The organism is Paraglaciecola marina, assembly GCF_004360155.1.
GTDB classification, from domain to species: domain Bacteria; phylum Pseudomonadota; class Gammaproteobacteria; order Enterobacterales; family Alteromonadaceae; genus Paraglaciecola; species Paraglaciecola marina.
In genome coordinates this window covers 115,343-173,013 of record NZ_SAIS01000011.1, presented here as the reverse complement: position 1 = coordinate 173,013, position 57,671 = coordinate 115,343, and the positions used below count along the sequence as shown (strand labels likewise).

Annotated in this window: 49 protein-coding genes and 1 pseudogene (2 of these 50 running past the window's edge); 27 read left to right on the top strand and 23 right to left on the bottom strand. The window is 39.4% G+C overall.

The window, feature by feature from the left end:
• The 16 genes from tig to der form a co-directional block, all read left to right on the top strand.
• Positions 1-893, top strand: the 3' portion of a protein-coding gene (gene tig / locus EOK74_RS15845; RefSeq protein WP_133471011.1) for a trigger factor. 418 nt of this gene lie to the left of the window's left edge; only the last 893 of its 1,311 coding nucleotides appear in the window; the start codon falls outside the window, past its left edge; the stop codon is at positions 891-893.
• Between the two features lie 90 nt (positions 894-983).
• On the top strand, positions 984-1,625 hold the full coding sequence (gene clpP, locus EOK74_RS15840; protein ID WP_133471010.1) for an ATP-dependent Clp endopeptidase proteolytic subunit ClpP: 642 nt from the start codon (positions 984-986) through the stop codon (positions 1,623-1,625).
• Positions 1,626-1,720: 95 nt separating this feature from the next.
• Positions 1,721-2,998 carry an ATP-dependent protease ATP-binding subunit ClpX gene (gene clpX / locus EOK74_RS15835; RefSeq protein ID WP_133471009.1) on the top strand — a complete coding sequence of 426 codons (1,278 nt, stop codon included), beginning with the start codon at positions 1,721-1,723 and terminating at the stop codon, positions 2,996-2,998.
• Positions 2,999-3,092: 94 nt separating this feature from the next.
• A complete protein-coding gene (locus EOK74_RS15830) occupies positions 3,093-3,263 on the top strand; it encodes a DUF2798 domain-containing protein (RefSeq protein ID WP_239024136.1) in 171 nt (56 codons plus the stop codon).
• A gap of 260 nt (positions 3,264-3,523) precedes the next feature.
• Positions 3,524-5,890: an endopeptidase La gene (gene lon, locus EOK74_RS15825; RefSeq protein ID WP_133471008.1), complete on the top strand. Its 2,367-nt coding sequence runs from the start codon at positions 3,524-3,526 to the stop codon at positions 5,888-5,890.
• A 237-nt stretch (positions 5,891-6,127) separates the two neighbouring features.
• Positions 6,128-6,400, top strand: coding sequence for a nucleoid-associated protein HU-beta (gene hupB, locus EOK74_RS15820; RefSeq protein ID WP_133471007.1), 273 nt, complete (start codon positions 6,128-6,130; stop codon positions 6,398-6,400).
• Positions 6,401-6,630: 230 nt separating this feature from the next.
• Positions 6,631-8,508: a SurA N-terminal domain-containing protein gene (locus tag EOK74_RS15815; protein ID WP_133471006.1), complete on the top strand. Its 1,878-nt coding sequence runs from the start codon at positions 6,631-6,633 to the stop codon at positions 8,506-8,508.
• A 446-nt stretch (positions 8,509-8,954) separates the two neighbouring features.
• Positions 8,955-9,386: a nucleoside-diphosphate kinase gene (gene ndk / locus EOK74_RS15810; protein WP_133471005.1), complete on the top strand. Its 432-nt coding sequence runs from the start codon at positions 8,955-8,957 to the stop codon at positions 9,384-9,386.
• A gap of 141 nt (positions 9,387-9,527) precedes the next feature.
• Positions 9,528-10,673, top strand: coding sequence for a dual-specificity RNA methyltransferase RlmN (gene rlmN, locus EOK74_RS15805; RefSeq protein WP_133471004.1), 1,146 nt, complete (start codon positions 9,528-9,530; stop codon positions 10,671-10,673).
• A gap of 37 nt (positions 10,674-10,710) precedes the next feature.
• Positions 10,711-11,850, top strand: a complete 1,140-nt coding sequence (gene pilW, locus EOK74_RS15800; protein WP_133471003.1) for a type IV pilus biogenesis/stability protein PilW — start codon at positions 10,711-10,713, stop codon at positions 11,848-11,850.
• Between the two features lie 10 nt (positions 11,851-11,860).
• Complete coding sequence (locus EOK74_RS15795) at positions 11,861-12,772, top strand: RodZ domain-containing protein (protein ID WP_133471002.1); 912 nt, start codon at positions 11,861-11,863, stop codon at positions 12,770-12,772.
• An 18-nt stretch (positions 12,773-12,790) separates the two neighbouring features.
• On the top strand, positions 12,791-13,909 hold the full coding sequence (gene ispG, locus EOK74_RS15790) for a flavodoxin-dependent (E)-4-hydroxy-3-methylbut-2-enyl-diphosphate synthase (protein ID WP_133471001.1): 1,119 nt from the start codon (positions 12,791-12,793) through the stop codon (positions 13,907-13,909).
• A 122-nt stretch (positions 13,910-14,031) separates the two neighbouring features.
• Positions 14,032-15,312, top strand: a complete 1,281-nt coding sequence (gene hisS, locus EOK74_RS15785; protein ID WP_133471000.1) for a histidine--tRNA ligase — start codon at positions 14,032-14,034, stop codon at positions 15,310-15,312.
• An 83-nt stretch (positions 15,313-15,395) separates the two neighbouring features.
• On the top strand, positions 15,396-16,019 hold the full coding sequence (locus EOK74_RS15780; RefSeq protein WP_133470999.1) for a YfgM family protein: 624 nt from the start codon (positions 15,396-15,398) through the stop codon (positions 16,017-16,019).
• Between the two features lie 10 nt (positions 16,020-16,029).
• Positions 16,030-17,259, top strand: a complete 1,230-nt coding sequence (gene bamB / locus EOK74_RS15775; RefSeq protein WP_133470998.1) for an outer membrane protein assembly factor BamB — start codon at positions 16,030-16,032, stop codon at positions 17,257-17,259.
• 105 nt (positions 17,260-17,364) lie between these two features.
• A complete protein-coding gene (gene der, locus EOK74_RS15770) occupies positions 17,365-18,816 on the top strand; it encodes a ribosome biogenesis GTPase Der (protein WP_133470997.1) in 1,452 nt (483 codons plus the stop codon).
• A gap of 104 nt (positions 18,817-18,920) precedes the next feature.
• Here the strand turns inward: der and EOK74_RS15765 are convergent, their stop codons facing one another.
• The 18 genes and pseudogenes from EOK74_RS15765 to xseA form a co-directional block, all read right to left on the bottom strand.
• Positions 18,921-19,691, bottom strand: a complete 771-nt coding sequence (locus tag EOK74_RS15765) for a hypothetical protein (RefSeq protein WP_133470996.1) — start codon at positions 19,689-19,691, stop codon at positions 18,921-18,923.
• 61 nt (positions 19,692-19,752) lie between these two features.
• Complete coding sequence (locus EOK74_RS15760) at positions 19,753-20,136, bottom strand: DUF4280 domain-containing protein (protein WP_133470995.1); 384 nt, start codon at positions 20,134-20,136, stop codon at positions 19,753-19,755.
• A gap of 12 nt (positions 20,137-20,148) precedes the next feature.
• Positions 20,149-21,843 (bottom strand): hypothetical protein, encoded by a 1,695-nt coding sequence (locus tag EOK74_RS15755; protein ID WP_133470994.1) that lies wholly within the window; start codon positions 21,841-21,843, stop codon positions 20,149-20,151.
• Positions 21,833-22,954 (bottom strand): type VI secretion system protein IglI family protein, encoded by a 1,122-nt coding sequence (locus tag EOK74_RS15750; RefSeq protein WP_133470993.1) that lies wholly within the window; start codon positions 22,952-22,954, stop codon positions 21,833-21,835. Before EOK74_RS15750 ends, EOK74_RS15755 begins: the two co-directional genes overlap by 11 nt.
• Positions 22,951-23,910 (bottom strand): hypothetical protein, encoded by a 960-nt coding sequence (locus EOK74_RS15745; RefSeq protein WP_133470992.1) that lies wholly within the window; start codon positions 23,908-23,910, stop codon positions 22,951-22,953. Before EOK74_RS15745 ends, EOK74_RS15750 begins: the two co-directional genes overlap by 4 nt.
• Positions 23,900-24,529, bottom strand: coding sequence for a DotU family type IV/VI secretion system protein (locus EOK74_RS15740; RefSeq protein ID WP_133470991.1), 630 nt, complete (start codon positions 24,527-24,529; stop codon positions 23,900-23,902). The genes EOK74_RS15745 and EOK74_RS15740 overlap by 11 nt, the downstream gene beginning before the upstream one ends.
• Positions 24,519-26,342, bottom strand: coding sequence for a type VI secretion system baseplate subunit TssF (locus tag EOK74_RS15735; RefSeq protein ID WP_133470990.1), 1,824 nt, complete (start codon positions 26,340-26,342; stop codon positions 24,519-24,521). Before EOK74_RS15735 ends, EOK74_RS15740 begins: the two co-directional genes overlap by 11 nt.
• 14 nt (positions 26,343-26,356) lie before the next feature.
• Positions 26,357-26,746: a hypothetical protein gene (locus EOK74_RS15730; protein WP_133470989.1), complete on the bottom strand. Its 390-nt coding sequence runs from the start codon at positions 26,744-26,746 to the stop codon at positions 26,357-26,359.
• The gene (locus tag EOK74_RS15725; protein WP_133470988.1) at positions 26,743-27,186 is read right to left on the bottom strand and encodes a GPW/gp25 family protein; all 444 of its coding nucleotides are present in this window, start codon (positions 27,184-27,186) and stop codon (positions 26,743-26,745) included. Before EOK74_RS15725 ends, EOK74_RS15730 begins: the two co-directional genes overlap by 4 nt.
• Positions 27,186-28,502, bottom strand: coding sequence for a type VI secretion system baseplate subunit TssK (gene tssK / locus EOK74_RS15720; protein ID WP_133470987.1), 1,317 nt, complete (start codon positions 28,500-28,502; stop codon positions 27,186-27,188). Before tssK ends, EOK74_RS15725 begins: the two co-directional genes overlap by 1 nt.
• Before the next feature lie 105 nt (positions 28,503-28,607).
• Positions 28,608-29,186 carry a hypothetical protein gene (locus EOK74_RS15715; RefSeq protein ID WP_133470986.1) on the bottom strand — a complete coding sequence of 193 codons (579 nt, stop codon included), beginning with the start codon at positions 29,184-29,186 and terminating at the stop codon, positions 28,608-28,610.
• A 26-nt stretch (positions 29,187-29,212) separates the two neighbouring features.
• Positions 29,213-31,105 (bottom strand): type VI secretion system contractile sheath large subunit, encoded by a 1,893-nt coding sequence (tssC, locus tag EOK74_RS15710; protein ID WP_133470985.1) that lies wholly within the window; start codon positions 31,103-31,105, stop codon positions 29,213-29,215.
• Positions 31,106-31,145: 40 nt separating this feature from the next.
• Positions 31,146-31,655, bottom strand: a complete 510-nt coding sequence (gene tssB, locus EOK74_RS15705; protein WP_133470984.1) for a type VI secretion system contractile sheath small subunit — start codon at positions 31,653-31,655, stop codon at positions 31,146-31,148.
• A gap of 443 nt (positions 31,656-32,098) precedes the next feature.
• Positions 32,099-32,866, bottom strand: a pseudogene (locus tag EOK74_RS21095) (IS4 family transposase); the annotation flags it as partial.
• 109 nt (positions 32,867-32,975) lie between these two features.
• Positions 32,976-34,220: a hypothetical protein gene (locus tag EOK74_RS15695; RefSeq protein WP_133470982.1), complete on the bottom strand. Its 1,245-nt coding sequence runs from the start codon at positions 34,218-34,220 to the stop codon at positions 32,976-32,978.
• A gap of 70 nt (positions 34,221-34,290) precedes the next feature.
• Entirely contained in the window at positions 34,291-35,226 is a 936-nt protein-coding gene (locus tag EOK74_RS15690; RefSeq protein ID WP_133470981.1) for an FHA domain-containing protein, read from the bottom strand.
• Between the two features lie 3 nt (positions 35,227-35,229).
• Positions 35,230-38,097 carry a protein kinase domain-containing protein gene (locus EOK74_RS15685; RefSeq protein WP_133470980.1) on the bottom strand — a complete coding sequence of 956 codons (2,868 nt, stop codon included), beginning with the start codon at positions 38,095-38,097 and terminating at the stop codon, positions 35,230-35,232.
• A 240-nt stretch (positions 38,098-38,337) separates the two neighbouring features.
• Positions 38,338-39,687, bottom strand: a complete 1,350-nt coding sequence (xseA, locus tag EOK74_RS15680) for an exodeoxyribonuclease VII large subunit (RefSeq protein WP_133470979.1) — start codon at positions 39,685-39,687, stop codon at positions 38,338-38,340.
• 196 nt (positions 39,688-39,883) lie between these two features.
• Here xseA and guaB point away from each other — a divergent pair, with 196 nt between their 5' ends.
• The 5 genes from guaB to EOK74_RS15655 all read left to right on the top strand — a co-directional run bounded on the left by guaB (position 39,884) and on the right by EOK74_RS15655 (position 45,253).
• Entirely contained in the window at positions 39,884-41,353 is a 1,470-nt protein-coding gene (gene guaB / locus EOK74_RS15675; RefSeq protein ID WP_133470978.1) for an IMP dehydrogenase, read from the top strand.
• Positions 41,354-41,428: 75 nt separating this feature from the next.
• Positions 41,429-43,006, top strand: a complete 1,578-nt coding sequence (guaA, locus tag EOK74_RS15670; protein ID WP_133470977.1) for a glutamine-hydrolyzing GMP synthase — start codon at positions 41,429-41,431, stop codon at positions 43,004-43,006.
• A gap of 26 nt (positions 43,007-43,032) precedes the next feature.
• Complete coding sequence (locus EOK74_RS15665) at positions 43,033-43,491, top strand: GNAT family N-acetyltransferase (protein WP_133470976.1); 459 nt, start codon at positions 43,033-43,035, stop codon at positions 43,489-43,491.
• A gap of 21 nt (positions 43,492-43,512) precedes the next feature.
• The gene (locus EOK74_RS15660; protein WP_133470975.1) at positions 43,513-44,070 is read left to right on the top strand and encodes a YaeQ family protein; all 558 of its coding nucleotides are present in this window, start codon (positions 43,513-43,515) and stop codon (positions 44,068-44,070) included.
• Between the two features lie 61 nt (positions 44,071-44,131).
• Positions 44,132-45,253, top strand: a complete 1,122-nt coding sequence (locus EOK74_RS15655; RefSeq protein ID WP_133470974.1) for a 1-acyl-sn-glycerol-3-phosphate acyltransferase — start codon at positions 44,132-44,134, stop codon at positions 45,251-45,253.
• 61 nt (positions 45,254-45,314) lie between these two features.
• On the opposite strand, the gene EOK74_RS15650 is transcribed toward EOK74_RS15655, so the two are convergent.
• Positions 45,315-45,557, bottom strand: coding sequence for a hypothetical protein (locus EOK74_RS15650; protein WP_133470973.1), 243 nt, complete (start codon positions 45,555-45,557; stop codon positions 45,315-45,317).
• 202 nt (positions 45,558-45,759) lie between these two features.
• Here EOK74_RS15650 and tadA point away from each other — a divergent pair, with 202 nt between their 5' ends.
• Entirely contained in the window at positions 45,760-46,263 is a 504-nt protein-coding gene (gene tadA, locus EOK74_RS15645) for a tRNA adenosine(34) deaminase TadA (RefSeq protein WP_133470972.1), read from the top strand.
• Here the strand turns inward: tadA and EOK74_RS20865 are convergent.
• Positions 46,260-46,412: a hypothetical protein gene (locus EOK74_RS20865; RefSeq protein ID WP_166638789.1), complete on the bottom strand. Its 153-nt coding sequence runs from the start codon at positions 46,410-46,412 to the stop codon at positions 46,260-46,262. The two genes, tadA and EOK74_RS20865, sit on opposite strands and share 4 nt — an antisense overlap.
• A 211-nt stretch (positions 46,413-46,623) precedes the next feature.
• Here EOK74_RS20865 and EOK74_RS15640 point away from each other — a divergent pair, with 211 nt between their 5' ends.
• Positions 46,624-48,057 carry a polysaccharide lyase family 7 protein gene (locus tag EOK74_RS15640; RefSeq protein WP_133470971.1) on the top strand — a complete coding sequence of 478 codons (1,434 nt, stop codon included), beginning with the start codon at positions 46,624-46,626 and terminating at the stop codon, positions 48,055-48,057.
• A gap of 22 nt (positions 48,058-48,079) precedes the next feature.
• Here EOK74_RS15640 and mltF read toward each other — a convergent pair whose 3' ends face one another.
• Positions 48,080-49,492, bottom strand: coding sequence for a membrane-bound lytic murein transglycosylase MltF (mltF, locus tag EOK74_RS15635; protein ID WP_420818934.1), 1,413 nt, complete (start codon positions 49,490-49,492; stop codon positions 48,080-48,082).
• Positions 49,493-49,707: 215 nt separating this feature from the next.
• Between mltF and purL the strand changes: the two genes are divergently transcribed.
• Positions 49,708-53,598: a phosphoribosylformylglycinamidine synthase gene (gene purL, locus EOK74_RS15630; RefSeq protein ID WP_133470969.1), complete on the top strand. Its 3,891-nt coding sequence runs from the start codon at positions 49,708-49,710 to the stop codon at positions 53,596-53,598.
• Between the two features lie 243 nt (positions 53,599-53,841).
• A complete protein-coding gene (locus EOK74_RS20860) occupies positions 53,842-54,009 on the top strand; it encodes a hypothetical protein (RefSeq protein WP_166638788.1) in 168 nt (55 codons plus the stop codon).
• Between the two features lie 43 nt (positions 54,010-54,052).
• On the opposite strand, the gene smrA is transcribed toward EOK74_RS20860, so the two are convergent.
• Positions 54,053-54,643, bottom strand: coding sequence for a DNA endonuclease SmrA (gene smrA / locus EOK74_RS15625; RefSeq protein WP_133470968.1), 591 nt, complete (start codon positions 54,641-54,643; stop codon positions 54,053-54,055).
• 179 nt (positions 54,644-54,822) lie between these two features.
• Here smrA and EOK74_RS15620 point away from each other — a divergent pair, with 179 nt between their 5' ends.
• Complete coding sequence (locus tag EOK74_RS15620) at positions 54,823-56,730, top strand: M1 family metallopeptidase (protein ID WP_133470967.1); 1,908 nt, start codon at positions 54,823-54,825, stop codon at positions 56,728-56,730.
• 81 nt (positions 56,731-56,811) lie between these two features.
• Here the strand turns inward: EOK74_RS15620 and EOK74_RS15615 are convergent, their stop codons facing one another.
• Positions 56,812-57,006, bottom strand: a complete 195-nt coding sequence (locus tag EOK74_RS15615; RefSeq protein ID WP_133470966.1) for a (2Fe-2S)-binding protein — start codon at positions 57,004-57,006, stop codon at positions 56,812-56,814.
• A gap of 285 nt (positions 57,007-57,291) precedes the next feature.
• Between EOK74_RS15615 and EOK74_RS15610 the strand changes: the two genes are divergently transcribed.
• Positions 57,292-57,671, top strand: the 5' portion of a protein-coding gene (locus tag EOK74_RS15610; protein ID WP_133470965.1) for a peroxiredoxin C. The gene runs 226 nt beyond the window's last position; the window shows 380 of its 606 coding nt (coding positions 1-380); it begins with the start codon at positions 57,292-57,294; its stop codon lies beyond the right edge, outside the window.

The window sequence follows — 57,671 nt, the reverse complement described above, 5'->3', positions numbered from 1 at the left end:
TGATGGACACGTTACGTAAGCAACATGCGAGTTATAAAGAAGTTAAACGCAAGATTAAGAAAGACGATAAAGTGACTCTTGATTTTGTTGGTACAATCGATGGCGAAGAGTTTGAGGGCGGAAAAGCTGAAGATTTCTCTCTAGAAATGGGTAAAGACCGCATGATACCTGGTTTTGAAAAACCAATTGTAGGTCATAAAACAGGTGAGGAAGTTATTGTTGATGTGACTTTCCCTGAAGATTACCATGCGGAAAAGCTTAAAGGTAAAGATGCTCAATTCACTGTAAATATCAAAAAAGTTGAAGCTTTGAATTTACCCAAGGTTGATGAAGAGTTTGCTAAATTATTTGGTATTGAAGACGGCAATATTGATGCTTTGAATGACGAAGTTCGTAAGAATATGCAACGTGAATTAGATCAAACCTTAAAAGCATCTGTTAAAGAGCAAGTTATTGCTGGTCTATTAGAAAAGAATCAAATTGATTTGCCTAAAGCCTTAGTTGACCAAGAGATTGATGCTTTGCGTGAGCAAGCCAAGCAACGCTTTAGCCAACAGCAAGGTGGCAAGGTTGATAACATGCCTGAGTTACCAGCTGACTTGTTTGAAGAGAATGCTCGTAAACGCGTAAGTGTTGGTTTATTACTAGGTGAAGTAATTAAAACTAACAGCATTAAAGTAGATTCTGCAAAGGTTGACGCTTTAATAGAAACAGCTGCATCTGCATACGAAGATCCTCAAGAAGTGATCGAGTATTACAAAACTAATGATGAGCTAATGCAACAAATGAACAATGTTGCAATGGAAGAGCAAGCTGTTGAATTGCTGCTTGAACAAGCTAAAGTAAAAGAAGTTAAGAAATCTTTTGACGATATCATGAACAAACAGGCGTAATTTGCCTTTTGTTAATTGACTTAACTAGTCTGCAACTGCTTAAATGCTCGGTAACTACCGAGCATTTTTATTTGTGAAGAATACTAATTTATGATGAATACACCTTTTGATCCAACAAACGCGCTAGTTCCTATGGTGGTAGAACAAACTGCCAAAGGCGAACGCTCTTATGACATTTATTCTCGTTTATTAAAAGAGAATGTAATCTTTTTAGTTGGCCAAGTAGAAGACCACATGGCTAATTTAATCGTTGCTCAAATGTTATTTTTAGAAGCTGAAAATCCAGAGAAAGACATCTTTCTATATATTAATTCGCCAGGTGGCTCTGTAACTGCTGGTATGGCTATCTACGATACTATGAACTTTATTAAACCCAATGTCAGTACTGTTTGTATTGGTCAGGCGGCAAGTATGGGGGCTTTTTTATTATCTGCAGGTGAAAAAGGTAAGCGTTATTGTTTACCAAATTCACGAGTGATGATTCACCAACCTTTAGGTGGCTTCCAAGGTCAGGCTTCTGATTTTGAAATTCATGCCAAAGAAATACTTTCTATCAAAGAAAAAATGAATCGTCTAATGGCTAAGCATACAGGTAAAGATTATGAAGCTGTGGCTAGAGATACTGATAGAGACAACTTTTTAAGTGCAGATGAAGCTATGGAGTATGGATTGATTGACCAAGTATTGGCTAGTCGCTCAGATGCTCAAACTGAAACTAAAAGTGATGTTTAATAAAGTGACTCTTTGAAAAATCAGATACTAGCCACTATATCTATAGATATATGGCTTCAGTTTGATGAGTCGTTTGATATAGGAAAAGATTGTAAATGAGTGATAGCAAAAACAACGATGGCGACAATAAACTTTTATATTGTTCGTTTTGTGGCAAAAGCCAACATGAAGTTCGCAAATTAATTGCTGGACCGTCTGTGTTTATTTGTGACGAATGTGTTGATTTGTGTAACGACATAATTAGAGAAGAAATTAAAGAAATTTCACCTAAGAAAAAACAAGATGAGTTGCCAACGCCTAAGGAAATACATCATCACCTAGATGATTATGTAATAGGCCAAGAACACGCCAAAAAAGTTTTAGCTGTCGCAGTTTATAATCACTATAAACGCCTTAGAAATGGCGATGTACATGAAGGTGTTGAGTTAGGTAAAAGTAATATTTTGCTTATCGGGCCTACAGGTAGTGGTAAAACTTTGTTAGCTGAGACCTTAGCAAGACTTCTTGATGTACCTTTTACTATGGCCGATGCCACTACTTTGACTGAAGCCGGTTATGTTGGTGAAGATGTAGAAAACATTATCCAAAAGTTATTACAAAAATGTGATTACGATGTTGAAAAGGCGCAGCGCGGAATTGTTTACATCGATGAGATTGACAAAATTTCTCGAAAGTCAGACAACCCGTCTATTACTCGTGATGTCTCGGGTGAAGGTGTTCAACAAGCTTTGTTGAAGTTGATTGAAGGCACAGTTGCTTCTGTACCTCCTCAAGGTGGCAGAAAGCATCCGCAGCAAGAGTTTTTACAAGTCGACACTTCTAAAATTTTGTTTATATGTGGTGGTGCCTTTGCTGGTCTTGATAAAGTTATTGAACAAAGAGCGCATACTGGGACTGGTATAGGTTTTGGTTCTGATATAAAAGATACCAGTAACAAGTCAAGTGAAGGCGAATTGTTCAAAAAGGTAGAGCCAGAAGATTTAGTTAAATACGGTTTGATTCCTGAATTTATTGGTCGTTTACCTGTACTTACTAGCTTAGAAGAGTTGAGTGAAGACGCATTAATTCAAATTCTGAAAGAGCCTAAAAATGCCATTACTAAACAATACTCTGCGTTGTTCGGTATGGAAGATACAGAGTTAGAATTCAGAGATGATGCACTACAAGCTATTGCTAAGAAGGCCATGCAACGTAAAACTGGGGCAAGGGGTTTACGCTCAATTGTTGAGGCAGTGCTGTTAGATACTATGTATGACCTTCCGTCTATGAACGATGTTAGTAAGGTGGTAATTGACGAAACTGTTATTAGAGGAGAAACTAAGCCCATATTGATATATGACAGTAGCGTTGATAAAAAAGCTGCTTCGGAATAGTTTTTTAAGGCTCGAAAGAGCCTTTTTCTATTCTAGGTATTTATAATGATTTCACGAAAGCATCATAAAATAGTTTTTGCGTTTTTTATGTCTTATGTCATTTGTTATCAGAGTTTTTAATGTAGGCTTGGTTACGAGTATAATTACAATATGGGTAAAGGCTTGGGCTTTTATAGTTGCATTCTCAACCATAGTAGTAGTATCTCTCTTAGTTCGTAGGCTTGTTGATTTTGTATTGCATGATGAGCATAGTCACACTCAATAGAATACATTTAATATTAGTAATTTAGTTTTGGCTTTTAAGCTGTTTAATAATAAGCCAAAGTCTTGGTCATTTTTTTGTTTCCGCTTTTATTCATAACTCTTATGCTCGCTATACCTTGTTCGTAAAGGGTTGAAGATACCTAGAGAGTAAATTAACACTATTTGTTCGATTTTTTATTTGAACTTTCATCTCCCAGCCCCATATATATTCGATAGCACTGGGATATACCTCCCATTTATTCATTGATTTAGAGACTCAGTATGACAAAAGAGCGTGAAAATAACATCGAAATGCCAGTATTGGCATTGCGAGATGTAGTAGTTTATCCACATATGGTGATACCTCTATTTGTAGGTAGAGAAAAATCAATTCGTTGTTTAGAAGCCGCAATGGATAAAGACAAGCAAATATTTTTAGTCGCTCAAAAAGATGCTGGCGTAGATGAGCCAGGGCAAGATGATATTTTTACGGTGGGTACCATAGCCACTATCTTGCAATTATTAAAATTACCCGATGGAACAGTCAAAGTCTTAGTTGAAGGTAACCAAAGGGGGGCAATAGATACCTTTGTGAGTTCTGATGATTTTTTTGTAGCTGATATTTCAAGTTCGGTAGACGAAGAGATAAATGAGTCAGAACAAGAGGTTCTAATCCGTTCTGCAATCTCTCAATTTGAAGGTTACGTTAAATTAAACAAAAAAATACCGCCTGAGGTCTTAACCTCTTTAAGTGGTATTGAAGATGCTGCGCGCTTGGCTGATACCATGGCTGCCCATATGCCTCTTAAGTTAGCTGAAAAGCAGAAAGTGTTAGAAATGCTAAGCGTTACAGAACGTTTAGAGTATTTAATGGCACTGATGGAAAGTGAAATTGATTTATTACAAGTTGAACGAAAAATTCGAACTCGCGTTAAGAAGCAAATGGAAAAGAGTCAGCGCGAATATTATTTGAATGAGCAAATGAAAGCTATTCAAAAGGAATTAGGTGAATTAGACGATGCACCAGACGAGTTTGAAGCCCTAAGTAAAAAAATTGATGATGCAAACATGCCTGAAGAGGCAAAGAAAAAAGCTACCGCTGAGTTAAACAAATTAAAAATGATGTCACCTATGTCTGCAGAAGCGTCGGTTGTCAGAAGTTATATTGACTGGCTTACTAATGTTCCTTGGGTAAAACGAAGTGCTGTAAAGAGAAACTTAGCTCTTGCTGACGAAGTTCTCAATGCAGACCATTATGGTTTAGATAAAGTAAAAGAACGTATTATTGAATATTTAGCGGTTCAGCAGAGGGTTAAAAAATTAAAAGGTCCTATATTGTGTCTAGTGGGGCCTCCCGGTGTAGGTAAGACTTCATTAGGCCAATCTATAGCTAAAGCAACTGGGAGAAAGTATGTTCGTATGGCACTAGGTGGTGTACGAGACGAAGCTGAGATACGCGGTCATCGCCGAACGTATATTGGTTCAATGCCAGGGAAAATGATCCAGAAAATGGCGAAGGTTGGAGTTAAAAACCCACTGTTCTTGTTGGATGAAATTGATAAAATGTCTTCGGATATGCGTGGCGATCCGTCATCTGCTTTACTAGAGGTATTAGACCCAGAACAAAACTCAGGTTTTAGTGACCATTACTTAGAGGTTGATTACGACCTATCTGACGTAATGTTCGTTGCCACCTCAAACAGTATGGATATTCCAGGTCCACTATTGGATCGTATGGAAGTGATTCGTTTATCTGGGTATACCGAAGATGAAAAGTTGAACATTGCTACTCAACACTTAATGAACAAACAAATTTCTCGTAACGGCTTGAAAAGTGGTGAGTTGGTAATCGAAGAAAGTGCTATTATTGGTATAATTCGTCACTATACTCGGGAAGCTGGTGTGCGAAGTCTAGAGCGTGAATTGTCTAAAATTTGTCGTAAAGCAGTTAAAAATATATTACTAGATAAGTCTTTAAAGCAAGTTGTAGTTAACCAAGATAACTTAAAAGAGTTTCTAGGCGTACAACGTTTTGATTACGGTAAAGCAGACAAAGAAAACCAGATAGGGCAGGTTACAGGCCTAGCTTGGACTCAAGTTGGTGGGGAGTTATTAACAATTGAAGCCACTTCTGTTGTGGGCAAAGGCAAAACCACCTTTACAGGCTCTTTGGGTGATGTGATGCAAGAGTCGATTCAAACGGCATTAACTGTAGTACGCAGTCGTGCGAAAAAACTTCGTATTAATGATGATTTCCATGAAAAGCGAGATATTCATGTGCACGTACCTGAAGGTGCTACACCAAAAGATGGTCCAAGTGCCGGAATTGGAATGTGTACTGCGTTAATCTCTGCTTTGACAGGGAACCCTGTGAATTGTGAAGTGGCCATGACGGGTGAAATTACGCTAAGGGGTGAAGTATTGCCTATAGGTGGCTTAAAAGAAAAATTATTGGCTGCTCATCGTGGTGGAATTAAGACTGTTATCATTCCAAAAGATAATGAAAGAGATCTAGAAGACATTCCGCAGAACGTAAAACAAGATTTAAGTATTCATGCTGTGCAATGGATTGATGAAGTTTTGAGCTTGGCTTTAGTAGAAGAGCCTGAACGGTTTGTAGCTATTAAAACCGAAAAGGTTAAAAAGTGAGCATAAAGGGCATTTTTTTTAATTATTTTTAAGTTTAAGGGCTTCACTATGTAATAAGTTGTGGTAGCCTTTACCGCAGTTTCGCTTAAGGCCTTGTCACAAAAGGGATTGAAGTGATTCAACAAAAGTTAACAACTTGTAAAAATATGCTTGAAGTTAATATTCAAGCTTGATATAACATTTCGGCATTGCATAGGGCAAGCCATAAGTATAATAACAATTGAAGGGGTTCATATTGTGAATAAGTCAGATCTTATTGATAACATCGCTGCAAGTGCAGACATTTCTAAAGCAGCAGCTGGCCGAGCGCTAGATGCATTAACTGGAGCTGTTACATCAGCTCTTAAAGAAGGTGACCAAGTTGCTTTAGTTGGTTTCGGTACTTTCTCTGTACGTGAACGTGCAGCTCGCAGTGGTCGTAATCCTCAGACTGGTGAAACTATTCAAATCTCTGCAGCTAAAGTGCCTTCATTTAAAGCTGGTAAAGCATTGAAAGACGCTTGTAACTAATCAAGAGTTTGTTATTTTACAAAGGCGATGATTTATCATCGCCTTTTGTTTATGTGCTGTTTTATTTTATCCCACCTTACTTTTCCAGATATTGTCCTTTTCAATGATAACAATCTTAATAATTGTAAATGTTTGGTATATAATTCCGCTCGCTTGCGATTGAGGCTAACCTAAAAGTTAGGAGTCTCAAAGCTTATCAATAATAGCTCATTTGGAGTTTGGACTTTAGTATGTTGGAAAGAATTAGAGAAGGATCACAAGGCCCGTGGGCCATTGGGATTTTAGCGTTAGTGATTTTAAGTTTTATTTTTGCTGGGGTAGGTAGTTATATAAACTCTTCATCTTCAGTTGCTGCTGCTTCTGTAAATGGAGAAGAAATTAGTAGCACTGAATTGGAACAGGCTTATGAAAACGAGCGTGCTCGAATGGAGTCTCAGTTTGGCGATGCATTCGCCACTTTAGCAAGTGATACAACGTATTTGCAGAATTTTAAAAAGGGGATATTAGATCGTTTAATTAGTGAAAAACTATTAGATCAAGCTGCTGTTGACCTAGGTCTTAGGGTGAGCGACGCTCAAATAAAAGAAGCTATTGTTGGTATGCAAGAATTTCAAGTTGATGGGAAATTTGATAATGACAGATATCTAATAATATTACGTCAAGCTGGTTTTCAGCCAAATAATTTTCGAGACTACATGCGTATTGATATGGTACGTCGTCAACTATCTAGTTCTTTAATGGGCTCAGAGTTTGCGTTAAAGCAAGAAGCTAGTAACGCTTACGCGATTCAACAACAAACCCGCGACATTAAATTTGTAACTGTACCTAAAGCAAGTTTTCAAGAACAAGTGGAGGTTACGCCAGAACAGATTGACACTTATTACCAGAGTAATATTGATCAGTTTGATACGGAGCAAAAAGTAAGTGTCGCATATGTTGAGCTTAAACTAGAAGATTTAATGGCTGACATTCAAGTCACTGATGATGAGTTGAACGAGTTTTATGAACAGAATTTAAGTACTTATCGCACAGAAGAAGAACGTCAAGTTTCCCATATATTATTAGAAAGTGCAGAAGCAGACGATGTTGTTGCTGCTCAAGCTGAAGAATTGTTAGAAAAAATTAATACAGGTGCCGATTTTGCGGAGCTTGCCAAAGAGTATTCTAATGATACTTTTAGCGCCGAGAATGGTGGTGATTTAGGATGGTTTGGAAAAGGTATAATGGATCCTGCCTTTGAAGAAGCAGCTTATTCGCTAGAAAGTATAAACGATGTAAGTGCGGTAATTAAAAGTGCGTTCGGATATCACATAATAAAATTAACGGATTTAAAGCCAGAGCAAGTCACAGGCTTTGATGAAGTTAAAGAAGACATTATTGCTGTAGTAAAGACTACAAAAGCAGAAGATGAGTTTTACGAAATTCAACAACGTTTAGCTGAAGTGGCTTTTGAAGTACCAGATAATCTTGATGAGGTTGCAGAGCAGGCAGGTAAACCTATAGTTACAAGTGAGCTATTTACTCGTAATGAGGCTCCACAAAGTCTGTCAAACCCAAGTATATTGAACAGCGCTTTTAGTGTTGAATTAATCGAAGATGCCGTGAATAGTGAAGTGATAGAAGTGGCAAAAAATCATATAGTTATACTTAGGGTAGCTGATTATGAGCCAGAAAGAACTCAAGCCATTGAAGAAGTAACTGAACAAATTCAGCAGACTTTATTTGATCAAGCCGCACAGCAAGCTGCAAAAGACTGGGCAGTTGAAGTTAAAGATTTACTTGCTAACAACGAAAATGTTGATTCGAAATTGTCTGAATTACAATTAACTTGGCAATCTCAGGAAAGTGTGGCTAGAAGTGATACTTCTTTATCACAAAGCATTGTTCAAGCGCTATTTGCTGTAGCTGAGAATCAAACCACAGTAGTTGATTTAATTAACGGGGATATCAGTTTAGTCCAGGTAACTAAAGTTAATGATGCCCCAGCAGCTGATGACACTCAACTTGCTACATTAATAAATCGCTTAGCTTCAACTAAAGCACAATTATTGTTTAGTGCTGTTATTGAATCCCTTAAAGCAGATGCTGATATTGAAATTTACCAATAGATATATATCGCGTTATTAACACCTTTGAAAAGAGCGGAAACGCTCTTTTTTATTGTCTGCCTTAGTGAGTTAACCACAACAAGCTTATATAAAAAACAGCTACAACTGAAGACAGAATTAAAATATAAATGAAGCCTTGTTTACCTTGTTTTACTGTATAACCTTTGGATTTTAAATAGAGAAACCAAAACAAACAAAGAATGATGGGGAGTAAAAAAAGAAATCGTATAATCAAGTGGGTATGTTCCAAATATTTAGTTCTTGATAGATTCTAGGGGGGAATAATAGCCAACTCAAGCTACATTACATAATTTACTCCTTATCAAACTGCTATTTACTCTAGCCAGCCTCTAGTTATTTAGTTTCAATTTGCATATAATCCGCGCGAATTTTTAATGTACTGTTTTATACAGTTGAACCTTATTTTTTAATTGGAGTTTAAGAAGATGGCCTTAGAGCGTACTTTTTCTATTATAAAACCTGATGCCGTTGCTAAAAATGTTATTGGTGCAATTTACAATCGTTTTGAGTCTGCTGGCTTGAGGCTTGTTGCTTCTAAAATGATTCATCTTAGTAAAGAACAAGCTGAAGGTTTCTATGCAGAGCATAGCGAGCGTCCATTCTTCGGTGGCTTGGTTTCCTTCATGACTTCAGGACCTGTTATGGTTCAAGTTTTAGAAGGTGAAAATGCTGTTGTAAAGAATCGTGAAATAATGGGAGCTACTAACCCAGCCGAAGCATTAGCTGGTACTTTACGTGCAGATTATGCAGCGTCTATTGATGAAAACGCTTGTCACGGTTCCGATGCTCCTGAGTCAGCCGCTCGAGAAATCGCATACTTCTTTAGTGATGAAGAGATCTGCCCTAGAACTCGCTAAGCTAGTTGGTTCGAATAAAGGGAGCCTAGGCTCCCTTTTTGTTTTATGTCCCTTTAGATAATTTAATGGTATTTATTGCTCTGCAAAAAACTGACATATCAGTTAATATGGCATCGAGCATGTAACGCACTGAGGTTTACTTTGAGCACCGAACTGGCACCTGGCCAACCAAATAAAATAAATTTACTTGATTTTAATCGAGCGGGTTTACGCACATTTTTTGCAGAAATGGGAGAAAAACCATTTAGAGCAGAGCAGGTTATGAAATGGATTTACCAGCAAGGTGTGTCTGACTTTGATGAAATGACAAACCTCAATAAGGTACTGCGCGAAAAGTTAAAAACTAAGTGTGAAGTTAAAGCGCCTGAAATTGCCTATCAACAAAATGCGACAGATGGGACTATTAAGTTTGCATTGAAGTTGGAAGGTGGACAAGAAGTAGAAACAGTGTGGATACCTGATGGGGACAGAGCCACCTTGTGTGTCTCTTCTCAAGTAGGTTGTGCCCTAGAATGTACTTTTTGCTCAACAGCACAGCAAGGCTTTAATCGAAATTTAAAAGTATCTGAAATAATTGGTCAAGTTTGGCGAGTTGCCGTTACCATTGGATTAAATAATGATACGGCTAAACGCCCCATAACTAATGTTGTTATGATGGGAATGGGTGAGCCCCTTCTAAATGTGAAACATGTTGTTCCTGCTATGGAATTAATGATGGATGACCTAGCGTTTGGTTTATCTAAACGCCGTGTAACTTTGAGTACTTCCGGTGTTGTTCCTGCATTAGATAAGTTGGCTGGACAGATTGATGTAGCATTGGCCATATCTTTACATGCTCCGGACAATACTTTAAGGGACGAAATTGTGCCAATTAACAAAAAATACCCTATAGATGTATTTTTAGCGAGTGTTAGGAGATATTTGGCGAAGTCTAATGCGAATCAAGGTAAAGTTACCGTAGAATATGTGATGCTTAATGGTATCAATGATAGTACAGACCAAGCACATGATTTAGCTAAGGTACTAGCTAACACTCCATGTAAGATTAACTTGATACCTTTTAATCCATATCCAGGTTCACCCTATACCTGTTCAAGTAACTCTCGTATTGATAGGTTTGCTAAAGTTTTAATGGAATATGGCATAGTTGTAGTGGTTCGAAGAACAAGGGGTGACGATATCGATGCCGCTTGCGGACAGCTTGTGGGGGATGTTGTTGACCGCACCAAAAGAATGTTGAAAAAACAATTAAAGGGCGAGAATATTGCAGTCAAAATGGCACAATAATATTCATTAGTTATAAAAAATAGGCTCTAATAAAAATATGATTAAAGTAATTAGCGTTAGTTTTACAATACTAATTTTACTTAGTGGGTGCGTAACCCAGACAGGTCCTGGTACTGTTCAAAAAGGTTTTGATCGTGACAAGGCGGCTGAAAATCGTGTTTCTTTAGGGTTAACTTATCTTAAAAACGGAAACTTCAGTAGTGCTAAATTTAATTTAGATAAAGCATTAGAGTTTGCACCGAGATCAGCAGATGCAAATTATGCGATGGCTTATTATTATCAAAATGTAGGTGAGTTAGAGCAAGCCGAAGAGGCCTATCAATATGCTATGGATCTGGAACCAAATAATGCTGACATTGCTAATACATATGGTGCTTTTTTATGCCAAAATGGTAAATACGAAAAAGCGAAAGAGTATTTTTTAAAGGCAGTGAACAGCAGCAGTTATAATCTAAGTGCTCAGACTTACGAAAATTTAGCTTTGTGTAGTCAAAGCCAGGGTCGACCCGAAGAAGCTGTCCAATACTTTAGAAGTGCAGTTAATCATCAGCCTTCCCGTTCTCATAGCCTGTATCTACTTACTCAGGCACTTATTGATACCCAGCAATGGGCCGAGGCACAAGATGTTTTCAAACGTTATGAAAAGGTGTCTCGTGTAACCCCTCAAAGCCTAATTATGGCGGTGTCGATTGAAAATGGCTTAGGCAATTATAGTGTCGCGAAAGGCTATTCAGATATGCTGATTCAATTGTATCCTAGTAACCCTTTAACATTAGAGTTTCTAAAAAGTAAAAGAGATGCGGTTGAAAGAAAGATACAGTCATCAGATACGGCTCTTCTCAATAAAAATAAAGTTGTCCCTATAAAGCAAACCATTACTTCTTATGTTTCAAATGACCAGCAAAATAATGAATTGCATAATAAAGTAATAAATGAGCCTCAAGACACCTTACCCAAAGCTTCAAGTACAGTTATTCCCGCTAAGGTTGAAAGTGATGTTAAAGAGGCCTCCAAACTTACATACCACGTAGTCAAGCGCGGTGAAAATCTCTACAGGATATCTCTGCAATACAACATCAAAATGCAAACGCTGGTAGAATGGAACAATTTAGCAGATGAATCTGAAATTTATAATGGTATGCGACTCTCTTTAGTTAAGCCGGTCACCGTTGAGTAAAAATATAAATATGAGTGAAGAACAAGAAGAGCAGGTGGTTAAAGGCCCTGGTCAATTATTAAAAGAAGCCCGTGAACGAGCAAACTTATCCATACAGGATATTGCAGACAAAGTCTGCTTGAAAAAAAGTCTGATAGAGGATATCGAAGGCGATAATTATGAGCTAGATATTTCGCTTACCTTTTTACGGGGGTATATCAAACTTTACGCCAAGCAAGTTCAAGTTTCAGAAGTTGAGGTTTTAGCAGCGTTTGATAATGTAAATACCCAGAATAAAGAGCCTGCTAAGGTAAAGAGCTTTTCAAGGCGAGTTGCAAATCAAGCAAATGATGACAAGTTAATGTTACTTACATATTTAGTCATATTGGTAGTGATTGCTTTAGTGGTTATATGGTGGTTTCAGCAAGATAAAGACACTTCTGAACCTTTAACATTACCTATACAACCTTCAATCAGTCAAGCAGAGCAACAAGACCCAGATGCTCTCAAAACTGAAAGAACCCTAAGCGTTGAAAACGAATTAGACTCAAACCTAGAAAACATTTCTGACTCTGTTTTAAACGATAACCAGTTAACTGTCCCTCAAGAAGCTATAGAAGAAACGACTGTAAATGTCATCGAAAAGTTAGAAAGCTCTACTGAAAATATAGATGTTTCTAAAGATGAAGCAGTGGCACCGGTTGAATTGATATTTGAGTTTTCTGGAGATTGTTGGATGAACCTTTCTGACGCAACGGGTGAGAATATTGCTTATGGTGTCAAAGTTAAAGGGCGAGTAATGCCTGTTTCTGGTATTCCACCTTTCACCGTTACCTTGGGGGCGTCAGAGGCTGTAAAGATTAGCTATGCTGGAGAGGCCGTTGATTTGTCTTTCTTGACTCCAGGAAACATTGCCAAGTTTAATTTACCCCTTTCAGAATAACCGAGCTTAGTTACTATTATGTTTGCAGAATCTCCTATAAAACGTCGTAAATCAAAACGTATCAACGTAGGCAAGGTTCCTATCGGTGATGGTGCACCTATAGCCGTGCAGTCTATGACAAACACTTTAACCACAGATGTTGAAAAGACAGTTGCCCAAATCAATAGAATCCAAGCTGTTGGCGGTGAGATCGTGCGTGTTTCTGTACCCACTATGGATGCAGCCGAAGCATTTAAGCTAATTAAGCAACAAGTTTCAGTACCACTAATTGCCGATATACACTTTGATTATCGTATCGCGTTAAAGGTTGCAGAGTATGGAGTTGACTGCCTTAGAATCAACCCCGGAAATATTGGCAGCATGGACCGAGTTAGATCTGTGGTTGATTGTGCAAAAGATAAAAATATTCCTATTCGTATTGGAGTGAATGGAGGGTCGTTAGAAAAAGAACTACAAGAAAAATATGGTGAGCCAACACCAGCTGCGTTAGTTGAATCAGCAATGCGCCATGTAGATATACTAGATAAATTAAATTTTGATCAATTTAAAGTGAGTGTTAAAGCCTCAGACGTATTTTTAGCGGTGGGCGCATATCGAGAGTTGGCTAAGCAAATAGAGCAACCTTTACATTTAGGGATAACCGAGGCTGGAGGTATTAGAGCTGGAGCGGTAAAAAGTTCTGTTGGCTTGGGAATGTTGTTAGCAGAAGGGATAGGGGACACCATTCGAATTTCTTTAGCGGCAGATCCAGTAGAAGAAATAAAAGTGGGTTTTGATATTTTAAAGTCTTTGAGGATACGTTCTCGTGGAATTAATTTTATTGCTTGTCCGAGCTGTTCTAGACAGGAGTTTGACGTAATAAATACAGTGAACGCCCTTGAAGAGCGCCTCGAAGACTTATTAACGCCTATGGATGTCTCAATAATTGGCTGTGTTGTTAACGGCCCAGGGGAAGCTGAAGTGTCTGATCTAGGTTTAACAGGAGCTCGGAATATGAGTGGTTTCTACTTGGATGGGAAACGTCAAAAAGAACGTTTAAATAATAGTGATTTAGTCGATCAACTTGAAAGACGAATTCGTGCTAAAGCTAGCCGTATTGAAGAGAAGAGCCAAATAGCAGTTAAACAGCTTAGTTAGTCTTTAATTCAGTGAAAGTCACTATATTTAGACTATTTTTCTGCATCAAAATTTTACGTTTCTGATTAAAGTCCCTATAATGCGGGGCTTTTTTTAATTACTGCTTGAGAGAATACATTTCAGTGTCAAAACAAATACAGGCTATTCGAGGAATGAACGATTGCTTACCCACCGATTCTGGGCTCTGGCAATTTGTAGAATCTACTATCCGCCAAGTTGTAGCGAGTTATGGCTATAACGAAATTCGCACACCTATTGTAGAAAGTACTGATTTGTTTAAACGATCTATTGGTGAAGTGACCGATATAGTAGAAAAGGAAATGTACACTTTTTCTGATCGTAATTTAGATAGCCTTACATTGCGTCCTGAAGGGACTGCTAGCGTAGTTAGAGCCGGTAATGAACATGGCCTCTTGTATAATCAACAACAGCGTCTTTGGTATTTAGGTCAAATGTTTCGTCATGAACGCCCTCAAAAAGGGCGCTATAGACAATTTCACCAGTTTGGCGTTGAAGTGTTTGGGTTGGCGGGACCTGACATCGACGCAGAAGTCATTCTACTAAGTGCAAGATTATGGAAAAAATTTGGTATCAGCCAACATGTAACCTTAGAAATTAATTCTTTAGGATCTGCAGAAGCCAGAGCGGCATATAAAGTAAAGCTTGTGTCGTATTTGAACGAGCGAAAAGAGTTGTTAGATGAAGATAGCTTACGCCGTTTAGAGACTAATCCATTAAGGGTTTTAGATAGTAAAAATCCACAGGTACAGGATGCAGTAAAAGATGCACCTAAATTAATAGATTGCCTTGATGAAGAGTCTGAAAAACATTTTAAAGGTTTATGTGAACGATTAGACAGCTTTGGTATCCAATATCGAGTTAATCCAGCTCTGGTTCGAGGATTAGACTACTACAACCGTACTGTTTTTGAATGGGTGACAGACACCTTAGGTTCACAAGGCACTGTATGCGCCGGTGGCCGTTACGACGGTTTAGTTGAGCAGTTAGGTGGTAAATCGACACAAGGTGTCGGATTTGCTATGGGCTTAGAGCGTTTGATTTTGATGTTGCAAACATTAGAGTTAGATAAAAATATAGCGCCTTCTGTTGATGTATATATTACAGCAATGGAGGAGTCTGTTGAGTTATATGCCAGACAAGTAGGTGAAGCATTGCGAGATGCCATACCGCAGCTGAAAGTAATGAACCACAATGGTGGTGGTAACTTTAAGAAACAAATGAAGCGAGCTGATAACAGTGGTGCGACGTTGGCATTGGTTATTGGTGAAACTGAAAAAGAAACACAGCAAGTCGCGATTAAATATTTACGAGAACAGCAACCTCAACAGTTAGTAAAAAGTGATGAGTTGGCTGGTTTTATGAAAAAGATTTTTACGTACTAATTGTAAAAGTTAGTTTTACAAAATTATCGATTTAATAATAGTGTTATCTTCTTAAGATGACCATGTAGTAAGAGGAATGGGTGATGGAACAATACGAAACAGAAGAACAACAAGTTGAAGCCATTAAACGCTTTTGGAAAGAAAATGGTAGTGCCTTAATTATTGGTGCTGTTCTTGGATTAGGTGGCCTCTATGGCTGGCGCTATTACAATGACTCACAAATAGCGACTAAAGAACAAGCCTCGACGGCATATGAAACTGCAACAGTAAAACTTGCTCAAGATGAAAAAGGATTTACAGAAGCCAAAGTTTACCTTGATGAGCATGCAGGTACTGGGTATGCAACTTTAATGGCTTTGGAAGTTGCACAAAAGGCAGCTGAAAGAGAGGACTTTACAGAAGCTGCAAAACAACTTGAGTTTGTTGCTAATAATGCTGAGTTATCTACAGTTCAATTTGTGGCTCGACTTCGTTTGGCGAGGATACAGCTTGCACAAGGTGAGTTTGATTTAGCAATTAGCAGTGCAGACAAAGTCACAGCAGACGCGTTTAAAAGTCAATCTTTAGAGATAAAAGGTGACGCCTATTTAGCACAACAATTATTTGATAAAGCGCGAGCTGCCTATAGTTCAGCATTAGAAAATGGTCAGCGGGATCAAGTATTAAAAATGAAGCTGGATAATTTAGCCGTAGCAGCAAATGGGTAAGGTGGCAGGAGTGAAGCATTTTATTCTCAGCATTTTGCTAGCTAATGTGGTCTTGCTAAGCGGTTGTACAACTATAGCAAATTGGTTTTATGATGATGAAGAATTAGAAATAAGACGGTTAAAACCTATTGAGCAGAAATTTACTCCAACAGTCGTATGGTCTAGAGATTTAGGTAATGGTATTGATGGGTTTTATTCAAAATTGCACCCAGCCGTAGCCTACGAAAAGGTGTTTGCTGCTAACCGACAAGGCTTAGTGTCAGCTTTTGAGAAAGATACCGGAAAAGAGGTTTGGTCCACAAATTTTGCTATTTTTGAAGATAACAGCTGGACCAGCTTTATCACAAACTTGTGGGATGATGGCACACCAGCAAAAATTGCTGGTGGACTGAGTGTTGCTTATGAAACTGTATTTTTTGGCACTGAAAATGGCGAAGTTATAGCGTTGGATGCCAATACCGGTGAGCAAAAATGGAAGTCAGTTGTGAAAGGAGAAGTCTTAGCTTCACCAGCCGTAGAAGGTGGCGTAGTGGTAGTGAATACCGGCTCAGGTTTTGTATTTGCTTTAGATGCTGGGACTGGTGAAGAAGTATGGGCTTTTGAGTCTGACGTTCCCCCATTGTCTCTTAGAGGCGTATCTTCACCCGCTGCAGTTAATGGTGGAGCAATAATAGGTACCGCAACCGGTAAGCTTGTGGTAAATATTTTAGAGTCAGGTCAAACAGCTTGGGAGCAAGTTGTTTCTGCCGCAACCGGTGTAACAGAGCTAGAGCGTATTGTTGATATTGACAGTCAACCCTTAGTTTCAGGTGGGATCATTTATGTGATTTCATATGATGGTTCACTTGCTGCAGTTGAATTGCGTACTGGTCGTGTCATTTGGAAGCGAGAGTATAATTCTTATCGTCGTCTGACCATTGATAGTTCAAGATTATACTTAGTGGATGCTAACAGTACCTTGTATGCATTGGATAGTCGTAACGGAGTTGAAATGTGGAGCCAAAGTGCGCTTAAAAAACGCCTACTAACAGGAGCTACTCCTATTGGGGATTATCTAGTTTCGGGTGATGAATACGGCTATTTACATTGGTTTAGTAAGGAAGATGGTCGCCTAGTTGCGCGTCTTGAAGTTGGTGACGACGACGATGATGAAAGTATTTTTCATGCTCCCGTTGAAGCTGATGGTATACTTTATACACAAACTCGTGATGGTAAGTTAGTGGCAGTGCAAACCCCTTAAGAGTTAAATTTATCGGAGCGATTCCGATTAAAAACTTAGTTAGTTTTAATGCGGCTTGGAAACATTAATGTTCTCTAAGCCGTTTTTGTCTATAGGAAAAAATTTATGTTACCCGTTGTTGCTCTTGTTGGCCGTCCTAATGTTGGAAAATCAACCTTGTTTAATCGCCTTACTCGGACTCGAGATGCTTTGGTTGCAGATTTCCCTGGGCTAACTAGAGACAGAAAATATGGCCAAGTGAAATACGAAGGTTTGCAGTTTATTGTGGTGGATACTGGTGGAATAAGCGGTGATGAACAGGGCATTGATATGGCTATGGCGGAACAGTCGCTTTTGGCCATTATTGAAGCAGATATTGTCTTGTTTTTAGTTGATGCTCGCACAGGCATGACAGGCGCGGATCAAGGTATCGCAGAGCATTTAAGAAAACAAGATAAGCCAGTTTATGTTGTGGCGAATAAAGTTGATGGCATTGATGGTGATAGTGAAAGTGCTGATTTCTTTGCTTTGGGGTTAGGTTCTGTTAATCAAATTGCCGCAGCCCATGGACGAGGCGTGACTCAATTGTTGCAACATACTTTAGTTCCCATTTCTGATCGTTTTCCAGATATGCATATCCCAGAAGAGGTTGAAGAAGAGCTAACTGAAGAAGATGCAGCTATGCAGTTAGAAAAGCTGCAAGCATTACCTATCAAGCTAGCCATAGTTGGTAAACCCAATGTGGGCAAGTCGACTCTTACAAACCGTATTTTAGGTGAGGAGCGCGTGGTTGTTTATGACGAACCTGGTACTACCCGAGATAGTGTTTTTATTCCAATGGAAAGAGATGAGCGCGAATACATACTCATCGATACGGCAGGTGTAAGAAAAAGGCGCAATATATCTGAAGCTGTAGAAAAGTTTTCTATTGTAAAAACATTACAAGCCATCGAAGAAGCCAATGTTGTCTTGTTTGTGGTTGATGCCCAAGAAGGTATTACTGATCAAGATTTGAGTTTATTAGGCTTTATCTTAAATGCAGGGCGGTCATTAGTTGTTGCAGTAAATAAATGGGATGGCTTAGATAAAGACATTAAAGACGAAATAAAACGAGAGTTAGATAGGCGTTTAGGTTTTATCGATTTTGCCCGATTACACTTTATCTCTGCTTTACATGGCACTGGGGTAGGGCATTTATTTGAATCGGTTCAAGAAGCTTATGCATCAGCGACAAAACGTATTAATACGGCTATGCTGACACGAATTATGGATATGGCTCAAGATGATCATCAACCGCCAATGGTGCGCGGCCGTCGTGTTAAGTTGAAATACGCCCATGCTGGTGGTTATAACCCGCCTATTGTGGTTATCCATGGAAACCAGCTTAAAGATTTGCCGGATTCATATAAGCGTTACTTGATGAACTACTTTAGAAAGTCATTAAAAGTAATGGGCACGCCTATAAAAATTGAGTTTCGAGATTCAGTTAACCCTTATGAGTCTGACCATAGTCAATTAAACGATTCTCAAAGACGTAAACGTCGCCAATTAATGCGGATGCATAAAAAATCTAAATAGCCTGCTTTAAGCATTTGATAGCCAATTGCTTTATAGCGATAGTACTTGAAGCTTCTATCTAGGCAATCCTATACCTGTTAATTTATTTCATACTAAGCTTAGCTTCATAGTGAGAAGAAATAGACAAGCGACTTTGGCTTTTGAGATACGAGTAGCAAATCAGATATTAGGCCATCTATGGTGGTTGATAATGACGATAAATTATGTCTAAATTTTAAAAATAAAATAAAGTTTGATGGTGTGAAGTCTAGGAGTGCTTGTGTGGTATTCACGTTTTGCTTTAGCTGTTGAATTATCGGCAAGCTAGTTGAATAAGGTACAGATTTGTTCAATTGGTTAGAGAACTCATTATAACCACTTAGCTCCTGCATCTGAGTAAATACTAAGTCTATCTGTTGTTTCCGCTTATTATGTTTCAATAGCCCTAAAACTCGGTTTAGGTTAGTGACTAAGATTAATTTCTCAGCATCGTTAGCTTTAAAAAATTGCTCGAAATTTATTGCAATAACCAAGCGAGGAGGGAAGAAAAATGAACCTTTAAGCGTTTTCAACTGGTAACGTGCTCTAGGAGAGTCTGTTTCAAGTAAAGAAGCTGGTAAAATTTGAGTACGTAAGTGTTCACCTTCTAGGCTATTGTCACATCGCTTAATCAAGTCTTCACAATAACTATAATGATCTCCAATTAGTATTACTCTCGCTGAATAAGTAGATATCCATTGAAGATAAATAAAGAAAGCGATAACTGTTACAGATAAGGTGGTTAGAGTAATAAGAATCCAGTGGTTATATTGGATAGTCGAATCGATAACTACCAAGATTAAAGCTGTTAAAAGTACCAATGAGATAAATAAAAAAAAGTATTTAAAGTTATTCATAAGATGTGCTCTGTAAAAAACTATTAAAATAATTTGAGTGCATGTTAGATTGATTTCTGTGTTATGCCTCGACAACTGTTTGTCCTGGCTGTTTGATACTGATAGCACCCAACCAGGTGCATAATAATTGGCTGTTATCGGTTAATATTGGGAAATTGGCTAATAACACGGTCGGATTGCCAGCTATCCATGGTGAGGTCGTGGCTGGTAAACAAGGAGCCGGAGTGGGCACGCCAAGTGCCGCTGTAGTGGTAGCGATGACTGCTGGATTGGTGGGGGCATTACACATACCAAATGGGGTAATATTGGTGATTGGAATAAAGTCCATAATATTGGCGCCGGGTGTACCTTCCATCACTTTGTTAGTGGGTAATACGTTTAAGGTTGACGGTGCAGCACCAAAGGTACATTGCAACATTGCACCACTACATACACATTTAGGCATAATAAATCTCCGTTAATCCTCTTCGCAGGTTTGTAAGATAATGCTGCCTTCTTCTAAGCGCACAAGTTCGGTGTCGTTTTCCTTATTACGTTTGATTGCCAGCACTGGGTAACCGTCTTCATACACATGGCTGAGGGATGTTTGGTCTTCGGTGGTTTTGCCAAACAAGATGTGATTTCCTTGGGTGCTCATAGGTAATTGTACACCTTCTCCCCAATTAAGGACCTTGATAATATGCGCTCGGTATAAATCTAAACCTAGCAAAAGTTTGGTGTTGCGATAAAACGGAAAATAGAAATGAGTATTTAGAAAGTCAGGCTCTAGCAGGACCTTAATGGTCAGGTCCCAAAGGGGAATATTGACTTTATATTCAAATTGCCCGGTGTCTTCATTGCTGGGTACATCAAAGGTTTTTTCATCTTCTTCCCCTTGCTCACTCACTATCAGCCCCTCTACGTAGAGGGGATAATGAGGGGCTTGATACTTAGGCAATACAGGAAAGGGGGCGTCAGCTAAATGCGCTTGTACTCGATAAGATAAATAGTATTGGGTAAATGCAAGGTCGACATCTTTTTCTGGTTGATCATCAATGGCGTTAAACTTGATGAAAAAGGCATGACAGTGATAACTAGTGTCTGCATGCAAAAAGCTTGTGCCGTCGGCTTGGCTATTCGTTGTGAATTCACATTCTGGCCAAAAATCTTGCATGGGCCATTGGCTAAAGGTGATTTCAAGCTGTTGGCCGCTTTGGCTTAACTGGTTACTTTTTAAATCTTTGCGCTGAGTATATTGGTCGTCTATGGCTTGCCTTAACACAAGATCCTGTTTGATCCCTTCAACCCCAGAGGCATTGTCTAAAGCGGTTTGTTGACTGTTGTCTGCGGTGCCGTTTAGCACGTTAATACTCGCACGCTTAATGGGCGGCCAATAGCTGGTCACTTGGGCGACTTCGTGAGGGTAAAAAGCTGTGGTGCTTTGTAATTCCGGGGCGTCAGCACTTAGGCTATAAGTGTGTTGTTGGTAGTCATAGGTAAAGTAACCATTATTCCGTTGGGTGTAATCCATCAAGAAATCATAAAAACTCGCTTCATTAGTTGCCCCTGTTTCGCCAGGGTGGATATGCTCTGAATTACCCAGTGCTAAACAAATCATCGGCTGTATTTGATCGGCAGGTTCGAAATCTATTGTCAAAGTTATGGGTGAGACAACTTGGGCATCAATGACAGATGCCATCGAATCGTCCACATAGAGTTCACAAGGATAATGTTGGCGCCATAACACCTGCGCAGGATCAAAAAACTGAATATGGTAATAACGATAGAGCACAGGCGCGCCAGATACCTGTGGGTAATTTTGCTCGTGTAAAGAGCGCTTCGTGACTATCCCCTTAACTGTCAAAGCTTGAGGGGCTGGATCGGGCAAATTGTGCACAGCTGCAATGCTTAATGTCACATCTATTAAACTGTCACCAACAAACTCTTCAAGCAAGGTATCGTCACGTTGATCATTGGGTAGAAAAAAACCTAGGTTACAGGCAAAGCCATAACTAAAGGCATTGAGTTCACAGTGTTTGACATTGGCACCGGGAATAACATGATCGTTCCCTTCTATTGATAGGGTTAAGCTCAAGGCCAAACTTTCTGCAACGGGATCTGTGTTTGGGTAACTGAGATTTTTGGGTCCTTCAGTGAATAGATTATTCATCATAAAGCCCCTCAGTATGTTCTGAGCTGGTATATGAATCTAAGCTCGAGTCATAAGGAGAGGTACCCACAGATGATGAAGCATGGTGTACATTGTTTGTCTCTTGCCCAGCATCAAGAAAACCCTGCATATCCGTTTTATAATGCTCATGTAATACCTTCCATTGATAAGAATCCTGTTGACTGAATAAAGGCTCTAGCTGAATGGCATGTTTGGCTCTAAGTTTGGTAAAAGAAGCAAAGTGTTCAGGAAAGTAGTGCAACGGATTAAAATCATCTAGTTCACGTTGAATATCGTCGAGTACCACGGCTGCTTTTAAATGTTGCCGTTGTTCGACCAAACTATGCAATAGTTGAATATGGCTAAATAACTGCTGTAAGGGGTAGGAAGGAGCCGTTTGGTTTGGCGTAAAAGGATATTCGATGTCAACTTTCTGTAAAGCATTAGTTGACTCTGCGCTTTTTGGTTCAGCACTGATGTTGTTGGTTTTAACTGTGACAGCTCGCGGTGCCTGTTGCCTGTTTTCTTGCTGTTGTTGTTCTTGCTGCATATGCAAAAAGTATTTAGTGGCGGAGCCTAACAAACTATGTAGTCCTTCATTGGCAGTCGACTGTAGAGCTTCAAGCTGCAGACTCAAGACGGAAATGGCTTCTAGTGCTTGCTTGGGATCTTCTTGTTTAGTGGAAGTGAAAACCGTGTTTTTGTCTAATCGAGTCAGCATTTTTCTGAATAACAAGTTGATACTAGTGGTCAAGATTTTATCTAGTGCCGGAGCACTTTTGTGCTCTAATGCTGCTCGCCATGGTTTTTGCGGATGAGTGAGGACTTTGCTTAAGGTGTTGATTATTGTGGCGGTGGTAATGCTAGGTGTGATGGCCCATAAGCTGTATAGAAAATAGACGCATATACGAATGTTACACAAACAATAAAGGGGCAAACCATTAGCATCATCAAGGATGGTTTTGTAATGTCCGTTTTGCCAATTAGAGGCCATATTTTCGAAACAGTCATTGATTTCATCACTGATCTTTTCTGTGACGCTTTCGCGATCAGCAGGTATATAGTCAAGAGTAGCGGGCAAAGCCTGCAAGGTTTCGAGGATTGAGCTAGTCATACACTTAACCTCCAATATTCGTTCCAAATATTGGTTGGCTGCACTTCTGATATCGTAGCCAGTTTTAGTTCATGATGAACTAAGGTGCAATGTGTTGGCTCTTCGTTATTTAGCCCTAGTGTAGAGGTACCTTGGCCTTGGGAGGATAAAAATGGATCGTATCCTAGAGCACTTTGCCCAAATAGCCTGAGGTGAAGATTGGTGCGACTAATACAAAGGTAGATTTCCAAATATAAGGTGAATGATGTTAACCAAGGCGAAACCCATTCGTTCAGCCGAGTTTTTACCTTGTTTCCCCAATCTGTAGAAGGTGGCGTCCATTCTGGCCTTAGGTGTAGGTAAATTTTGAATCCTGGCTCAAAGCTGGTTGATGTTGATTTATCTATTGCACCAAGAAGCATTGAGCCTAATGTTAACTCGGCCTGATGACTGTGAGTTGCCTTGGTGTAAGGTGTGGTTGTCACTGAAAACTCTGGAAATGCTGTGCTTAACAGCCAATGTAGGCTGCATTCGCTTCGCATATTTTGCAGTTCGGTATAACAATGTTTGGTGTGTTGCCAATCATCAAAAAAGCAGCGGTTTATCTCTGGATAAAGTTGCCCTAAATAGTTGAGGATCAGGATATGGTCAAACAGCTTAAAAAAATGCTGAAGGCTTATTTCATCGGTGTCAGGCCGGTCCATAAACTGGCGAATATAGCCTGGCAATATGCCAGTTGAAGCCAGCAAGCCGATATTTAATTGCACAAATGCTTGGTCGTTTTCAAATGTAACGGCTTCAATGATCCTATTTTGAGAGGCAATACTGTTGTGGCTTGAGAACCAAATCTGTTGTTCGTCATAACCATGGTATTTGAGTAAGCGCTGCAGAGAAATGATATCAAACTCACCTAATTTAGAGGCAATATCTATGGCCAGTTCAGAGTCCGTTTCATAGGCTACAGGTTTAGCGTCCATGTTGCCCCCTAAGAAGAGGCTCATTTCTTTCGTGTTGTTTTAGGTGAATATGTGGATGTTTGAGTACCTCAGTACTTTGAGAGATCGCCTTAGTACAGTGACGCATATACTCAGTTATAGGTTCAGATTGTTGGTTATAACGGCCAACAAAGCCTTGTTTCAGGCAAAAGTAGTAAACTTCTAAGGCAAAAGGGTACTTGTTTTCAGTGGCCAGTATTTGCTCTAAGTTTTCAAAAAAACGCTCACCACCAGTGCGGCAGTCTAACAGGTGTTTTTGCAGCGTTACCCATTTCGAACAAGGTAGGAAAGGTAAATGGTTTAACGTTTCGGCGTGTTGACTTTCGCATGTTTTGGTAACGAGTTTTTGTGTAAGTATTGTTTCATCACATTGAAAGATCAGCGCTTCAACAACATAGGTTAATTCCGCTTCGTCTAAGTGCTGGCTTATCGCTGTTTGACAGGCGCTAAAGATAGTTTCAAGCTCAGTTATGAATGGCGAAAAGTCATTTGCTTGTTCTGTTAAATTGTCTAGGTTGAGGGTTTCTAGCTCGATTTTTTCAAATACCTCTTGTTGTTGTATCAGGCATAGATAAAGGTCATCCCAAGCTTTATGGTTCATGCTGACTGCCTCCTTTTGTAGAAGGTGTGTCGGGGGTTGGCTCTAACGTCGTTTCAAAGAATACAAAACTTTCTGGTGGAACGGGGATCAGGTTTTCTTCATTGTCTTCAGGTATTGCTGCTGGCTTAGGGTGAGCAGTTATTTCTATATTTTCGGGGATAAAATCGTGCTCTGCAAAGGTTGAAAAGTCAGCAGAGGGCGCGACATGCTCGGTTTGGTGAATGCTGACACTGATATCTGGTACAGGTAACCATAGCCTTAATAGGCTCTGTAGCTTGTGGCAAAACACCTCAAATAAAGGGATTAATGGTTTAGGGAGATCTTCGAGTTCTAAATAATACTGGTGACCGTTTTGAATGGTGATATTTTTGATCTGGGGTTTAAGTGCACGAAACTCCCTTATAAATACCGAGCCAAAACTGTCTAGAATGAAAACAATTTCCTCAAGGGATAACACATCTTTATTTTTGAGTATGCTTAACTCCATTAACGAGTGCGGTGTATCAGTGCTTCTTGGGATCTGAGGCACGGGCACTGTCATGACTGTACAACTAAGGCCTGGAATATCTAAGTGTAAGGTGCGAGCAGATAATTTCTTCCATAAACTTTTACTAAACTCGGGTTGATGCCATATGGCTTCAATATTAACTTTTATGGGGGTTGAGAAGGCTTGGGTATATTGAATATCAATATGTGGATTATCGGTACCCCGATAATTAATTTCATAACTGCCATTACCGCCTTTTAAAATGCCAGGACGTAACATCTGCCTGTCTTTCACGGCCCCTTGATAGACTCCCAAACATTTGAGCATACTCAGGTCTGGCGCAGTAGAAGGTGGCCGCAGTGCATGGCTACTTTGGGTGCCGTTGTAGGTAAAAGGAGCTGCCTGTTCTTGAAGAATATTTTCTACTGCTATCACGCCAAGGTGAAATAACTGCGTGGATAAGGCCGGTGTTTTAGGCCAGCTAGCATTTAAATGAAACACTAACTGGCACTGATTCCAAACAAGTGGCGGCTCGTCAAAGTAAAGGTTCAAGTGGTTTTCTTGTTGTGGCAATTGAAAGAAACGCCGAATCTGTTCAATGGGATGTAAGTCGTTTATTTGTTGGGCAGCTAAAGGTGGCTGGTTTTTGTTTAATGTGGCTTGAGGGGCACAGGGGCCGAATGCAAATTGCCCTTGAACTTGTGTGGTCTCATCAAAAATGGCAGAAAAACTTAGCAAACGTTTGGCCAACATCTGTTTAAATTGCAAAGACAGCTGATAGTTATGATTGACGCTTAAGTATAAGGGCAGGTGGGTCAACTGCCCAGGTGCTCGGGTATGGGCTTTAATGTCTATTATAATTTCACTCATGACTTGTGAAGCGCTGAATGAATTGGGTTTATAGCCTACCCGTTTAATCGCAATTGGGGCCAAAGGCATGGCATGTAGACTGCGATACTGCGCCTGTTCGTCATCATCTGTGGCGATAGAAAATGCCGTCCCGCTTTTTATATGACTAGCTTCGGTCAGGTAACGAGTGTTGGCTTTTAACATGCCCATCGAGGGCATAGGTGATGCGATATAAGGCAGAAGCTGTTGAAATACTCGTTGGTGCAGCTGATCAATTTGATTCTTCCCAGCCATTCGACCATTGGCCATAAATGCTGCCATGGCTTGTGTTAGGCGTTTTACGTCCGGATCATCGTATTCGACCGGTACCTGCTCATGTAAATTTGCAAAACTGGACTGAATGCTGGCTAAAAATTGCATTTCCTCATCAAAGGTCGTTTGCTGTTCTTCTGATGGGGGAAGGGGCGTAGTGGTCATAATCTATCCTAGGCCTATTGCAGTTTAATCAGAGGCGCGGTTGCGCTGATTTGAGCCGAACCTGAAAGATCAATATTGACGCCGTCTACACTTACGTCCACCGCTGCTTTGGCATTCAAGTTAGCATCAGAATTAATGGTAAAATCGCCTCCGCTGCTTAAATCCGTGGTATCACTGGCACTGCAAGAGATGGTTTCAGCTGTCAGCTCAAAGGTTTTACAATCCATAGTAATTTTATCAGGTGCTTGTGTGATAGTGCTGGTGCCACTATCGCCCTCGCTGGTGGTGGTGATATCTTCGCCATTAAACACCATAGTATGTTTAATATTGCCGTCCTTGTTTTCAAGGGTTATCACTATGCCTTCGGCTTTATTCAATTCAACCCGGCACATTAGCGCACTCATAGGAATACCCCATTCATGGCTTGTTTGCTCTCAAGATAAGTTCGCTTGGCAATGTCCAGAATAAAATTAACTGACCTATTTCCTTGGGGGGATTGGCTGCTGGATGTTGGTGTACAAGCAAGCTTGGCCGAAACGCTCAACTGCCAGCGGTTAGCGCTACTATCTGCCAGCTTAACTTGCACTGAGTGCAGCCTTTTTTCATGTAAGCTGATTTGTTGCTGAATATCCTGACACAGATGGTTTATCAGCGCTTCACCCACAAGCAATTCAGAAAAATCCTGTAATCCAGACTGATTTAACTGCTCAAGGCTTCTACGGCCCTGCAGAATGCTTTGTAAATTAGCAATAATGTTGGCCAAGTGCGCATCGCTATGCACCCCATCTCGAGTTTGCTTGGGTAGCTTAGACGTCGTGCTTTTGAATTTATTAAGCAATGACATCAGCCAGCCCTTGAGTCGTTTTGTGGGTCGGGGTGACATAAAATGTAGAAGTTATAATGCTCAAACTCTGGTTGTGCTAAAAAAGCAACACTGCGGTCGTGTTTGATATGAGTAAACTCTTCTCCCGCCATTAATTCAAAACCTTGTGAGTTTTGCCCAAAAAAATGGGTTAAAGCGCTGTGTTTAACGGTTTTCAATGGCGCGCCACTGAGGGAATAGTTAAATAAAATGGGCATACGACGATAGCTGCTAAGACAGGGCAGTTGCTCATCTTTAATTGAAGGTTGCTGAGCGCAGTTGATGACTAAAAACAGTCTGTCATATTGCTCTAATGTTGCCGGTAATATGGCTTGGTAGCAACCGTCTTTAAGGATTAACTCTACACATTGGTTGTTGCGGCTATGGAATGTCAATTGAGAAATGATACTTCTAAAGACGCGTTTAAAGGTGCCATGTAAATCGTCATGTTTGTAGTTATGTGTAACCGAATTTAACCATTCACCACGAAAAGTGCCCAGCTCTCCATCAAGTTGTTGTAATTGCATATATAAAAAATACGGATGTAGACGTATTTCTCCACTATTTTTTGCCACAGTCAAATGATTGGCTAAATATTGTCGCGTTTGGATCAGTTGGTTAGCACAGTGCTTTATCTCGAAGCGACGTAATTCGGGTAACTGTTGTTCATAGATGTTTTTTAGCTCAGCTAAATACTTGTCTAACAATACCTTGAGTTGTTGCAATGGCGATTGCATAAACTCACAAGCGCCAATTTGTAATAAGGGGGGGATATAACGTTCAGACAACTTCCATTGACCAGAAGGGGTTTGGACAAATTCAGCAAGCTTACCTTGCTCTATAACGCTGTGATTATCTCGTGTTCCGTTGTACTCCTCTGGTAAGTTGGGCAACTGACTCAAGACTATTTTAAACAGCCGTCGAGGGATAGCTTTAGCTGTTAAGTGCAACTGAGGTTGGTTGGTTTCTTGATCAATTTGTAAAACGAAGTAAAAAATCTTGGCTCGGCCGCTATCGGCAAACTCCACAGGTAGACTAATGATGTCGGCATTACCTGGGAAATCAATCAGCGTACTTTTATTGCGAGTAAACAGCCCTAATGCTTTTATTCTTAAGTTACCTTTTGCTAGCAGGTACTCATCCCATTCTAACTTGCTAATGCCATAACCGGGCAAGCCGTTTACGTGATAACGTAAACGTATTTCTCCGGTTAATGCGGTTTCTTGTGCGAGCAGATGCTCGGGCAACAATGTTTGCCCTAATTGCCAAGATACCGGTGCAAGCTGATGAATACTCATAGTGGTTCCATGTCTAGGGTATTAAAAATATAATCAGCCTTGCTCCGTAAAACCTAATAAGAGCAAGGCTGATGTTCACGCAATGTTGATGGCCACCAACACTTATTAGGCCGCGACTGACACACCCCATGCCTTAGTAAACTTGCCTGTGTTGGACACCCCATAATGCACGGTTTGCGCTTCTTCTTGCGGCATAACGCCGACGTAAAGACCGAAGTTCTTAGGCGAAACCACTTCCATGGATTGATCCATTTCTATACCTAGACTTAATTGTCCGCCGGTTTTTTCAACCAAACCTTTCAGTGTGGTTGTGTCATTGTGAAACGCTTGATAATAGACCTTAGCGACGGGATCATAGTCATAAATAATATAATCGTATTCTACTGTGGTATCGCTTAAATCCGAGTGTTGTAATACCACAGCATCCTGTTTATTGACGGTTGATATTTGGCAATTCAGGCTAATAGGGTCGGCGTAACCTCCGTTCCAATAAATACCGGATATTACCCCCACCACTTTGACCTTTGTATCGTCCGCAATCGCGGTGGGGTCCATTACTTCTATGTCTTTAGCAAACTCTTTAGTGCCTATTTTCAACGACGTTAAATGCCCAATAACTGATTGTGAGTCTTTTTCAAAATTAAAACCCTGACTGACGCTACAGTTAAATGAAGTAGAAGCCATTAGTTGATCCTCTGTTTAAGTAAAAGTTAAATTCGTACATCCATTTTTAGCTCTACATCTAAGCCTTCAAACTGGATATGCGGCAAAATGGTGATCTCGCTGTTGTACCAACCAATCATTCCCTCTTGAGGTGTGGTCGTCACTTTTGCTGCTTTAAAAGGGTAGTAGCGCAATGTGAGATCATCAGGATTGACTACTGTGGTCACATATTTTGATAACCAGGTTTGCAATACATTGTTGATGTAAGCATCGTCGGCGGCACTGCCTATATTGTCGCGCATAATACATTTCACATAGTGAGCAATACGGGTAATCGACAGGGTATAAGACAAGTTAGTGACCAGCTGTGAGTTTTCTGAATCACGAGGGTCTTTAAATTTTTTGGGCTTCTTAATTGATTGACTACTAAAGAAGCAGGCATCAGAACCGCCTTTTCGGTAAATCAAAGGGATAAAACCCTCTTCGGCAAATGCCAGCTCACGATAATCTGGGATAACCATTTCTATCGGCGCCTTGATCTCTTGTTGGCCATTCATATCAAAAGTATACCGGTGCAGATGTTCCACTCGGCCTCCACCTTTGGGCCCTCGTATATATTGACACCAACCCGATTTAGCAAAGGAATGGATCATATTTTTGGCAAATAATAATGAGGCATTACCCCATAAAAAATCGTCACCGTTTTTATTTTGGTCGATTTTTTCTTTGTAGCCTAGTCCTTTGCCTGCTGGATGATTGTCAGGGTCATATGGAGGGCGCATTAGAAATCTTGGAAGGGTAAGACCGAGATAGGCGGCTTCTTCGCTATCACGCATGGCTTGCCATCTTTCATATCTGGGATGGCTCATGTGCGCCCTTAGATCTTTTATCTCTGCCAATTCGTCGATGTTTTTGCAGCCAAAGAACTCAGGCCCTACCGAACTAATAAATGGTGCATGACTGGCATTAGCTAATTTGCCCATGGTGCTTAACCAAGCGCGATCTTCTTTAGTATTTTCAAATTCGTATAAACCCACAATGGCACCATAGGGAAGACCACCAAATTGATCATACTCGGCTACATATACCTTTTTAAAAAAATCACTGTTGATTAAATCTACAGCGTTGTTTTCGAGGTCTTCGCCTAGTTCCTCTTTGGTACAGTCCAGTAGGTCGATTTTTACATCGGCCGACCAGTCCGTGCTCTCAATCAGGTTATGCAACCCAACCCAGTTAGCTTCCATTGCCTTAAAATCTGGATCGTGAATGATGGCGTCCATATCTAAGTGCAAACGCTCGTCAATTTCACTGGTTAGATCACGGACTTTTTGCCTGATGGCCGCCAGAGGCGTGCCTTTATCTTCTTCTGTCGGTAAAATATCGTTGAATAACGCCGTAGCTAGACTACCTAAAAAGTAGTCTGCTGCTTGCTCTCCTTCATCTAATACTAGGTTTTTATCACTTTGCAGTGATTCGTTGATGGCACTTTTTTGAGTACTCAGGTTTTGCAGATCTTTATTAAGTTTTAGAAAGGCTTTTTGTGCCTTACCAAGATTGGCTGCTTTGTCATCCTCTTCCGAATCCTTGGCTGCGGTGACTAACTCTAAGGCGGCAGAGGTGTTTTGATCTAAACCATCGAGGTTTTTATTAACCGCATCGAAGACGTCTGTTTTTAGACTATCATCCACACTTTCAATAAAAGTGCGCACGTTGCTTGATTGACTGGTCAATTCACTGATGGTTTTATCAATGGTTTTTAAATCAGCTTCTTCCTCAGTAATGGGGATGATTAGCTTGTTTAAATTTCGCTTTAGCTCTTCAAAGCTATATAACTTCTGCTTTTTGTTAAGCAGTGATTCTAAAATGGCTGGTTGATAGTTTAGGCTATCACCCAAGGTGGCCAATGGAGATTGATTTGTGGCTTCTTCTACATCGCTCATGAGTAAGATTTCCTATCAAAATTGATATTCGTTTAAAAAATTAACTGGCTTTTTCGGGTGTTAGCGACTCAGGTAGTGTGGCTGTGGCTTCGTAGCCCGGCGCCATCAAGGTCTTGAGAGACTCAAGTGATGTTTTGTCTCCAAGCAAAGTGGTGAGTGCGTTTCGAAACTTGCTGCTGTTGTTGATGCTTGACAGCAAGGAGCTCAGCATATTCTTGGCTTTAACCATGTCGTCCATGCTTTTTATGGATTTGATAATATTACCCGGCAAAAATGAATCCTCCTTGTGGATAGGAATAGTATGAATATTCTCTTCACTATCGGTGACTTTTAATTTCACCTGCATTTTTTGCATGATGCTATTGAAGTTTTTACCGTCGAAGCTGGCTACTTTTCGTTCATCAAAAGACTTAGTTGGGGTATCTTTGCCAGAAAAATCACCGGTAATCAGTATTCTCAAAGGCAATTCAATATCTTCAGGCTCGCCATTAATTTCTGTGCGGTAGCGCAGGGTTAACCTGGACTTGGGTAAGGTATCTTGGATAGACATATGATCTCCTAATCAATCGTTATGCAAAAATTTTCATGACATTGACCTACCACCTATTACGACAAATTAGTGCGGTACTGACTCGTTGGCGTTTGTCTTCGATTTAGATACTAAAAGGAGAAAGAGAGAAGGGATATTACCGCTTATTACATCAGTGCTATTAACTCATAATTAATAGCCATTGCTTTTCAAAGACTTGAAACATATTTCTTAAGTTTTGCTGTTTTCAGGTTTACAAATTCGTTAAGCAACTTGTAAAAGTTCCCAACGTATAAACACGTAATCAGTAAAAATATATTGTGAACCTGAGAAGATATTGGTGACGTTTTAGGGCTTTTTTATTTTATTGGTCTGTTCAAGACCATGCAGAATATGAGGCAAGTTTTGCACTATATGAATAACAGCAAATATTGCCAACCCATGATGTGCGCCTATATGACTATCTTCAATAGTTTGAATTGCTTATCTTTATATGCTCTCAACCCAATAAATTGGTTAGATAATACATTGCGGTTTCTAATTGAATTTGCCTGATAACGTCGATGTTTTCCAGCCGCTTCTACCGCTAAACCTAGTAAGTATAATAAGTATTGTGCAACCAACGCGATGAGAAGTAATACTTGTAGTCGTGGAGAGTTTCTAGAGCCACAAGCATTCATTTTCAGCCCTGTTCTCAAATCTCGGAAACTTTCTTAAATTTGCATTTGAGTAGCATATATATTCACTACCTTTTTTGATACATAGCGTGTTTTATTCAAAGAGGTTGCCAATAACCATGGCTCTTTTTCCCGTTCAGCAAAGGCTCTAGATTTCTTACTTTTTCTGGCTCGTTCTCCTATAGCTGTCTTATCTTTTCGTCCTTTAGGTTTGCGCCACACAACGACCATTCTCGACTCAAAAGATTGTTTCATGCCTTGTTGATATTGCCCTAAACCTTTAGGTCGTAATGTACCTAGTTGATAAAGTGACTTGATTGGAAGTCACGTAGTATCGCGTTTCTTCTTACAAAACGTTTTATTTCTGACTCTGCCGACAAAGTCCCAACCAAGTGACTCTACCAGTGTAAACTAAGGGATCCTAAAGCCTGCATCAGTGACGATAACGGGTGTTACATTTTGAGGTGACATCGCCTTTAACTTTTGCATAAATAGCCGATGTGTTTTGGGTTTCTCTTTAAGACTCAATGGGTGGATTTCTTCATAAAGCGTTAATTAACGTCCTTGAAGCAGTATAAGATTTATTCCACGCTTTCACCTTTGACTCGATGTAGGAGCCGTATGCGTTAGTAGCGCCCGTACGGATCTGTGCCGGAGGCCTGATTTATTCTAAACGGTTAAACTGAAAAATCCGAGTGTCGACCTCGGGAAATTGGTTCAGTTTATGTAAGCGTAATATAATTCTTTCGATGATACATGCCGAAGTGTTATAGACTTCGGCAGGTTTTGGACTTAAGTTTCTACTCGCAATAAGAATACCTAAAACTGTTTCAATTGTTTGTGGTTTACCATACCAAAGTACTTTTGTTTTCTTTTCATTATTATAAAGGTATTTCAGCATATCGACTCGCAGTACATTCCAATGTTTATTATTGGAATCTCCTGGACCTTCTAACGATTTCTTCGCAATCTCTCCTGAAATAATGTGACCACGGGGATGTGAATTCAACCCTAGCTGAAACCCCATTAACATATCTTCGCCTCCGGCTACCATATATGGTGGATACACCCCATCCGCAAACAAAACTTCAGATTGTCTATCTCTAAAAGGTGCAAGAATTGAGACAGCTTGCTGTGCCGGAGAATTGAAATCATCTGGTTTAGGAATGGTATCTTCACCTTGCAGTCTCGCCATATATCTATCACTCAGTTCTTGCGGGGAAAAACGAGTGGGAAATCCAACGCCAAGACCAAGTACAGGTAGTTCTCTTCTATAGTGCTCCCTTTCAACTTTTGAACCGACTCCGTAATTAAAAATCCGAGTGCGATTTGAATGCACAACATCTTGGTCCATTAAAATAACTCTTCGAGGACAGTATCCAAGAGAGTCAGCAAAAGCTAATCCAGCTGCTCTTGCTGCACCAAATCCCGTCAAACTACCCCCATCCCACCCTATTATATGAAAGTTCCTATATGTGGCTAAAACACCTCTAAGTGCAGCTACATACTTCTTAAATTCTATCCTATGCACTAATAAATATACGGGCTCTGCCCTTACATTGACAGGATGCCATGCTAAATTGTAACTTTGGGTTAATTCATTTTTCAGTCTATTCGAATTTCCGCCACTCAAGACAATAATGGGAAGACTCGACGGTTTTAAATGAGGTTCATGTCCTTTTCCGGCTTTTAAAAAAGAAAACCAATTACTACTTATTAATAGATTGTTGCGTCTCGAAGCAAGATTCCTGCATAAACGAATTCGATTAAGAAGTGCTTGCTGCATATTTTTAATGGCTTCAGGAGTTTGACTCTTATCAACTTTTACTGGCGCATATTTACAGGCTGGACGAGTGTCAGGATTGATCCAATCAGGATTGGACTTTAATACAATATAAAATTGGTACATATCGAATTCGAATCATTGAAATTTATTTCTTATCATAGCCTACAAAAATGCACCATTTTATTACACCTTATTACACCCTCCGTGCCATGGAAAACCCACCTTCAACTATTATATCACTATAAGCAAACCTCAGTTCACCTGGGCGGCGTTCTATCACTTGGTGGAGGGTAGTGGAGTTGGGGAGAAGGTTAGCGACTTGTTTACGAAAACGGTAAATCTGAATATTGATGTGTTGTTCAATGATGCCAGTCATTTTGATTAGTAGGCTTTTGTCTAGCCAGCCTTGTTCGTAGGCTGGCAGGCCTTTTTCGAGGTCTTCTAGTCGTTGGCGCGCGAGTAATAGTAATAAATAGTGGTGGTTTCGCTCACCCATATCGATATGTTTGTTGTCGACTATCAAGCTTAAGGATACATGCTCTTCATTTTGGCTGGCATGAAACTGAAACTTGATGTTATCAGGCGGTGGGGAGGCATCATTAGCTGCTGTTGTGGTGCAGGGGCGGCCTTCGACAAACTGCCAGAAATTTTGACCTTGCCCCACTTTATCGCCTGGGTGTAGAGGGTATGTTGCGTCATTTTCTTCACACATCCACTGGCCATGATCAGATAAATACACCATAACGTTTTGCTTTTGTGTAGGCAAAATCACCACGTCATGCAACGGGATAAAGGGCAGCCCATCAACCAATGGTTGTAACCCAGTGACAGGGGGACTTAATTCTATGACTTGCCATATTTCCTCGTTATTTCCGCCAAACTGAATAGTGATGTCTAAATCTAATGCTTGATAAACGCCATTGGTGATTCGTTTGTTATTGAGAATTGTGCCGTTGCTACTGATATCTTTAATCAACCACATTTCTCCATCCCAGGCTATAGTTGCATGATTACGTGATGCTTTAAGGCTATTTAAGCGAGTGACATTGGTGGCCTGATCACGCCCAAAAGTATGATTAACATTAAGCGTGATTTTTTGGGTTGTAAGCAAGCTTTGTATTAGTGCCATGGTTCAATGTTCCTTTTGTTGAGTTAGCATCATTTGTTGGTACCTTATAGACTTATCAATTTCTCCAGCCTTAAACCATTGTATTGCTAGTAAAAGTAGGTCTTGATTGGATATATGCAGGGCTTCTTCTAACGCTGTGGCTATTTGTAGATGTACTGCTTTTCTTTGTGTGCCTGACATACTGGAATAAGCAGCCTGACAGAGTAAAGGGCTTGTGAATGCGAATTTAATTCCACTTTCACTTGGCTTTAATACTATGAGTTTTGTACTAACTAGCTCGTCTAACATGACTTGCATTTGACTGTTGTGTTTGCCAAATGTCAGTTTGAGTATCTCAAGGTCAAACTCTTGGCCGATTACCGAGGCCAATTGTGTTATTTTTTTTGCACATTGCAGCTGATCTAATTGCTGCTGCAGCGTATCCCTTAAACATATTGGGAGCTTTAGTACTTCTTCAGTATTGCGCAGATATACTTTGTGATTTAGATATAAGATTTGCTGTTTCTCTTTCAGCATTGCCACCATTTTTATGATGAAAAGAGGGTTGCCTTTGGTGCGTTCATAAATTAGCCTGGCCAAAACATTAGTTAATGTATGTCCGTTGAGAAGTTGTGATGCAAAAGATAGTGTCTCTTGCGAAGTAAAGTTTTGAATTTCTAATCTATTTCTCTCATTTAGATTATTCAACAATTTGGTTGCACTATGTGATGATGTAATCAAACTGTGCTGGGAATTTATGAATCCTGGATCATCTACCAAATACTGAATAAACTCAATAGTGTTTGGGTCAGCACAATTTAGATCTTCTATAACAAATAAATTAGGGCGGGAGTTAGTGACTTTATGGTTTACACAAAGTAAATGGCTTAGTGTTTTAAATAGTACTTTTTTGATTTTTCTGGTTGAAATAAAAGCAGTAGGATCTTGAGTAGGTAATTGATATCCCAAATATGAAGATACTAAATAGAAGCCTGCATCATGCTTAATGTTAGGATGAGTAGACAGATTTTTTTGCAATATCAATACAGCTTGCTTTTGGGGGTATGAATTTAGAGAATATTTATTTTTCAATAATTCAAGTATGGGGTGTAAGGCTGTGTTTTTATATTCAGGTGAGCAGGTTATTGTTAGCTTTTCTTGGTTTTTTAATTGCTGAATATATTCAAAGATTAATCTAGATTTCCCGACTCCTATTTCCCCACATAGGTGCATGTGCCGTTGATATTTCGGATAAGCCTTGTCTATTTTCAACACTGATTGTAGTTTAAATAATTCGGTTGTTCGGCCTTCAAAACACCTAGAGTTTCTCGGTTGTGTTTTGTTGTTTAATATCATGCCGTCTCTAACATTAACTAGAATATGTAGGCAAAACTGTCTTGGATTAACACCCAATGTAGCTATTTTATGTGTTTCAAACTGAATGTAACTTTGGAGTATTTCTTTGGTGGTAGTAGTACATAAAACTTGATTGTCGTCAGCCTCTTGAGCAATGGCAATCGCTATATTTGAGGTGTCCCCTTCAGGAGCTTTAGGGGCCGATTCTGATACAGTGACTACGCCTGTATGGATACCTAGTCTTGGGCTGTAAACAATTTCATGTACTTGAGAAGATAAGTCGTTTTGTATTTTCAGGTACTGGATTATTTCTAATGCCGCCTTGGCACCCATATAACAATCATTTGCCATGACTCGCGGATAACCAAAGTAAAATAAAACAATGCCACCTAAGGTTTTGACATGCTTTGCACCAAATCGACGAGCTATATTGATACACTGCTCTTGTTTATTTAGAAACAAGGCTGACAGATACTCCGTTTCATCAATACAGATAGTTTTTTTACTATTTTCTTCTAAGCGTATTATCCGCAAATTTAAACACAAAACAGTAATTTGCTTTTGTTCTGTTATTGGAGTTTGGATAAATAAAGGTTGAAGAACTTGTGTGTTATCTAGTAGCTGTTGAATTTTATTATTTCTATTAAACTCATGTGTATTTTGGCGTTTGATTAGTGTTGAAAAGTTTAACTGAATGAACGACTTATATACGTCAAATGAATTTACAGGGCGTTCATTAATGTTACTGTTTAATATTCGTAATAGTAAACATGCGATAGGGTTATCTAAATAGTTGTAGTGGGGAAATATATTGTCTGAAGTTAGCCCTTTAACGGTAAGGGGGATTTCGTTTAAACTTGGATATGAAGGTTTACCTGTTAAGCATTCCAAGAGTACTAAACCCCAAGCATATATATCGGATTGCGGGCTTGCAGACGCCCCTCTCAATAATTCAGGGGCGCAATATGCTGGTGTGAGTAATTTTTCTTCTGAGTCCAATATTTTGTTTGGTTGAGTACTGCTTTCATTCCAAAATATGGCACTACCGAAGTCAATCAGTGATGTGTGAATCTTACCCATACACTTACTGATTATAATATTTGAAGGTTTTATATCGTTGTGAATCACTCCTTTTTTGTGACAGTGGCAAAGAGCATTTAAAATTTGCGCCATTACATCCACTATTTCTTTAAAAGGGAAAATGGTTTGTTCAAATAGTAGTTGTTTTAAAGATTGTCCCTGGATGAATTCAAACACGACAAAATGCAAACCATGATTTTCTCCTTTATCTAATAACCGAATAATATTTGGGTGTTGCAACAAGCCAAGAGTTTGAATTTCTCTGCTGTAGTGGTGAACACTGGAGGAGCTATTAGAAATAATTAAAAATTTTATGGCTACATTTTGTTGGGTATTGTTATCGAAAGCTTTGTAAACACAACTGAATCCGCCCTCACCACAAAGCTTGAGCAAGGTATACCGCTTAGAATTAAACATACGTAAAATTGTAGTTGGGAGAGTGTTATTCGCTTCCATGCTTTTTACTAGTCAAGTTAGTTTAGGAACATTTAAAGTGAAAGTGATTGTTAACATGAGTAACATGTTTAGCCATTACTGCTTACTTTTTTGATTAATTATTAGACTATCACAAGCAATGTCATGATGGGATATTTATTAACCATTCAGATTGCGAATATTAAAAAATGCTTCGATAGGTTAATTTCTAAAAATTAATTATTGTCTTGGAGGTTTGTAGAGTCTTTAGTTTGTGATAAATCAATGTGGTTTAACGGATTTGACACAACTTACTGCTTCTCCATCTGAAAATTTACTAACAATTTCATCACCTTCACTTAGCTGCTTCACATGTTTTACTATTTCACCTTGTTTAAAGCTAATATTATACCCTCGTGACAGAGTTGCTAAGGGACTAACGGTATCTAATAAATGACTGTTGTTAGACAAGGTTTGTCGTTTGTTTTGAATTAGTTTTTGACAATCTTTGTTTAACTTACTTTCTAATTCAAAAAGATTATTTAGATGAATCTGGATCTCTTTTGCTGGTGATAATAATTGTTGTCGCTCACTCAAATGACGATGTTGCTGTCTAGCCTGCTTAAATATCTGGGAAAATGTTTGCTGTAATCTGCTTTGCAACTGGTCTACAAACTGACTTTTTTGTTCGAGTTGTTTTTGTGGATGATTTTGCAGTAAAGCCTTAATAGCTATTTGTTGACGATGCTTTTGTACTTGGTGTTGCTTTTTATAGCCCTTAATTAGTTGATTATGTAAAGACGTTATTTTTTCATAAAGAGCCGATTGATCTTCACTAACTAATTCTGCCGCTGCTGATGGTGTTGCGGCTCTTACGTCTGCGACAAAGTCGGCAATGCTTACATCTACTTCATGACCTACAGCACTAACTATAGGTAACTTTGAAGCGTATATAACTCGGGCTAATTGCTCATCGTTAAAGCACCATAAATCTTCTAAAGAGCCTCCACCTCGGCCAACAATTAATACATCTACTTCATGTCTATGGTTGGCAATATCAATGGCTGCACAAATAGTGGCAACGGCAGCATTACCTTGTACTTGGGTTGGGTAGATGATGACTTGTATTGAAGGGTTTCGTCGCTTTAACACTGTGAGAATATCGTGCAAGGCCGCACCAGTTGCTGAGGTAACTACTCCAACGGTTCTAACTATCTTGGGTATTACTTGTTTGGTTTCATGAGCGAATAGACCTTGTTGAGACAGTTTGATTTTTAGCTGTTCAAACTGTTGTTTTAACTGGCCTTCTCCTTCAGGCTCGATATGTTCCACAATGAGTTGGTAATCGCCCCGTGGTTCATATAGTCCAATGCTAGCCTTGACTAAAACTTTGTCGCCTTCTTTAGGTTTTTGTTGTGCCCGCCTGTTAGCCCCTTTAAACATAGCGGCTTTTACTTGGCTTCTACTGTCTTTCAAAGTGAAATACCAATGGCCAGAGCTCGCTGCTACAAAATTGGATACTTCTGCAGATAACCAAACTTGCCCTATTTCGTTTTCTAAAACAGTGCGAGCTAAACGATTTAAATGACTAACAGTGAGTATAGTTTTTGACGTGGGCTGAGATTGAAACATGGATCACAAAATTTACAACTTAACAGATGCTGATAGTGTACCTGATCTGTCTCTGAGGACATATTGTTAATTCTAGCAAGCTTGCCCCTGCAATATGTTAAATAACTATTGTTTTCGGTGATAATCCTCTAGACGAAACCATGCAAAGCCGCTAGAATTGCGCCGCAATTAAAACCCTATTTAAAGGTGATGTTGCATGTTACGGATCGCTAAAGAGGCACTAACGTTTGATGACGTTCTATTGGTGCCTGGCCACTCTACTGTTTTACCCCATACCGCAGATCTTAAAACTAGATTGACCCGCGGTGTTAGTTTAAATATCCCTCTAATTTCTGCAGCGATGGACACTGTGTCAGAAGCTCGCTTGGCTATTGCTTTGGCGCAAGAAGGCGGTATTGGTTTTATTCATAAAAATATGGCTCCTGAGCAACAAGCAGAGCACGTACGTATTGTAAAAAAATACGAAAGCGGCGTGGTATCGGACCCTGTTACTGTTTTGCCTACAGCGACGATTGGCGAAATAAATGCCTTGAGTAAGCAACACGGCTTTTCAGGATTTCCTGTAGTAGATGAAGACAATAAATTAATTGGTATTGTTACAGGTCGAGATTTACGTTTTGAAAATAATTTAGATCAGCCCATTTCAAGTGTCATGACTAAAAAAGAAGACTTGGTAACAGTAAAAGAAGGGGCGCCTTCTGAACAAGTTCTTGATTTAATGCATCAGTCACGGATTGAAAAAATTCTAGTCGTAGATGATGCCTTTAAATTAAAAGGCATGATTACCGTAAAAGATTTCCAAAAAGCAGAAAGTAAACCCAATGCTTGTAAAGATGAGTTGGGACGCTTGCGTGTTGGTGCTGCGGTTAGCGTTGGGCCAGGTACAGACGAGCGTATTCAATTATTGATTGAAGCAGGAGTTGATGTGTTGTTGATTGATACTTCCCATGGTCACTCTCAAGGTGTAATTGATCGCGTCAAAAAAGTACGTACTGATTATCCCGATGTTCAGTTGATTGCAGGTAATGTTGCTACTGGAGAAGGTGCCAAAGCTCTAGCTGATGCAGGAGTTGATGGTGTAAAAGTTGGAATAGGCCCCGGATCAATTTGTACTACCCGTATCGTAACTGGTTGTGGTGTACCACAAATTACAGCTGTATCTGATGCCGTCGAAGCTTTGAAAGATACTGGCGTTCCTGTTATTGCTGATGGTGGTATTCGCTTTTCTGGGGATATTGCAAAAGCATTAGTTGCTGGAGCAAGTAGTGTGATGGTGGGGAGTATGTTGGCGGGTACTGAAGAAGCGCCAGGTGAAGTCGAGCTTTATCAAGGTCGCTATTATAAGTCTTACCGTGGCATGGGCTCATTAGGTGCTATGGATCAAAATAATGGTTCGTCAGATCGTTACTTCCAAGATTCTAAAAGTGCAGAAAAATTAGTGCCAGAGGGTATCGAAGGTCGTGTGGCCTATAAAGGGCCAATTGCAAACATTATTCATCAACAGATGGGCGGCTTACGCTCTGCAATGGGATTGACCGGCTCAGCAACAATAGAAGAACTTCGCACTAAACCCCAGTTTGTAAAAGTGACTGCAGCGGGAATGGGGGAGTCACATGTGCACGATGTAAGTATCACAAAAGAAGCCCCTAATTACCGTTTAGGTTAAGTCTTAGTTTGTTCCAATCAGTGCCTTACAAAAATGTAGGGTGTTCAAATTTCATTTTAATAAAAGAGTAAACAGATGAGTTTAGATATCCATGACCAACGTATTTTGATCTTAGATTTTGGATCTCAATATACGCAATTGATTGCCCGTCGAGTAAGAGAAATTGGCGTATATTGTGAGCTTTGGGCGTGGGACGTTAGCGAAGAACAAATAAAAGAGTTTAACCCTAATGGAATTATCTTATCTGGGGGCCCTGAATCTGTTCATGCAGATAACTCACCTCGAGCACCTGAATATGTCTTTAATGCTGGGGTACCTGTATTAGGTATTTGTTATGGTATGCAGACTATGGCTGAACAACTAGGCGGTAAAGTTCAAAGCTCTAATTTAAAAGAATTTGGCTATGCACAGGTTGAAGTCGTTGGCGAAATGGCGCTATTTAAAAATATCGAAGATCATTTATCTGATAACGGTAACTCCTTACTTGATGTGTGGATGAGCCATGGTGATAAGGTAAGCGAAGCTCCAGTTGGTTTTGAAACAACGGCGAAAACAGACTCTTGCCCCTTTGCAGCTTTTGCAAATGAAGATAAAAAATTCTACGGTATCCAATTTCACCCAGAAGTTACCCATACCCGCCAGGGTCAACGGATGTTATCGCAGTTTGTTCTAGACATTTGTGGTTGTGAAAAGCTTTGGACTCCAGCAGCGATTATTGAAGATGCTGTGGCCAAAATGAAGAAGCAAGTTGGTGAAGACCAAGTAATTTTAGGCTTGTCCGGTGGAGTGGACTCCTCTGTTGTGGCAATGTTACTGCATCGCGCTATTGGTAAAAATCTAACCTGTGTATTTGTTGATAACGGTTTACTGCGGTTGAATGAAGGCCAACAGGTTATGGATATGTTTGGCGATCACTTCGGATTAAACATTCGTAAGATTGAAGCTGAAGATAGATTTTTAGAAGCACTTGCAGGAGAAGCTGAGCCAGAGGCAAAACGTAAAATTATCGGCCGTGTTTTTGTTGAAGTGTTTGATGAAGAGTCTAAAAAATTAGTTGATGCCAAATGGTTAGCCCAGGGCACTATTTATCCTGATGTAATTGAGTCTGCGGCTTCTGCAACAGGTAAAGCCCATGTTATTAAGTCTCACCATAATGTAGGCGGTTTACCAGATGATATGAAAATGGGGTTAGTAGAGCCATTACGTGAATTGTTTAAAGACGAAGTGCGTAAAATCGGTTTAGAACTAGGTTTACCCTATGACATGCTTTATCGCCACCCATTCCCTGGGCCTGGCCTAGGTGTGCGAGTTTTAGGCGAAGTGAAGAAAGAATATTGTGATTTGTTACGCAGAGCAGACTCAATATTTATTGATGAGCTGCATGAAGCTGATTTATATCAAAAGGTTAGCCAAGCCTTTACAGTATTCTTACCTGTAAAATCTGTTGGTGTTATGGGTGATGCTCGAAAATATGATTGGGTTGTATCATTACGAGCAGTAGAGACTATCGACTTTATGACGGCCCATTGGGCTCATTTACCATATGACTTTTTAGGAAAAGTGTCTAACAGGATCATTAATGAAATAGATGGTATTTCAAGAGTTGTATACGACATCTCTGGGAAACCACCCGCTACTATTGAGTGGGAATAAATAGGTAAAAGAGGGCAGAGCACTTAATGAGTGAAATAAAAATAAGACCAGCCATTATATCTGAACTACCTACTTTACAAGAGTTTGAGCAAGGCATAATTGCAACTGAACGACCTTTTAATGAGTGCCTTAAACCTGAAGGCATTCATTATTATGATATTGGTGCACTTATAGAGAGTGATAATTCAATTGTAATGGTTGCTGAAGACGAAGGAAAAATTGTTGGCTCAGGCTATGCGCGCATTCGTGACTCCAAGCCACATTTAATCCATGATGAGCACGTTTATTTTGGGTTTATGTACGTAATTGAGTCTCATCGAGGGCAGGGTGTTAATCAACTTATTATGCAAGCACTTATTCAGTGGGGTAAAAACTTAGGTTTTGAGGATTTCTATTTAGAAGCCTATGCTGAAAATATCCCTGCATTAACCGCCTACGAAAAAATGGGTTTTAAGCCGTCTTTAATAGAAATGAAACTTTCCTAACTTACACCGAGTAAATACTCTATGGCGCTGAAGCCAACTATATATAAATTTAATATTTCAATTTCTGACTTTAATCATGATTATTACGATTCAGTAAGTCTTACTATTGCCTTACATCCTTCAGAAACCCATGAGCGAATGATGGCAAGAGTGTTAGCTTATTGCTTAAATTTGTATAAAGACTCCGCTAGTTTAATGACGTTTACCAAAGGTTTAAGTGCGATTGAAGAGCCTGATATTTGGATTAAAGAGTTGGATGACCAAATATCACTCTGGGTAGATGTGGGTGAACCAAGTTTTGACAGAATTAAAAAGAGCTGTCGGTTAGCAAAACAAAGTTACGTGTATAGTTTTAACAGTAAGTCGGCAGTTTGGTGGAAGCAAATTCAATCACAGTTTCAGACTCTTCCAGTCACAGTTGTATCTTTTGATTGGGACAAAATTCAAAACATCAGTAAAAAATTATCTAGAACTATGGAGCTTTCCATCTCAATAAATGATGAGTCAGCATTTGTTGCCACTCAAGATACCCAAGATGAAGTAACTTGGCATGTTCTGCAGGACTACTCAAACAACTAACTTGGTACAAAACTTAATTAATCACTAGATATGCGTCTTTCAATAGGAACCAATACAAGCGATGCTAGAAAAATTTGATTCAATACGCCCTTTTGATGACACTGATTTATCAACTGAATTACCTAAGCTATTCAATAACCCAGAGTTTATAGCTAGCCTAGTAGCCTTTAAATTCGCCTCTTGGCCAAAGTTGACTTGGCCTCTACTGGCTTTTTGTACGCGTTTCTACATTAATAGGCAAGCTACCAGAATTAAAACATTAAGTGGCTTTCAAAACTTAATTGGTCCTTACATGGATAAAATGATTGCCACTACAACTGAGTCGGTAACGATTTCTGGGTTAGATGAGCTTGATGTTTCTAAGCCTTGTTTGTTTGTTAGTAATCATAGAGATATCGCTTTAGATCCAGCGTTTGTAAATTGGGCCTTGCATGTAAATGGTCAAGATACAGTCAGGATTGCTGTTGGTGATAACTTACTTAAAAAGCCCTGGGTAGCTGATTTAATTCGCTTAAATAAGTGCTTTATTGTAAGACGTCAAGCTACCGATAGGCGAGAAAAATTAAAGGCAGCTAAATTACTAAGTGAATATATCGAGTTTACTCTACATTCGGAGCGACAACACGTCTGGATAGCTCAGAGAGAAGGGCGTGCTAAAGATGGTAACGACTTAACTAATCCCGCAATTATTTCTATGTTGTCGTTAAACAAACCAAAAAACAAAACATTTTCTGAATATGTGAATGAGTTACGGATAGTCCCAGTATCTATTTCATATGAATTTGATCCCTGTGACGTTAGTAAAGCTAGAGAGTTACACCAGTTAGAGAAAGACGGTTGTTACGACAAGCCTGATAACGAAGACGTACAAAGTATTGTAAATGGCATTACCGGGAAAAAAGGTAGGGTACATCTACACTTCTCTGAGCTGTTATGCGGTGAGTATGAAAATGCTAAAGATGTAGCGGCATATTTAGATAAAGTGATCTTGGAGAATTACAAGCCATTTGCTACTGGGCCTGTAGCCGCAAGTATGCTTGGTAATACTGGTATTGACTTAACAGACAATCATTATAAAGTGGCTAAACAGTACTTAAAAGAAAGGTTACACAACCTCAACCAGGCTGAGAGTTTAAAATTATTAAATATGTATGCTACGGCGTATAAAAAGCAGCTTAGTTGATACTTTAAAAACTAATGAACTAAGTGGGAGCTGTCTGTAACCCACTTAGTTTACATAACTATTATGCTACTTTGTCCTTCTTTAAATCATCAAACTGACGATTTAGATCGTACTTTTCATCGGTGACAATTTTTTCAAGTGTTTCTATACGTTCACGCATTGTAGCCATTTCTTGCTGAAGTTCATTTGTTAGCTCAGCTTGCCTAACATTAGTTTTGTCTTTTTTCTTACCCTTAGGTCCGTTGACTAGCTCAACGATAGCCCAACATACGAGTGCTACTATAGCAATTGCGGTTAAATTCATATTCTATTCCCCTTTTTCTTGTCTCGAATTGTAAAAAGTTTATGCTTATAGCCTTAACATAGCAAATTATCGACCAGAATTAAAACGTGTTATTTATCAATTGGTTAGATATTTTTAACCAGCAATAGCTATAAAATAATGGCTAAGATACTAATTTAATGATGAAACTAACTAAATTTTAATGAAAAAAATAACTTAAGTCATGAATATTGAAGAAGACATAAAGTGGATGCATCATGCATTAAAGCTTGCTAACAATGCACAGTTACAAGGAGAGGTTCCCGTTGGTGCGGTTTTGGTCCAATCTAGCAAAGTTATAGGGGAAGGGTGGAACCAATCTATTAGCTTACATGACCCTTCTGCCCATGCGGAAATGATGGCTATTCGAGAAGCTGGACAAACTCTTAAAAACTACAGATTAATCAATAGTACTTTATACGTAACGCTTGAGCCTTGCTCCATGTGTGCTGGTTTGTTGGTTCATAGCCGTATTAAACGTGTTGTTTTTGGTGCGAGTGATTTTAAAACAGGTGCCGCTGGCAGTGTTATGAACTTGCTAAATGATGAGCGTTTGAATCACCAAATTGAAGTGACAAAGGGGGTGTTAGAGGAAGAATGCAGTGCTATGTTATCTGACTTCTTTCGAATGCGAAGAGCAGAAAAAAAGAAATTGAAGCAGCAACAGAAGCTCTCCAATCTCGATTAATAGTATTGAGTTAACTCGTCAACGGTTTCTAATATTTGAAAGTGTTGTCTGCGAAGTATTACTTTTTGTTGTACGCGTTTTAATAGCTGTCGTCTTCTACTGTTGCTAGCTAACTTTTTCCGACCTTGTACGGAATTACGTTTTTTCATGATTTTCTTCTATTTAATAATGGATGTTTCAATTGTTTTAGTCACGAATGCATTTGAATAGTTCAACTTCATTAGCTTCTAACTTATAGATAACCTAAAGGAACAATGTTACGAAAATGTGACATATTTTGCAGGTAATGTAATATAATTTCAGACTAAGCTGCTCAAGTTGTTTGGGTAATAAGTGTCGGTTGTCTATTTGGGTGGTGCTATGTCTAGATTGTTTGTACGTTATAAATTTATAGGATTGTGTGTTGTTTTAGGAATGACTGCTTGCGGGGGCTCTAGTTCTAATGGCGTTAATAATGAAGAGGTGGTGGTGACACCCGAACCTGAAGAGCCGGAAGAAAGTTCAGGTGAATGTGTTAATCAACTTTATGACATTGTTCTAGCCACTGATGATGGAAGCTCCGATCCCTCATACCTACCTGACAACACTGTTGATAATCTTACGACTCCTGATTCAAGATGGTCTTCTGAAGGAACAGGGAAAGAGTTGTTATTAGATATGGGAAGCACAAATACCTTAGGTTCACTAAAAATTAAATGGCATGACGGTGCTGAGCGACAAGCTAGTTTTGAAGTTGAAACCTCGGTTGATAACATTATTTGGGAACCAGTACTCGAAGATGGTATCTCAAGTGGCAAGCACAGTGGATTTGAGCTGGTAAATCTTACAGAAAGTGAAGCTCGTTATATAAAAATTATAGGTTTAGGCAATTCCGAAAATGATTGGAACAGTATAGTAGAAGTAGAAGCACATAGCTGTGAAGGGGCAGATGGTCAGATTGTTGCTGCGTTTCCAAACGAGTTAGGCATTGAGCTTATTGATTGGTACCTAAGTGTGCCCACCGATGATGATGATAGCGGAACTTCTGATTCTATATCCGAAACTGATCTAGCTGCAGGTTATACCAATTCTGAATATTTCTACGCCTCAGCCGATGGCGGAATAGTCATGCGTTCACCTAGTTATGGCTTCAAAACATCAACTAATACCAATTATGTTCGGGTTGAGCTTCGTGAAATGTTAAGAAGAGGCAATACTTCTATCAGCACACAGGGCGTGAATAAAAATAACTGGGTGTTTGGGAGCGTATCTAATTCTGCACAAGCTGATGCTGGTGGCGTTGACGGTGAGCTTAATGTTACTTTGGCTGTTAATAATGTCACTACAACTGGTGAGGATTACCAAATTGGTAGATTAGTCATTGGTCAGATCCATGCTAATGATGATGAGCCGATTAGGTTGTATTACAGAAAGTTGCCAGGGAACGATAAAGGCTCCATTTATTTTGCTCACGAACCACGCGTTATTGGTTCTGATGAGGTTTATGTAGAGATGATTGGCAGTAGAAGTAATAGCGCTTCAAACCCGAGTGATGGTATCTCATTAGATGAGTTGTTTAGTTATAAAATCAATGTTGTTGCTAACTTGTTGACAGTCACAATAAGCCGCGAAGGAAAAGAAGACGTAGTATCAAGTCTTGATATGAGCAATAGTTTATTTGATGAAGATGATCAGTATCAATATTTCAAAGTGGGTGTATATCACCTAAATAACTCAAGTAATGCAGATGAGTATGCCCAAGCGACCTTTTACGAAATCCGCAATAGCCATACTGGTTATACAGACAGTGAATAGATTACCCTTTACTGACAAACTCCTAGTTTAGAGCTACCTCTGTTGATTCTATTTCTTCGGGGATAGTTTCAACAGGCGTCAAGGTTTCAGGGGCTCGCTCTAACATTTGTGGTTGTTGCTCATCTAACCAAACTAGGGTGTCATAGTAGCGGCGAATATTATCCACATAGGCAACAGCTTCATTACCTCGCGCATAACCATATTTTGTGGTCTTATAATATTTTTTCTGTCTAAGCTGCAACAAACGTATTTTTACATCTACCCACATGTCGGGACTCGCCCCTTGCCTTTGGGTTAACACTCTGGCGTCTTCTAGGTGACCAAATCCAATATTGTATGCAGCTAAAGCGAACCATAGCCGGTCTGGTGATGTGATTCGGTCAGGTATACGTTTCAATATTTTTGCTAAATATTCTGACCCCCCTTTGATACTTTGCTCTGGGTCGAGCCTTGATACTATGCCTAGCTCTTTTGCCGTGGCTAAGGTTAACATCATCATGCCACGAACCCCAGTCACTGACTTTGCCTTGGGTTGCCAATGACTTTCTTGATAACTCATTGCGGCTAATAAACGCCAGTCTAAATCTCTAGAATACTGCTTAAACCAAGGTTGATAAGTTGGGAGTACACTTTTAGCTGATTTTATAAACTCACGGGTATCTACATAGTTAAATTGGCGTACATGACCGAAGTATTTGTCTTCAAGAGCTGCAAAAGTGCCGTTGCTTTGGATAATGCCAAAGTACTCAATCATCGCAGCTAATAATGAATCATCTTTCTGTTTATTAACGGCCCAAGCTATATCGTGTTCGTCACTCACGGAAAAACCAATGGCAAGCTCAGGAAAGCGGCGGCGCATCAAGGCTAATATATTTGAGTCTGCAACGGTATAGTCTAATTTGTCTTCTAAGACCATTTCCATTAACTCTTCCATATCTTTTTCGTCAGTCTCTTGCCATTTTAGGTTGGCATGTGATTGTTGTAATTTTCGTAGAGATTCATTATGACTACTACCCGCTACAACAATTAACTCTCCATTGATATCTTCAATTTTTCTAGGCCAAACATCTCCTTGTTTAAAAACTAGTTTTTCTGTAACTCTTTGGTATCCGGGACCAAATCGAAAGCTATTAAAGCGCTCTGGACTAACGACTATGCCTGCTGCGATAACATCAATATGGGAGTTTTTTAATTGTGGGAAGAGTTCGTTGAGATTGTAATATGGAAAAACTTCTAATTTAACTCCAAGATAATCAGCAAAGCCTTCTGCTAATTCATATTCAAAGCCAACTGGGCCTGTAGGGCCGTTATAATAAGTGGTGAGCCCGTATGTCGTTCCAATTTTAAGTATGCCGGAATCCAGTATATTGGTTAAGCTAGATGACTGCTTAACGTCATTACAACTAGTCATGGCAAGAATCAATACTAATGCGATGTAACGAAGGAAACGAATAATATAATCCTCAAAATCTTTGGATCTCTATTGTGTACAAATTTTTGGTATTCATCCAGTGCTTTGTTTTTTATAAAATAGAACATCTTGTCCTTATCAATTCGATAAAATTACCCTATAATTCGCGCCTTAAAATTCGTCTTTCATCGATTTGTCTCTATGTCAAAGTGACAAATTCCGCTACAAGGTATGACTTTATGTTAGTGCTTCGCGGTACACCTGCGTTATCCGATTTTCGTGTTGAGAAATACTTAGCTCAATTTGCTGATTATTCACTGCCTGTAACCAGTATTTATGCTGAATTCACCCACTTTGTAAGTATTAAAAGTGAATTATCAGAGCAAGATACAGATGTATTAAATAAGTTGTTAACTTATGGGCCCTCTATTCAAGAGCATAAACCCGAAGGTCATTTACTTCTTGTTACGCCAAGGCCTGGTACTATTTCGCCTTGGTCATCAAAATCTACTGATATAGCCCATAACTGTGGTTTAAAGCAAGTTAATCGCCTTGAAAGAGGTATTGCATATTATGTTCAGTCTGATGAGTTAAACGACGAGCAACTAGCTATACTTAAGTCAGTATTGCACGACCGTATGACAGAGGTTGTTTTAGAAGAATTCTCTGCCGCTGAATCTTTGTTTCTAGAAAGCGAGTATGCTCCTTTAACTTCTATTAAGGTGCTAGAGAAAGGCAAAGCTGAACTGCAACAGGCAAATATTGACCTAGGTTTGGCATTGGCTGATGACGAAGTCGATTATTTATATGAAAACTTTACTCGATTAGGGCGTAATCCTAATGATGTAGAATTATACATGTTTGCGCAGGCTAATTCAGAGCACTGTCGCCATAAGATTTTCAACGCAGAGTGGACTGTTGATGGTGAGGTTCAGCCTAAATCATTGTTTAAAATGATTAAAAACACTTTTGAGAAAAGTGGCGAAAATGTCCACTCTGCCTATAAAGATAATGCTGCTGTAATGGAAGGTAGTTTTGCTGGTCGTTTTTTCCCCGATACGGAAACCAATGAGTATACCTACCATCATGAAGATATTGATATCCTCATGAAGGTTGAAACCCATAACCATCCAACAGCTATTGCGCCATTTTCTGGAGCTGCTACTGGTTCTGGTGGTGAAATTCGTGATGAAGGTGCTACAGGTCGAGGTTCTAAACCAAAAGCAGGATTAGTTGGCTTTTCAGTATCAAACCTTAATATTCCTGGTTTTTCTCATCCTTGGGAAACTAACTTCGGAAAACCTTCTCGGATTGTAAGCGCCTATGACATTATGATGGATGGGCCATTAGGCGGTGCAGCATTTAATAACGAGTTTGGACGCCCTAGCATTTTGGGATATTTTCGAACTTACGAACAGAAAGTCAACAGCTTCAATGGTGAAGAGGTTAGGGGATATCACAAACCCATTATGCTGGCAGGTGGTTTAGGCAATATTCGCAAGCAACATATTCAAAAAGGTGAGATTACAGTTGGAGCTAAACTTATTGCTTTAGGTGGTCCTGCCATGAACATTGGTTTAGGCGGCGGCGCTGCTTCTTCTATGGCATCAGGGCAATCTAGTGAGAATTTGGATTTTGCTTCTGTGCAACGGGGTAACCCAGAAATGGAACGCCGCTGTCAGGAAGTAATAGATAAGTGCTGGCAAATGGGGGATGACAACCCGATTCAGTTTATCCATGATGTTGGAGCAGGTGGTCTATCCAATGCTTTTCCAGAGCTAGTAAGCGACGCTGGCCGTGGTGGTAAGTTTGAGCTTCGTAATGTGCCCAATGATGAAGTGGGTATGTCACCCCTTGAAGTCTGGTGCAACGAGTCTCAAGAGCGTTATGTTATGTCTGTGGCTCCAGAGAACTTACCTATATTCGAAGATATTTGTCGCCGTGAACGCGCTCCTTTTGCTGTAGTGGGCGAAGCAACAGAGGAAGAACACTTAACTCTAAGTGATAGTCATTTTGATAATAACCCCATCGATATGCCTTTGGATGTTTTGTTAGGTAAAACGCCTAAAATGCATCGAGATGTTAGTTCTAAAAATTTAAATACCCAAGCTTTTGATACTTCGATTATGGACTTGTCAGAAGCCGCTGAACGTATCCTAAATTTACCTACTGTTGCTGAGAAAACCTTTTTAATTACCATAGGTGACCGCTCGGTCACGGGCTTAGTTGCAAGAGACCAAATGGTAGGGCCATGGCAGGTGCCAGTTGCAGATGTAGCTGTGACTGCTTCGAGCTTTGATACTTATCAAGGAGAAGCCATGTCAATGGGCGAGCGTACTCCGCTGGCATTGATTAACTATGCAGCTTCTGCCCGAATGGCTGTTGGGGAAGCGTTAACAAATATTGCTGCCGCTGATATAGGTGATTTTAAACGCATAAACCTATCAGCAAACTGGATGGCTGCAGCCGGACACCCTGGAGAAGATGCTGGGCTTTATGAAGCTGTTAAGGCCGTTGGTGAAGAGTTATGCCCTGCCCTAGGAATTACTATCCCGGTGGGTAAAGATTCAATGTCTATGAAAACCACATGGCAAGATGAGGGTTCTGAAAAGTCTGTTACTTCACCTTTGTCTTTGGTTATTACTGCTTTTGGTGCTGTACAAGATATTCGCAAAACTCTCACTCCGCAGTTACAAACTAATGTAGAAGATACTGAGTTGTTGTTGATTGATTTAGGTAAAGGCCAAAACCGATTAGGCGCATCTTGCCTCGCTCAAGTTTATGAGCAATTAGGTGACACAGCTCCTGACGTAGATTCACCAGAATTACTGAAAGGCTTCTTCTTATCAATCCAACAGTTAGTAAACGAAAAACGTTTATTGGCATACCACGATAGATCCGATGGTGGCTTATTTACTACACTTGCAGAGATGTCCTTTGCTGGAAAAGTGGGGGTAGATGTTTCTTTAGATGCCTTAACTGGTTCTCCAATTGAGTTGTTATTTAATGAAGAGTTAGGTGCCGTTATACAGATATCATCCGCAAATAAAGCACATGTAATGGCTGTTTTTGCAGAATATGGAATGTCGGATACTGTGTTCCATCTCGGTGGACTGAATACTACAGATAATATACGTATACAGATGAATGGTGACACGATTTTAAATAATAGTCGTGTTCATTACAGGCAATTATGGGCGCAAACCACGTTACATATGCAAAAACGTAGAGATAACCCTAAATGTGCAGAGCAAGAGTTTACTGCTAAAGCTGACGTTAAGGATCCGGGTCTGCATGCTGCTTTGAGCTATGACATTACCGAAGATGTTGCAGCCCCTTACATTGCTAAAGGAGTGGCGCCTAAAATAGCTATTCTTAGGGAGCAGGGAGTTAACTCACATGTAGAAATGGCCGCAGCATTTGATAGAGCAGGCTTTACTGCAGTTGATGTGCACATGAGTGATGTCTTGTCTGGTAAATATTCATTGGATGAATTTAAAGGTTTAGTGGCCTGTGGTGGCTTTTCTTACGGTGACGTTTTAGGTGCTGGTGAGGGTTGGGCAAAATCTATCTTGTTCAACAACCAAGCTAGGGATCAATTTGCAGCATTTTTTGAAAGGCCTGACTCATTCTCACTTGGAGTATGTAATGGCTGTCAAATGCTGTCGAATTTAAAGTCTCTTATTCCTGGAGCTGATTTATGGCCTCACTTTGTTACCAACCAATCTGAGCGTTTTGAAGCACGAGTCGCCATGTTAGAAGTTAAAGAGTCTAAATCAATTTTCTTTGAGGGCATGCAAGGCTCTCGAATGCCTATCGCTGTTTCTCATGGGGAAGGGCGCGCAGAATTTAGTTCTGAAAATGGTCCGTTAATAGCTTTAGGCAGTGCTGCTATATCTTTGCAATATGTTGATAATTATGGAAAAGTTACCCAGAATTATCCTGCAAATCCAAATGGTTCGCCTCTAGGGATAGCTGGGTTAACCAGTGCTGATGGCCGTGCGACAATTATGATGCCTCATCCAGAGCGAGTATTTAGAAGTGTAGCTAATTCTTGGTATCCACAGGAGTGGCAAGAAGACGGTGCTTGGATGCGCATGTTTAGAAATGCCAGAGTGTATCTAGGGTAAATAATTTATCATTTAGCCGTAAGTCGGCGATAAGTCACAATACATTTGTCGTCGATAAATTTTACCGCTATAGACGCTGGTATTATTAGTTATACCTTTGAAAAAATAAAACCCTTGTATATCAGATAAATAGTGATTAATATTTGTTCAGTTCTTGACAAGTTTTAATAAAAGAGTTTTGAACTAAATACAATTTTATTAGTCTATTTAAAGTACAAATAACATCAATAATAAGAGACGCATATGAATCGTTCAAACAAAGGTTTCGGTTTAACCGGTGTATTAGTAACCGTTATTTTTTTAATTGTTGCCGCTATTTTCAGCGCGTCAGCTAAATCTTCAACATTACCTCAAAGCTTCCTTACTCCAGAGGCTCATCAAGCTTTTGATGCCAATAAGAGCCTGAAATAACTCAAAATCAAATGCCAGTTAATCACCAATTATTGGTGAGTTACTATTTGCTGTAATATAACTCACGGTTATGAGATTTCTGCTGCTGGTTTTTTTTTATTAAAACATAAACTGAGCTATTTCCCCCATGGTTTGGTAATGCGGTGTGAAAAGCTATTACCTCAGGTATTTGACGTAGCCACTTATTGATATAGCTTTTTAATAATCCTGGATATGGTTTGCTATGCAACCCAAGTCCATGCTTAATGAGAATTGTTCTATCACCTTTAAAGTGGCTATTTAATATCGTATTAAATACATTATGTCTCGCTTGCTCAAACTTAGTATTTTGTATATTTAAAACTGAATTTATAGTGTATTTACCGAGTCTTAAATTTTTATAAACCCCATTTTGTATGCCACTTTGCTTAAACATTATGTGGTCATAAGGATCAATGGGTATTACTTCTTCAGTAGTTAGGTAGTTTTTTGCTTGATTGTAGTCAGACTCAATCGCTTCTCTTTTTAGTTGCTTTGCTAGGGTAAATTTTGACTGTGGGGTATGGAAGTTGTTATCTTGCTTTAAAGGTTTTACGTCTTTGAATTCATTTAAAAATTCGTTTGAGTCATCTAGTAAATTGTAAGCACTTGTCATTTTACACCCTTCCAATTATTAAATACGGTTACAAATTTAAGTTTAAAGCTTTAAAAATTCAATCTTAGATTTACTTCTTTATTTAATAACCAGAAAGATACCTAAAACCTCTGTATTTTTATATTCAGCTTAATATGCAACAATTGAATTTGTTTTACGGACTTACCGGAATTTATATAATGACAATAAAAAAACTAATGGCCGGCTTATTAACCCTAATTGTAATAAGCGGATGTAATGAATCAAGTACAAAAACAACAGAGCTTATAGTTGTTGCTGACAAAGAAAGCAAACAGCTAGAAGCGCAAGTCGCACACCATAATGCACAAGATTATCACTCTTTTTCAAATCCTGATGCCGTCAAAGTTACCCATCTAAATTTAGATTTATCTGTTGATTTTACTCAACAGACTCTGTCAGGACATGTAAGTTTAGATTTTCAAAGAATGACTCCTGATGCTGATACCCTAATATTAGACACACGAGATCTTGTGATTTCTAAAGTAGTAGCAGATGGCAATGATCTAGCATTTAACTTAGCTAACGCTGATAACTTCTTTGGGGCTGCATTGAGTATTAAGTTGCCATCACATTCTTCGCAGGTGACAGTGTATTACAATACATCTCCAAAGGCGTCTGGTGTGCAATGGTTAACTCCTGCACAAACGGCTGGTAAAAAATATCCATTTCTATTCACTCAGGCGCAAGCTATTCATGCACGTAGTTTTATTCCTTTACAAGACTCGCCACAAGTTAGAGTGACCTATGAAGCAACAATCAGAACACCTAAAGCATTATTGGCTGTGATGAGTGCCGCGAACGACCCTGATACTCCTCGTGATGGTGTGTATGAGTTTTCTATGCCGCAAGCCATACCTTCCTATCTAATTGCTTTAGCTGTTGGAGATTTGCATTTCAAGGCAATGGGTGAGCGAACGGGTGTATATTCTGAGATAGGTATTTTAGATGCTGCTGCGGCTGAATTTGAAGATACCGAATCTATGCTTATAGCCACAGAAAAGAACTTTGGAGCCTATAGCTGGGATCGGTATGACCTACTAATTTTGCCTCCTTCATTTCCTTTTGGAGGCATGGAGAACCCTAGGCTATCTTTTATTACCCCAACGGTTATTGCTGGCGATAAAAGTCTAGTCTCACTTATTGCCCATGAGTTAGCTCATTCTTGGTCTGGAAATACAGTAACCAATGCCACATGGCGTGACTTATGGTTAAACGAAGGTTTTACCACTTATCTAACTTATCGCATTATGGAAATGGTTTATGGTGAAGAGCGCTTTGACATGGAAGCTGTGCTAGGACGTCAAGATCTACAAGCTGATTTGGATACCTTAAAACCCAATGATCAAATTTTAGCTATAAATTTAAAGGGCCGAGACCCAGATGAAGTGTTTAGTAATATTCCTTATGAGAAAGGCGCATTATTTTTAAGAGAGCTAGAGCACAAAGTAGGCCGAGCAAACTTTGACCAATTTCTATTGGAATACTTTAAAGCTTTTGCATTTCAAAGTATTACTACCGACGACTTTATTAGTTACTTAGAGCAAACTTTATTACAAGATTACTCAGATAAGTTATCTAAACAACGTATCGAAGAGTGGATTTTTGAACCTGGGTTACCAAAAGGCGCGCCTGTACCAAAGTCTGATGCCTTTACCTCTGTAGATAAAGCTAGAAATGATTGGTTATCAGGCACAATTGCAGCAAGCAATATTGATAGTGATAACTGGGTAGTGCATCAATGGCTATACTTTTTAAATAATCTACCAGCTGAACTATCTTCAGCACAATTAACTGAACTTGATAAAGCGTTTGGGTTAACAAATAGTACCAATAATGAGATAGCCCATAGTTGGTTGCTAATATGTGTGAATAATTGGTATCAACCGGCTTTCCCCAGACTTAATGAATACTTAGTTTCAATTGGTCGAAATAAATTAGTTAAGCCTTTATACAAAGCGTTATCTGCTACGCCAGAAGGGAAGGTGATGGCTCAAAAAGCATTTGCTAAGGCTAAAGATGGCTACCATCCTCTGACCGTTAAAGTGAACGAGAAATTTGTTAAATAAGTCTGAATTACCTAATTAAAATGATAAAAACAAAAAGGCCAGTCAATTGACTGGCCTTTTTATTAGGATTTTAAAAAATGACTAGCAAACTTCTTTAAATAGAGACTCATCTATTATTGTGTTATCGATAATTGTTTGAGCTAATTGCACGCATTTTCCACATTGTGAGCCAACATTTAGCTTTTTTTTAAGCTGACGCATATTACCCACACCATCTTCTCTGACAGCCTGCTGAATTGCCTTATCTGTGATACCGTGACACAAACAAACGTACATAACTAACCTTACTAATAACTATGCAAACAAGAATAATTGCTATTTGCATAAAGATCAACTAATTAATTGTAGTTTTATTACTCAAATGAGATTTTTATCAGGTGTAAATTGTAAGTTTGGGATTGAAGCTAGGGATTGAGAGTTTTATTTAAATTATATTTATAATCTAGCTCTTGCTTTTCGAACAATTGCACTCATATGGCTTAAAGGTGATCCTGTAATAAAATGCATTACGTGGTTAAACTAAATTTAATAATTCTTAACTTAAAATAAATGGAGAAATTAATGAGTGTATTAGTCAGTCGTCCAGCACCAGATTTTACAGCTGCAGCCGTACTTGGAAGCGGTGAAATTGTTGATAGTTTTACACTAAGTGAAGCTATTAAAGGTAAAAAAGCAGTACTTTTCTTTTATCCACTAGATTTCACATTTGTTTGCCCTTCAGAATTGATTGCATTCGATAAGCGTTATGAAGAGTTTACAAAACGAGGTGTGGAAGTTATCGGTGTTTCAATCGATTCTCAATTTAGCCACAACGCTTGGCGTAACACCGCTATCAACGATGGTGGTATAGGTCCAGTTAAATACACCTTAGTTGCAGACGTTAAGCATGATATATGTCAGGCCTATGATGTAGAGCATCCAGACGCTGGTGTTGCTTTCCG

What these genes read in the sequence shown, in the direction of transcription:
- EOK74_RS15695 (WP_133470982.1), bottom strand. Translation starts at nt 34,220, where the DNA reads ATGTACCAATTTTATATTGTATTAAAGTCCAATCCTGATTGGATCAAT.
- tadA (WP_133470972.1), top strand. Translation starts at nt 45,760, where the DNA reads ATGAATATTGAAGAAGACATAAAGTGGATGCATCATGCATTAAAGCTT.
- guaB (WP_133470978.1), top strand. Translation starts at nt 39,884, where the DNA reads ATGTTACGGATCGCTAAAGAGGCACTAACGTTTGATGACGTTCTATTG.
- EOK74_RS15725 (WP_133470988.1), bottom strand. Translation starts at nt 27,186, where the DNA reads ATGTCATTGCTTAATAAATTCAAAAGCACGACGTCTAAGCTACCCAAG.
- EOK74_RS15615 (WP_133470966.1), bottom strand. Translation starts at nt 57,006, where the DNA reads ATGTACGTTTGTTTGTGTCACGGTATCACAGATAAGGCAATTCAGCAG.
- tssC (WP_133470985.1), bottom strand. Translation starts at nt 31,105, where the DNA reads ATGAGCGATGTAGAAGAAGCCACAAATCAATCTCCATTGGCCACCTTG.
- EOK74_RS15660 (WP_133470975.1), top strand. Translation starts at nt 43,513, where the DNA reads ATGGCGCTGAAGCCAACTATATATAAATTTAATATTTCAATTTCTGAC.
- lon (WP_133471008.1), top strand. Translation starts at nt 3,524, where the DNA reads ATGACAAAAGAGCGTGAAAATAACATCGAAATGCCAGTATTGGCATTG.
- smrA (WP_133470968.1), bottom strand. Translation starts at nt 54,643, where the DNA reads ATGACAAGTGCTTACAATTTACTAGATGACTCAAACGAATTTTTAAAT.
- EOK74_RS15750 (WP_133470993.1), bottom strand. Translation starts at nt 22,954, where the DNA reads ATGACTAGCTCAATCCTCGAAACCTTGCAGGCTTTGCCCGCTACTCTT.
- EOK74_RS20865 (WP_166638789.1), bottom strand. Translation starts at nt 46,412, where the DNA reads ATGAAAAAACGTAATTCCGTACAAGGTCGGAAAAAGTTAGCTAGCAAC.
- tssK (WP_133470987.1), bottom strand. Translation starts at nt 28,502, where the DNA reads ATGAGTATTCATCAGCTTGCACCGGTATCTTGGCAATTAGGGCAAACA.
- EOK74_RS15655 (WP_133470974.1), top strand. Translation starts at nt 44,132, where the DNA reads ATGCTAGAAAAATTTGATTCAATACGCCCTTTTGATGACACTGATTTA.
- EOK74_RS15745 (WP_133470992.1), bottom strand. Translation starts at nt 23,910, where the DNA reads ATGGACGCTAAACCTGTAGCCTATGAAACGGACTCTGAACTGGCCATA.
- EOK74_RS15780 (WP_133470999.1), top strand. Translation starts at nt 15,396, where the DNA reads ATGGAACAATACGAAACAGAAGAACAACAAGTTGAAGCCATTAAACGC.
- guaA (WP_133470977.1), top strand. Translation starts at nt 41,429, where the DNA reads ATGAGTTTAGATATCCATGACCAACGTATTTTGATCTTAGATTTTGGA.
- EOK74_RS15640 (WP_133470971.1), top strand. Translation starts at nt 46,624, where the DNA reads ATGTCTAGATTGTTTGTACGTTATAAATTTATAGGATTGTGTGTTGTT.
- EOK74_RS15620 (WP_133470967.1), top strand. Translation starts at nt 54,823, where the DNA reads ATGACAATAAAAAAACTAATGGCCGGCTTATTAACCCTAATTGTAATA.
- EOK74_RS15795 (WP_133471002.1), top strand. Translation starts at nt 11,861, where the DNA reads ATGAGTGAAGAACAAGAAGAGCAGGTGGTTAAAGGCCCTGGTCAATTA.
- EOK74_RS15755 (WP_133470994.1), bottom strand. Translation starts at nt 21,843, where the DNA reads ATGATGAATAATCTATTCACTGAAGGACCCAAAAATCTCAGTTACCCA.
- EOK74_RS15740 (WP_133470991.1), bottom strand. Translation starts at nt 24,529, where the DNA reads ATGAACCATAAAGCTTGGGATGACCTTTATCTATGCCTGATACAACAA.
- tssB (WP_133470984.1), bottom strand. Translation starts at nt 31,655, where the DNA reads ATGTCTATCCAAGATACCTTACCCAAGTCCAGGTTAACCCTGCGCTAC.
- xseA (WP_133470979.1), bottom strand. Translation starts at nt 39,687, where the DNA reads ATGTTTCAATCTCAGCCCACGTCAAAAACTATACTCACTGTTAGTCAT.
- clpX (WP_133471009.1), top strand. Translation starts at nt 1,721, where the DNA reads ATGAGTGATAGCAAAAACAACGATGGCGACAATAAACTTTTATATTGT.
- pilW (WP_133471003.1), top strand. Translation starts at nt 10,711, where the DNA reads ATGATTAAAGTAATTAGCGTTAGTTTTACAATACTAATTTTACTTAGT.
- clpP (WP_133471010.1), top strand. Translation starts at nt 984, where the DNA reads ATGATGAATACACCTTTTGATCCAACAAACGCGCTAGTTCCTATGGTG.
- ispG (WP_133471001.1), top strand. Translation starts at nt 12,791, where the DNA reads ATGTTTGCAGAATCTCCTATAAAACGTCGTAAATCAAAACGTATCAAC.
- EOK74_RS15830 (WP_239024136.1), top strand. Translation starts at nt 3,093, where the DNA reads ATGTCATTTGTTATCAGAGTTTTTAATGTAGGCTTGGTTACGAGTATA.
- purL (WP_133470969.1), top strand. Translation starts at nt 49,708, where the DNA reads ATGTTAGTGCTTCGCGGTACACCTGCGTTATCCGATTTTCGTGTTGAG.
- EOK74_RS15690 (WP_133470981.1), bottom strand. Translation starts at nt 35,226, where the DNA reads ATGGCACTAATACAAAGCTTGCTTACAACCCAAAAAATCACGCTTAAT.
- EOK74_RS15650 (WP_133470973.1), bottom strand. Translation starts at nt 45,557, where the DNA reads ATGAATTTAACCGCAATTGCTATAGTAGCACTCGTATGTTGGGCTATC.
- EOK74_RS15730 (WP_133470989.1), bottom strand. Translation starts at nt 26,746, where the DNA reads ATGAGTGCGCTAATGTGCCGGGTTGAATTGAATAAAGCCGAAGGCATA.
- EOK74_RS15815 (WP_133471006.1), top strand. Translation starts at nt 6,631, where the DNA reads ATGTTGGAAAGAATTAGAGAAGGATCACAAGGCCCGTGGGCCATTGGG.
- ndk (WP_133471005.1), top strand. Translation starts at nt 8,955, where the DNA reads ATGGCCTTAGAGCGTACTTTTTCTATTATAAAACCTGATGCCGTTGCT.
- EOK74_RS15765 (WP_133470996.1), bottom strand. Translation starts at nt 19,691, where the DNA reads ATGAATAACTTTAAATACTTTTTTTTATTTATCTCATTGGTACTTTTA.
- EOK74_RS15665 (WP_133470976.1), top strand. Translation starts at nt 43,033, where the DNA reads ATGAGTGAAATAAAAATAAGACCAGCCATTATATCTGAACTACCTACT.
- EOK74_RS15760 (WP_133470995.1), bottom strand. Translation starts at nt 20,136, where the DNA reads ATGCCTAAATGTGTATGTAGTGGTGCAATGTTGCAATGTACCTTTGGT.
- EOK74_RS15735 (WP_133470990.1), bottom strand. Translation starts at nt 26,342, where the DNA reads ATGACCACTACGCCCCTTCCCCCATCAGAAGAACAGCAAACGACCTTT.
- EOK74_RS15715 (WP_133470986.1), bottom strand. Translation starts at nt 29,186, where the DNA reads ATGGCTTCTACTTCATTTAACTGTAGCGTCAGTCAGGGTTTTAATTTT.
- EOK74_RS20860 (WP_166638788.1), top strand. Translation starts at nt 53,842, where the DNA reads ATGAATCGTTCAAACAAAGGTTTCGGTTTAACCGGTGTATTAGTAACC.
- der (WP_133470997.1), top strand. Translation starts at nt 17,365, where the DNA reads ATGTTACCCGTTGTTGCTCTTGTTGGCCGTCCTAATGTTGGAAAATCA.
- EOK74_RS15685 (WP_133470980.1), bottom strand. Translation starts at nt 38,097, where the DNA reads ATGGAAGCGAATAACACTCTCCCAACTACAATTTTACGTATGTTTAAT.